Below are 57,318 nucleotides of genomic sequence, written 5' to 3'. Positions count from 1 at the left end.
TCCTGTCGTGATGATCGCATCGCAGTGCGTCGATGCCTCGGCCACGGTCTCGGCGATCGTCTCGCGTGTGTCGGGAACGATGCCGAAGTCGAACACCTCAGCCCAGCGGCACGAGTCTAGGCTGGCCCGCAGCATGACGCGGTTCGAGTTGAATATCTGTCCCGGATGAAGCGGTTGGCCCGGTTCGCGCAGCTCGGTGCCCGTCGAGATCAGGCCGATGCGGATCTTCCGCCGAACTTCGATCTCGGCCATCCCTTGTCCGGCAAGGAGCGCAAGCTGCTGGGCCTTCAGGAGGTCGCCCGGCTTCACAAGCAGATCGCCGCGGCGCAAATCTTCCCCGGCGATCCGCACGTTCTGCCCCGCGCGCGGTCTTTCGCTGACAACGATGACGCCGCCCTCGACGCGGCATTTCTCCTGCATGATGACGGCATCGAATCCCTGCGGAACCGGCGCCCCGGTCAGGATGCGGACCGCGCCTTCGTAGGATCGCTTTGGAACGTCGCCCGCCACGATGCGCCCCGCGACCCGGAGCCGCCACGGACCAGGTTTCAAGAAGTTGTCCGCCTTCACCGCATAGCCGTCCATCGCGGATGCGTTGAACGGCGGCAGGTCCAGCCTTGCGGCCACTTCTGACGCCGGCACGCGCCCAATTGAGGCTAGCAGGTCGATCGTTTCGGTCTCCGCGACGGGCACCGCTGCGGCAATCGCCTTGGCCGCGGCGATATCAACCGGCATGACCGCCCCGGTGGCACCAGCTTCGCAAGGATTCGAAAGCGCGAGCGCGGTCGAGGACATGGTCACTCCTGCAAGGTCTCCAGATAGGCGACGAGATTTGCCAGTTCGTCTGGTTTCTTGATGCCGGCAAAGGCCATCTTGGTGCCGGGGACTTTGGCTCGGGGAGCAGCGAGATACTTCTTGAGGTTCGCCTCGTCCCAGACGAGACCTTCCTCGCCGGCCTTCTTCATTGCAGGCGAAAAATTGAATCCTTCCGCCGTGCCCGCGGTGCGGCCAACGACATCACCGAGATGCTGCCCGACCTTGTTGGTGGTCGTGTCCGTGGCGTGGCAGGCGGCACATTTGCGGAAGGCCGCCTTTCCGGCCTCAACGTCTTGGGCATGGGCAATTGACGCAGCGAGCAACGATGCCGCAACCGCTGCGGCCTTGATGATGAAAGGTCTCACTATGAACTCCGGGTAGCTGTCGAGGTTGCCGCCGGGATTGTCCCGGCGGCGTGGTGGCGACATGCGATCAAGCGGCGCTGTATTCCTTCGACTTGAAGGACAGGTGGGCGACCGACGCTGGTGCATCGGCGATCTTGCGGATGTTGCCCCAGGTCTGCTTGTAGTTGGGGATGTGCAGCTCGTTCGTCCCCGCATTGACAACGTTGCCCTGTACGCCTGTCGGGTAGGCGAACAGCATGAACGTCTCGCCGGGCCTTGCCGATGGCGTCGGATAGACCATCGCCTGCGTCGCGCCCGCGTCGTTGTAAACCTCGACCAGGTCGCCTTCCTTGACACCGATCTTGGCCATGTCGTCGGGATGCATCTCGATGAACGGGAATGGCCAGCGGTCCATGACGAAGTCGTTTTCGACGTCCAGATAGGCCGATTGCCACACTTGGTTGGCGCGCCCGTTGTTGATGAGGAACGGATAGGCGGCTTGCTGCTCGGTCTTGCCAGGCGCCTGCAGGCCCCGCCACGCCGTGACCATGAACCGCGCCTTGCCGTCCTCCGTTCCGAACTTGCCGTCGGTGTAAAGACGCTGGGTTCCGACGATCTTGCCGTCCTCGAAGCCCGTTGCGGGTTCCTGGAAACCGTTGGTTCCCATCGCCCTCAAGCGCTCGTAGGTGACATGCTCGCCGCCATGCGCGGTCGCGTGGTAGCCGTCCATGAAGGCGTCTTCCTCGGTCTCCCATTCGAAGCCGTCGAAATTGGCCGCAATGTCAGCCTTGCCGAGATCTGTGAAGACCTGCTGCATGTGATTGGCGATACGTGCCGCGATCAGACAGTCAGGCATCGCCTGTCCGGGCGGATCCATGTAGCGCTCGGTGATCCGCATGCGCCGCTCGCCGTTCATCGAGGTGAGGTTCATCTCGCCGGATGTCGCGGCGGGCAGCATCACATGGCAGGCCTCGCCGATTTTGGTCGGCACGATGTCGACGTCCACCGCGAACAATCCGCCATCGTCGATCGCTGCCACGATGGCCTCCACCATGGCGTCGCGGTCGCCGTAGGGCACGGCGTTCATCGCGTCCTTCACCTTGTCGGTGCGCTGCTTGTAGACACGCTTGAACTCGGCCGCGTTGAGGGTCGTCTTGTAGTGATCGCAGCCCCAGATGTGGTGCACGCCGCCCTGACCTTCGATCAGCAGGCGGTCGACATAGGCCGACGGGCGGCCGACATGCCCATCGGCCGGACGGGCATAGCCTTCCTGATGGCCGCCGAGCCGAACCACCCCGCCACCCGGGCGACCGACATTGCCCGTGGCCAGCGCGATGTTCACGAGCGCGCCATTGGTGCGGTAGTTGTCATTGCCCCAGATCAGACCCTTTTCATAAGCGAACATTGTGCGGCGGCGGGCTCCGCCTTCCTTCGGCTCGGCGATCCATGCGGCCGCCTTGCGGATGTCGTCCGCGGACACGCCGGTGATCTCGGCAGCTTCCTCGATCGCGACCCTGTTGCCTTCACGGGCTGCCGCGAAGCTGGTCAGCACGCCGGGCCGGGCGGGATCGGAACCGTCGCCTTCGCCTTCCTGATCGGAGGTGCTGGCGTCGATGAATTCCTGGTCCACCCATCCCTGCTCGGAAATCTCGGTGAAGAGGGCGTTGAACAGAGCCAGGTCGGTGCCGGATTTGATCTGCAGATGCAGCACGTTCTCCGCGCCCGCTTCCGCCTCGCAGGCAGCGACAGTCACGGTGCGGCGCGGGTCGACGATGACGATGCGGCCGCGGTCGTGCGGTTCGCCAGAGAACTGTTCGTCCTTCTTGCCGAGCGAGGAACCGCGCAGGTTGGGGACCCAGTGGTTGAGGAAGTAGTTGGTCTGGGTCTCGAGCGGATTGGCGCCGACGACCATGATCGTATCGGCGAGCTCGGCATCCTCGTAGCAGTTGTTGAGTTCGCCCACGCCCATGTCGCGGGTCGCATGGACCTCCGAATTGTAGGCGGGGCGATTGTGGATGCGGATGTTCTTCACCTTCATCGCACCGAAATAGAGCTTTCCGGTGCCCCAGGTGTTCTCATATCCGCCGCCGGCACCGCCATGGTCGAAAGCGGAGACGAACAGCGCGTCCTCACCCTTGTCGGCGACCACGCGCGCCGTCACCCGCGCGACGAGGTCGAGCGCGTCTTCCCAGGACGTCGGCTGCATCTGGCCATAGCGCCAGACCAGTGGATCGGTCAGCCGCTGTTGTTGGGTGGAGCGGGCCTGCGAATAGCTCATTTCGGCCATGCGCGCGCCGCGCACCGAGCCGAGCCCGGAGTTCACGACGCATTCATGGTCGGGCTTGATAACGATGTGGACGTCTTTGCCGTCCTGCTTGACGATGTTGTACATGGACGGCGAATACCAGGCGTCGGTCTCGGCATATTGCTGCTCGGAGAGGTCGACGCCAAAGGCGTTCTGGTCGGGCGCAGTGCCGCCCTGCTTGTTGGCGGGCCAGGAATACGCATGATAGCCGCAGCCGACGATGCAGTAATGGCAAACGACGTTCTGTTTCCTGGCATTGGCGGGGATGATCGGCAGGCGATCGATCTGTCTCTTATAGGCCATGTTTTTCCTCCTTCAGAGCACGTTCGACAGGCGGCCGTAGAGGAGCTCATCCACGCCTTCGGCGTAGATGTCGCCCTTCTCGTCCACGCGCAGCGCGTATTGCGGCAGGTTCTGCGTCGCTTGCCCCCATATCTGCTGGCCCCCGGCTTCGCAGTCGAAGCGCGAATAGTGGCCGGGGCAGTTCAGCGTGCGGTCGTCGGCGCTGTAGTTCAGCGGGTATCCCTTGTGCGGACATACGGTGGAGAAACCGACAATGTCACCGTCCGGCCCCGCGCCGCCCTCGACAGGCGTGCCGAGCTTGAGCAGCACGCCGGGTGCCTCTTCGTCGGGATAGGTGACGTCGAAAGGTTCGTTGACGGCCAGGTCGGCGATATTGCCGAGGCGGTTCGAAGGATAGTCCACGCGGGCGAGAGCCGCCTGCGCCCTGGCCGGTGCGGCCGGAAGCGTGACGGCGGTGGCGGAGGCTGCGGCGGCAAGCGCTCCGCCTCGCAGAAACTGTCGGCGGCCGACATCGATCAATTTGTTGCAGCGATCCATTCCATCCTCCCTGGTTTGCGACTGGGTACGCAGGGGAGGGAGCAAGGACGGTGCCAGTTGACATGCGACGGCCGGCGCAAGCGAATGCAAGGCCTTGCGGTATATGCCGAAAACATGTGTCCGAATTTCCGGACATGCTGCGCTGCCGTTGGTCCGGAAACCCGGACAGAGCGGGAATTGCAGGATTCCGGTCGATTTCAGCGGCTGGTGGCGCTAGTCTGTCCGGCAGGGAGGATCGACGATTTGACCGCTCGGTACCCAGCCACGAGCCAGGGACTCACGCGCCGTTCGCTGCTTGTGCTGTGCAGCGGCGCAGCCGCGTCGCTCGCGCTGTCGCCCGGCTCGGTCTCCGCACAGGACGGGTTCAAGTTCGGCCTGACGCCGGTTTTCCTCTCTAACGACCTCGAACTGCTTGCGCTTCTTCGTGCCTATCTCATCGAGGCGATCGGCGAGCCCGTGGAACTTGTCAGCCGACGCACCTATCAGGAAATCACGGCCTTGCTCGTGGCGGGTCAACTCCATGCGGCGTGGATCTGCGGCTATCCCTATGTCCAGTTCAAGACCGAACTCGATCTCGTCGCCACGCCCTCCTGGCATGGCAAGCCGCTGTACCAATCCTACCTGATCGCTGCCGCAGACAGTCCGACCGAGCGGTGGGAGGACCTGAAGGGCGACATCCATGCCTTCTCCGATCCCGACTCCAATTCCGGCTTCCTCGTCACGCGTGCGCTTCTCGCCGAGAACGGGTTGAAACCCGAAGGCTTCTTCGCTCGCACTTTTTACACATACGGCCACCGCAACGTGATCCGCGCCGTCGCGTCAGGTCTCGCCCAATCCGGCAGCGTCGACGGCTACGTATGGGACGTGATGCGTGAGATGGAACCTAACCTCGTGGATCAGACCCGGATCGTGCGCCGTTCCGAATGGCTCGGCTTTCCTCCCGTGGCCGCGTCCAGGGCGCTTGCCGGCGATCCGCGCGTCACGCGGCTGAAGGAAGCGCTGACGGCGATGGATCGGCACGAAGAAGGCCGAAAGGTGCTGGCGCTGCTGCGACTGGATGGATTCGTCGCCACCGAGCCGGCCCTGTTCGACGCGATCGCCGCCAAGGTCGATGCGGTGAGGCGGTTCGGATGAGGTTTTTCCGTCGCCTTCGCGCCATTCCAGTTTCCTATCGGGTGCCGATCCTGGTGGCGCTGCTGATGGTGGGGATCAGCGCGGTGATCTCCGAGCGGGTGCTCGACCGCCTTTCCCGCACGCAGCAATCCTCGCTCGACGGTCTCGCCGGCAGCTATCTCGACGGTCTGACCGCGGCCGTTCTGCCGGCCGTCTTGCGCGGCGATGTGTGGGAGGTCTTCGACGCGCTCGATCGATCGCAGAAATCCTACCAGGCGCTCTCGCCGATCGAGGCCGTCGTCACCGGCGCCGACGGCAAGGTCCTGGCGGCCACCGACCCGACCCGCATCCCGTCCTTCTCGGAGTTGCCGGAAGCATATGCCTCGCGTTACGGTGCGACCACGGTGACCTTCGACCGCGAGGCGGACACCGGCTTCGCCTATCGCGACCTCGTCTATCAGGGTCAGAAGATCGGTGCGATCCACACGGCCTTCGATGCCTCGCACATCTTCGCCGAACGCCGCGAGATCCTGGTGACGCTGCTCGTCACCAATGGCATCCTCGCCGCGATCTTCTCGCTTGGCGGATTTCTGCTGGCCCGCCGCATGATCATGCCGATGCGGGTGCTGGAGGATCATATGCGGGCCGCCGCAAACGGCGTTGCCGAGCCCATTCCGGCACGGGAGTTCCCCTCGCGCGGCGGCGAGGTGGCGAGCCTCTTCAACGGCTACAACGCGCTCGTCCACGCCGAGCGCGAGCGTGCCAATTTCGCCATGCAGCTTTCCGAGGAGGAGAAGCTCGCGAGCCTCGGACGGCTGGCTTCCGGCATGGCGCACGAGATTAACAATCCTCTCGGCGGCCTGTTCAACGCCATCGACACGCTGAAGACGCACGGCAGGACGCCCGGCGTGCGCGACACCTCGATCAGCCTGATCGAGCGCGGGCTGAACGGCATTCGCGAGGTCGTCGAAGCCGCCCTTGCTACCTATCGTCCGGAACGATCGGCCCGGCCACTCGGCGCCGACGATCTCGAGGATGTCAAAGTGCTAATGAAGCCGGAACTGCGCCGGCGCAGACAGAGACTGGACTGGCGGGTCGACTGGCCTACCGGGTTCACCGCTCAGATCCCCGGCGGCCCGGTGCGACAGGCGGTCCTGAATCTGCTGCTCAACGCCAGCGCAGCCACCCCGGAAGCCGGCGTGATCGGTCTGAGCGTCGCGCGGACGGCGCACCGGTTGACGATTTCAGTGTCCGACGAAGGTCCAGGCATGCCCAGGGATTCTATCGCGATACTGGGCGACGACGATCCTGGGCCGGCGGTCCGCGCCGGAAAAGGATTGGGGCTCTGGATGGTCCGCCGCATGGTCGACGCCTGTGGAGGCAAGGCAACCGTGGAAGCCAGGCTGCCGGTCGGATCGGTCGTCACGCTGACCATGCCAATCATGGAGGAAACGCACAATGAGCGCAGCCATGCCGCTTGAGCGTGCACGCGCGGGGTTGGTCGAGGATGATCCGGTGATGGGCGGCTCCATCGTCCAGCGACTGGAACTCGAAGGCTGGGACGTGACCTGGTGGCAAACGGGACGTGAGGCAGTCACGGGACTGGGACGTGCCGCGGGCTCGCTCGACCTCGTGATCTGCGACATCCGGCTGCCGGACATGTCCGGTGAGGCTGTGTTCGAGATGATGAGCCGGCAGCCTGACACGCCGCCCTTCCTGTTCGTTACCGGATTCGCCGAGATCGACCAGGCAATGCGCCTGATGCGTTGCGGCGCCGTCGACTTCATGACCAAGCCCTTCGCCATGGACGATTTCCTGAAGCGGATCGAGAGCGGGCGGCGCAGCAACCGCTCCGGCATGCGGTTGAAGGAGTACATGCTGGGCCAATCGCCGGCGATCCAGCACGCCGAAGACCTGATCCATCGTTACGCCGCGCACGACCTGCCGGTATTGATTACCGGAGAGACCGGATCCGGCAAGGAGGTCGCAGCGCGGCTCCTGCATCAGGTTTCAGCTCGCGCTGAGCAGCCCTTCGTCGCGGTGAACTGCGCGGCGATCCCGGCCGATCTGCTGGAAAGTGAGCTCTTCGGCCACGAGAAGGGCGCTTTCACCGGTGCCCATCAGCGCCATCTCGGCTATGCAGAACGCGCCCGCGGCGGCACGCTTTTCCTCGACGAGATCGGCGACATGCCGGCCGCCCTTCAAGCAAAGCTGCTGCGCCTCATGGAGAACGAATCCTTCACGCGGCTAGGCGGTGAGACAGCCGTTCCCTTCCGCGCCCGGATTGTCGCGGCCACGCACCGCGCCTTGGAGCCAGGACAGGCATCCGGCTTCCGCGAGGACCTCTACTTCCGGCTGGCCGTGCTACCCGTCGACATACCGCCGCTCAGGCTGCGGCCGGAGGACATCGTCTGGCTGCTCGATCGCTTCCTGGAGAACGCCACCGCACGCTCCGATGCCCGTATCCGTGGCTTCAGCGCCCTGACGGAGGAAGCAGCCCTGGCGCATCCATGGCCCGGCAACGTTCGAGAGCTGCGCAACCGCGTCGACCGCGCCGTCGCGCTAACGGCGTCGGAATGGATCATGCCCGGCGACCTCTTCCCGGATCGCCCTGGGAACGGGCCCAGGCCGGGTTTCCTCCCGCTGGCCGACGTCCGCGACGCGGCCGAGCGGCGGCAGATCGAACGCGCGCTCGAACAGACCGACGGCCAGGTCATCAAGGCGGCCGAATTACTCGGTATCGGTCGTTCGACGCTCTGGGAGAAGATGACGCGGCTCGGGGTTCGAGGTTAATTGGGCGCCGCACATCTACGGCGCCGAGAAACTCGCGGCAACGCCCGACGGGCGCTTAGGTGAACGAAGGCTGCTTGCAGGATCGGAGATTCCGGGCTTTGCAGCTTAGTTCGGGCGCGAAGCAGCCAGTGGACAGCCTCGCCGCATAGATGACGTAGTCCACACGGCTACCGCCTTCCGGCCTTCTGACGTTTGGCTAACTAGCACGGTGGGGATCGCTCCGTAAGGCGGGATCGCGGCTCCGGTTAGGAGCCCACTTTGGTAGCGGCCTGCATTGAACCCCCGACAGCCATTCCAAAGAAAAACAACGGCTTAGGCTTTTGTAGGATTTGTTCGCAGCATACTTCTAAAAGTTTTTTTGGAAAATCAATAAGTTATTGAAGTTCGGTGGTAGCGGAGGACCGCTACCGTCAATCCCCACACCTACCGGAAATACGCTATAGGCTTCGATTGTTCTCTCGGCTTCTGGCGGCGTAGCCGCATGATCTGTTGGGCGCCGGAAGCCGCCAGTCGGCTTCGGATCTCAGACCTGTTGCAGTGGAGCGCCAGGTCGGCACCTGTATTGTTGTGACGTGGCCACTTCCGAGCCTTGTTGAGCGCCTTTTTGCGGATAGCGAAGATTCGGCAAGTGGCATTTGCCCTCGATCCCGCAGCCGCTACAGGCGGCCAAGATCACTGCGTTCGCCGACATACCCATCGCGGCCAAGAGAGCGGAAAGCATCGGTGCTAATTGGCGTGAGGCACCGGGGCCCGTTGCCCATTAGTCCCGTGTTAAGAAATGCGGCCTGCGCTCGAACGTGATCTGAAATCCCCGACCGGTCAGAAAATCCCGTGCACGGACGGTATCGCGATTGCCGATCCCAGAAACCCACTCGGAAAACAATCGCACCGCCCGTCGGTTCATGTGTCGTGAGGGGCAGACCAGCCAGTAACCCGGAAACTCGATGACGTCGAACTCAGCCGAAAGCGGAACCAGTGCGCCGCTCGCCAGATCGTCGAATGCGATCGACGTGCTGTCCAGCGCGACGCCCACTCCGTCTTTGGCCAGTTGTATCGACATCGACGATCGATCAACACGGTAGGGATAGGCCACCACATCGTGCGCGCCAAGAGCACAAGCGTCGTGCAGTGGATGCCGGACGGCGCCGCTATTCTGATCCAGGCGAACGGTGATAGCCTCGGCAGCATCCCGGCGGCGGGAGCGTGCCCCTGTCGACTCCTTCAGCAGCTATGCACCGGTCGTCGAATTCGTACTCCCGAAGACCGGCCCGGAGCACCTGTTCGCCAACAGTCCCTGCACAAGGGCGCGACGCCGCTCGCTTTTGTTGAACCTGACCTGACATCCTGGGCTCAGTGCAAATGGCGCAAACCGGCCGGGCTAGAGAAAATTGCAAGCGACAAACCCATTCTCTATAACGAATGGATATAGGCTGAATCACGCCGAATGCTTGATTGGGGAGAAGTCGACCGGTGGATCTCAGGCAATTACGCTACTTCGCCCAGGTCGTGGAGAGTGGGTCGTTTTCCAAGGCGGCACAGGTTCTCCATGTCGCCCAGCCGGCAATCAGCCAACACGTCAAGCGCATTGAGGAAGAGCTAGGTATCCCGCTGCTGCATCGAACGGCGCGCGGCGTTGAGGCTACCGAGGCAGGCAGCCGGCTCCATGTCCATGCCAAGCGCGTCCTTGCCGACTTTGCCGAGATCCCCGACAGTGTCAGAGGTACATTTGCCCTTCCGCGAGGGGAAGTGCGCTTCGGCATGCCGGGCACGGTAAGTGAGTTGCTCGCGGTGCCTTTGATCGAAGCGGCAAAGCTCCGTTACCCGGATGTGAGGATCCGTGTCGTGGAAGCGATGAGCGGATATGTGCTCGAATGGCTCCGTCGTGACGAACTGGACCTGGCGATGATCTATGCCACGGCTGATCCGAGGGGGCTGGCGGTTCATTTGGGGCTGTCGGAAGAGATCTGCCTCTTCGCCAGCAAGGACTACGTGGGCCGCATCAAATCCGAACCGGAAACGATCCGGCTCGCCGACATTGCTGATTTGCCTCTGGTGGTGCCTGGGCCGAGGCATGGGCTGCGCGATCTGATCGAAAGCAGCGCCACGGCGGCGCACATTGCGATAACTCCTGAGATCGAGATCGATTCATACAATCAGATCAAGAGGCTGGTGGATCGCGGAGTGGGTTATGGCATTCTTCCGCGGATGGCCATCGACAGGGAGGTCGAAGGCGGCGTGTTCCGTGCATGGCGGTTCATGGATCCGATGATAACGCGCAAGGTCTATCTCGCGTATTCGACTGAACGACCACTTGCCGCGGCGCCCCGCGCCATCGGCCAACTGGCCTGGGAGATCCTGCGGGATCTGGTTCGCACGAAGCAGTGGACAGCGACCCTTTCCGACGAATCCCATCGGCCCGCACTCTATCCCTAAACGACGCAGCGTCCTGAACCCCTGGTTCCGGGGCGTTGAGAGAAAGGGGGCAAGACTTCGCTATAGCCCTCATTCAGAAACGGTATTTGACCGTCTCGATGCCGCAGTGTGTGTTCTGGGGCAAATGGAACGAGGCATGGGAGAACGCCGTGGCGGGCCCGCTAGAGGGAATCCTTGTTGTTGCGCTCGAACAGGCGGTGGCAGCTCCGATGGCCAGCTCACGGTTGGCGGATGCGGGTGCCAGGGTCATCAAGCTCGAAAGGCCGGAGGGCGATTTCGCCCGCAGCTATGACGCCTATGTGAACGGGCTCGCCAGCTACTTTGTCTGGAACAATCGCGGCAAGGAGTCCTGCGTCGTCGATCTCAAGACGCCTTGTGACCTCGCACTGGTCGAAGAGATGCTCGCAAGGGCCGATGTCTTCATCCAGAATCTCGCGCCCGGCGCGACCGACAGGCTGGGGATCGGCAGCGGTGATCTGCGCCGCCGCTTCCCACGCCTCGTCGTGTGCGACATCGCCGGCTATGCGCCGGGGACCCCCGACCACACGCGCAAGGCCTATGACCTTCTCGTGCAGGCAGATGCGGGACTCTCCGCGATCACGGGTTCGGAAACATCGGGTCCTACCCGTGTCGGCGTGTCGATCTGCGACATCTCGACGGGGCAGGCCGCGTATGCTGCGATCGTAGAGGCGCTCTATGCACGGGAGAAGACGGGCAACGGAAGTCATATTCAGCTTTCGCTGTTCGATACGATGGCCGAATTCATGAACGTCCCGTACCTTGCGCGCAAATATGGCGGAAGCGAGCCGCCGCGTCCCGGCTTGGCCCATCCGTCGATTGCGCCCTATGGCGTGTTCCACACCATTGACAGCGACATATTGATCTCGATCCAGAACGACCGCGAATGGACGGTGCTATGCGAGACTGTGCTCGGCGATCCTAGCCTGGCATCCGATCCGCGTTTTGCCACCAACAATGCGCGTGTCGCAAACCGCCCGGCCGCAGATGCGCGCGTGCAGGAATCGTTTTCTCACCGGTCTTTCGCGGAACTCGCCGAACTGCTCGACCGGGTGCGCATCGCCTATGGCCGTGTCTCGAACATGGGAGACCTTTTGGTCCACCGCAGTGTGACCGTAGCGAATGTCGAGACGACAACAGGTACCGCCGAGCTTATCGCGCCGCCGGTCATCGTTGACGGGCGGCGACCCGAACTCGGCAGGGTTCCGGCACTCGGAGAACATAGCGAAAGCATCCGCGAGGAATTCGGCACCGACAAATCCTCACGTCCCGAAGCGCGCGCATCGGCAGGAGGCACGCAATGAGCCTGACACGGGAACTGATAGGTCTGATCCGCGCCAAGCCGGTGGTCGATGCGGATCTTCAAAGCGCGGCGATGTTCGTGCTCGATACCGTGGCCTGTGCGCTGGGTGCAGCCGAAAGTGAGCCGGCGCGCATGCTGAGCGCGGTTGCGCCGCCTGCGAGCGGCGACATGGCCCGCCGTGCCTTCTATTTCGGCGGCTTGTCGCACATTCTGGAAATGGACGATCTGCACCGCGATTCCGTCACTCATCCCGGTTGCGTGGTGATCCCCGCGGCGTGGGCCGCAGCCGAAAGCCGCGATCTTGGCGGTATCGCCTTTCTAAAGGCGGTTCTGGCCGGCTATGAGGCATGCTGCCGGGTCGGCATGTCCGTCGGCAAGACGCATTACAGGGTCTGGCACAACACCTCGACCTGCGGTCCTTTCGGCTCGGCGATGGCGGTTGCCGAGTTGATCGACCTTTCCGACAAGGAGGCGGTATGGGCGCTTGGCAATGCCGGCACGCAATCATCCGGCCTGTGGCAGTTCCTGGAATCGGGCGCCATGTCGAAGCATCTGCACACGGCGCGCGGTGCGGAATCGGGGGTACTGGCCTCGCTTCTGGCGGCGGAAGGCTTCACCGGCGCAGCCGATATACTGGAAGGGGACAAGGGCTTCTATGTTGGCTTGTGCCGCGACCCAGATCCCTCGGCGATCACCGCCGCTCCGGACGGGCCGTGGGAGCTCACCAGAACGTCGATCAAGCCCTGGCCATGTTGCCGCCATACCCATCCGACCATCGACGCGGCGATTGAGCTTCACAGCCGTCTTCAGGGGGCCGAAATTTTCAAGGTGTCGGTCGGTGCCTACCAGGCGGCACTCGATGTCTGCGACCGGCCGGACCCGCAGGGCGCTTATAGCGCCAAGTTCTCGCTTCAGCACTGCGCCGCAGTCGCCCTATGCGACGGCAAGATGGAGCAGACGAGCTTCGATGCCTCGTCGCGAGCGCGAATTGCGGAGCAACGCTCAAAGGTTGATCTTCACCTGTCCCCGTCGGTGAACGGCGCCTATCCGAAAGCCTGCGGCACAGAAGTCAGAGTCGAGACCAGCGATCGCCGCGTGCTTAAGGCAGTCCGGAACGAAACGAAGGGCGATCCGGAGAATCCGGTGAGCGCGAACGAACTTTCAGCCAAGGCGCATGGGCTTCTTGTCGAGGGGGGCATGCCGGCAGGCAAGGCCAGCGATCTGGTTTCTGCGATCCTCGACCTCGTCAACGACCGTCCTGTGCGCAGCCTTGGGTTGTTTGCGTCGGCCAATCACCCCAGTCCCCATTTCGCCCGGAGCGCCTAATCGATGTTCACCCCTCAAGACCACGAAGAAATTCGCGAAGCTGTCCGGAAGCTCTGCGAGCGATATCCTGCGGAATACTGGCGCGAACTGGATGTGGAACGGGCCTATCCTGAAGCCTTCGTCAATGCCCTTACGGAGGCCGGCTATCTCGCGACGTTGATCCCGGAGGAATATGGTGGGGCGGGCCTCACGCTTTCAGCCGCTGCCGCGGTGCTGGAGGAGATTCACCGTTCCGGTGGCAATGGCGGCGCCTGCCACGCGCAGATGTATGTAATGGGTACGGTGCTGCGCCATGGTAGCGAGGCGCAGAAACAGAAGTATCTTCCCGGCATCGCCTCGGGCGAGTTGCGCATGCAGGCGTTTGGCGTCACCGAGCCTACGAGCGGCACCGACACGACCTCGATTCGCACCTTCGCGCGGCGCGAGGGCGATCACTATGTCGTCAATGGGCAGAAGATCTGGACGTCGCGCGCCGAACATTCGGACTTGATGCTCCTGCTTGCCCGCACGACGTCGAAGGACGAGGTCGCCAAGAAGACCGACGGACTGTCGGTCTTCATCCTCGACATGCGCGAGGCGCGGGGGAACGGGCTTTCCATCCGGCCGATCCGCACGATGATGAACCACGCCACGACCGAAGTGTTCTTCGACAATGTGCGTGTGCCGGCAGAAAATCTGGTTGGCGAGGAAGGCAAGGGCTTTCGCTACATCCTATCCGGCATGAATGCCGAGCGTATCCTGATCGCCGCCGAATGCATCGGCGACGCCAAATGGCTGATCGAAAAGGCGGCCGGCTACGCCGGGGAGCGCCACGTCTTCGGCCGCCCGATCGGTGCGAACCAGGGCATCCAGTTTCCCATCGCGCGCGCCTACGCCAACATGCGGGCCGCCGAGCTCATGGTCCGCGAGGCGATCAGGCTCTACGAGGCGGGGGAGAATTGTGGCGCCGAGGCGAACATGGCCAAGCTGCTCGCGGCCGATGCCTCCAACGAGGCCGCGAACGCCGCGATCCAGACGCATGGCGGCTTCGGGTTCGCCGAGGAATATGATGTGGAGCGCAAGTTCCGGGAGACGCGACTCTATCAGGTCGCACCGATCTCGACCAATCTGATCCTGTCATTTCTGTCCGAGCATGTGCTCGGTATGCCGCGCTCGTACTGAACGAGGCCAGAATGAGCAGCATGGACGAGAATCCATTCGCGGAATGGATCGGGCGCAAAAGCGAGGCAGAGGATGTCGTCACGCCGCGTCTGGTCGCGAGCTTTCGGGCAACGTTCGCCCATTACCTCGCTGCAGTGGGCGAGGGAGAGGCACCGCTCGGCATCCATTGGTGCCTGTCACCGGCGATCGCGCCGGTGGAGGCACTCGGAGCGGACGGGCACCCCGCAAAAAACCGCGACCTCCCACCGATACCATTGCCACGGCGGATGTGGGCCGGCGGCAGGATCGAGAGCCACGGACCCATACGCGTGGGAGACCGCGTGAGGCGGGAATCGACAAACGGTTCCATTATGCGCAAGCAGGGACGCAGCGGCGAATTGTGGTTCGTCGTCATGCATCACGACTACCGCACGCGGCGCGGCCTCGCCATTCGCGAACGGCACGACATCGTCTATCGCGAAGCTGCGAAACCTGAGAGCAGCCGGTCGGTCGAGCGCTCCGATGAGAACGCAGGATTCACGGACACGATCGACGGCTCCTGGGTGGTGGAGACGACGCCAACCTTGCTGTTTCGCTATTCCGCTTTGACCTTCAATGGCCACCGCATTCACTACGACCAGGACTACGCGACGCGCGAGGAGGGCTATCCGGGCCTCGTCGTCCACGGGCCGTTGCAGGCCACCTTGCTCTACAATCTCGCGGCCGCAAGCATGGGTCGAACGCCGCGCCACTTCGACTATCGCGGATTATCGCCAGCGATCGCAGGGAACCCGATACGCGCCCGCCAATCGTCGAAGAACGGCTCCCAATTCATCACCGAAGGTGTTTCCGGCACCATCCATATGGAAGCGAGCCTGCAGGAACACGGGGAAGGAAAATCGTCATGAACGCCCAAGTTTCATCAGATGCCGGCATCGCTGCATCGAAAGGTGTTTTTATCGACAATCACTGGTCGCCGGCCGCGTCCGGCAAGGAGATCGATGTTGTCGCGCCAGCCGAGGGACGCGTCTTCGCACGGATCGCTGCCGGTGGACCGGAGGATATAGACCGTGCCGTCAAGGCCGCACGGCGCGCGTATGAAGGGGAATGGGGAAAGCTCGCTGCGTTCGAGCGCGGGCGGCTGCTTGCTCGGCTGGGCCTGCTGATCCTAGACAATGCGGACGAACTCGCGGCGTTGGAAGCGCGCGATTGTGGCAAGCCGATGAAGCAGGCCTGGGCCGACATTGCGGCTTGTGCCCGTTACTTCGAATTCTACGGCGGCGCCGCGGACAAATGGCACGGTACGACCATCCCGTTCCTCAACGGCTATTTCGTCGCCACCGAGCGCGAGCCGCACGGGGTGATCGGCCATGTCATTCCCTGGAACTATCCGGCGCAGATGTACGGCCGCACGCTCGGACCGGCGCTGGCGGCCGGAAACGCGGTGGTGATGAAGCCCGCCGAGGAAGCCTGTCTGACGCCCCTCCGCCTGACGGAACTGGCCGCCGAGGCAGGCTTTCCCGCCGGCGCGATCAACGTCGTTCCCGGTCTTGGGCCGGAAGCGGGGCAGGCGCTGATCTCGCATCCGGGCGTCGACTTCCTCTCCTTCACCGGCAGCCCCGAGATCGGTGTGCTGGTGCAGACGGAAGCGGCCAAGAACCACATTGCGTGTACGTTGGAACTTGGCGGCAAGTCGCCTCAGATTGTCTTTTCCGACGTCGATCTGGACGAAGCGCTGCCCACGCTCGTCAACGCTATCGTGCAGAATGCTGGCCAGACCTGTTCGGCCGGGTCGCGCCTGCTGGTGGAGCGTTCCGGCTACGATCGGATCGTCGGCGCGGTGGCGGAACGCTTCGGCAAGTTGCAGGCCGGCACTCCGGATATGGATCTCGATCTCGGTCCCCTCATCAGCCTGCGCCAGAAGGGTCGCGTCGAGAGCTTCTGCGCGAAGGCGGCAGATGACGGGATCGCCGTTCTTGCGGAAGGCAAGATCGCCGAGGGCGCGCCCGAGAACGGTTTCTTTGTGGCTCCGAGGCTGTTTGGCCCGGTGCCCCAGGCAAACAGCCTGGCGCGCGAGGAAGTGTTCGGACCGATCCTTTCGGTCATACCGTTTGAGGACGAGGCGGACGCGCTCACGATCGCCAATGGCACCGACTACGGCCTTATCGCCGGCGTGTGGAGTTCGAACGCCAAGCGGGCGACACGCGTTGCCCGCAAGGTGCGAGCCGGGCAGGTCTATATCAATGCCTATGGGGCGGGCGGCGGTGTCGAGCTGCCCTTCGGCGGGGTACGCAAATCCGGCCATGGCCGCGAAAAGGGTTTCGAGGCGCTGCACGACTTCACGACTTTGAAGACCCTCGTCTTCAAGCACGACTGAGCAGGAAGGCGCGGGTGGGTCAGTTCGTTTCGAGCGCGGGCTGCCCCTTTCAGCGGGCAGGCCCGATCTGGCCGATCGCTTGGCGGGCGTTCGCGCCTTTTTCGTCCTCATAGGCTCGGGCGAGGTGGCAAACGAAATCGGCGGGGTGGGAACAGGAGAAGAGCTGGAGCGTCGCGGCGACGTTTCGGATGACATTCTCTTGCGCGATCTCGGACATGATCGGTCACTCTATGCCAGGCGGGTCGATTTCGAATTCCTCGGCCCCGAGCGGCCGCGATTGCCAATAGCAAAGCGTCATCACGCCTATAAGGGCTCCGAGGTCGAGGACCGCGCTTGCGGCTATATCGGCGCGTTATAGCCCACCAAGCGAATCTGTCTTTGCAATGCTGGCACAAGACGAGGACCTTCGCGGAAGTGGAGGAGCGCGCAACTATTGCGCCGTATCATATGGAGGAACCCGTGAAGGCAAGACGTATCATTCTGTCGATGGCGACAGTGCTTGGACTGGGAGTCGCGCAGACCGCGTTTGCCCAGGACGTGCCCGAGAACATCAAGATCGGCATCACGACGTTCACGTCGGGTCCGGCGTCTGTCTTCGGCGTTCCCGCGCAGGCGGCGGCCGAAATGATTGCCGAGAACATCAACGAGGCAGGCGGCATACAAGGTGTGCCGGTAGAGCTTCATTTCGTCGACGAGGGAGCCGGCGCCGAAACACTGACGACCGAGGTCCGCCGGCTTGTCCAGGACCTCGACGTGGATGTGATGATGGCCGCGATCTCGTCGGGCAACTGCATCAACCTGACGCCGCTGCTCGAAGACCTGGAAGTGCTCAACATTCTCTGGGACTGCGGCACCCAGCGCATCTTCGAGGAGGCAGAATACAAGTACAATTTCCGTACGCAGGCCAATGCGACGCCGGAAATGATGGCTGCGCTGCTCTACCTGCTGAAAACAATCCCGGATTTCGAGACGATAGCGGTCATCAACCAGGACTACGCCTGGGGTCGCGATAGCTGGGAGCTGTTCTCCAGCGCGCTGATGAAGCTGAAGCCGGATGTCCAGGTCGTCGCCGAATTGTTCCCACGCCTCGGTGCCCCCGACTTTTCGGCTGAGATTTCCCGCCTGCTCGCCACGCAGCCCGACGTGATCCTGTCGACCTCGTGGGGTGGCGATCTCGATACGTTGGTCCAGCAGGCCAGTCAGCGCGGCTTGTTTCAGAATTCCACATTCGTGCTGCCGCTCGCTGAATCGTCCATCCAGCGTCTGGGCGGCGTGCTGCCCGACGGCGTGATCATCGGCGCCCGCGGCGACCACTATTTCTTGCACCCGGAATTGCGGGACGACAAGAACCTGGGCGACTTCGTCGAGCGCTTCCGAAAGCGGACCGGCAACTATCCGATCTACCCCGCCTTCCACATGGCGCAGGCATTCGCGGCGCTGCAGGCGGCCTACGACAAGGCAGCGGATGCCAATGGCGGAAAATTCCCCGACCGGGCTCAGGTGCTCGAAGCCATGGAGGGCCTGGAATTCCAGGGCTATGGCCGTCCCTTGACGATCCGCGAGGACAATCAGGCTCTGGAGGCCCAGCTGATCGGAGTATCACGGACGGTGGACGGGTACGATTTCCCGATCATGGATGACATGATGATCTTCGGCGCGGCTGACATCATGGCGCCTGCCGGCGAGAACTCGCTGGATTGGATCGGGACGCTCGACCCGAGCTTCATCGACACCGAAGTCACGGAATATAAGCACGAGGAGTGATCCTCCCTGGCCGCGCCGAGCTCATCTTTGGGTGAGGCGCGGCCGTCTGCTTCCAACCGCTTCCAGGAGGCTTCCTTCCGTGCAAGTTCTCGTTCTCGCTACTCTCGACGGTATTGCCTATGGCTCGCTGGTGTTTCTGGTCGCCGTCGGGCTGACCCTCGTCTTCGGCGTGATGCGCATCCTCAATGTGGCTCACGGCAGCTTCTATGCGCTCGGCGCATATGCAGCGGCCAGCATAGGAGGTGCGCTGGCGAGCGCGGGCCTCTCGCCTTGGCTCGCATATCCGATGTTTATCGTCGCTGCTGTGCTGGTGGGCGTCGTTGTGGGTGGTCTGATGGAGCGCTTCCTGCTCCAGCGCATCTACGGACATGAAGAAACACTTCAGCTTCTGGTGACATTTGCAGTCTTCATGATACTCGACAATGCGCAGCGCCTGATCTGGGGCGTCCAACCCTATTTCTACTCCGAGCCATTGCGGCTGCTTGGCAACGTCAAAATCGCGGGTATCACCTATACCGCCTACCAGACGCTTTTCCTGCCGCTGGTCGCACTGGCAGTTCTGTTCGGACTGCGCTGGTTCCTGCGATACACGCTGGCCGGATCGATCATCGTCGCGGTGACGGAGGACCGTGAGGCGGCGACTGCCGTGGGGATCAATGCGCGGCGCGTGTTCTTTCTCACCTTTGTTATCGGCGTCACCCTCGCATCGTTAGGCGGAGCGCTGGCGTCTCCCACGACCTCGGTTCTGCCAGGAATGGGGGCGGAAATGATCGTGCTCTCCTTCGCGGTCGCCGCGACGGCCGGACTTGGCCAGATCGAGGGCGCGGCGGTCGCGGCCCTGATGATCGGTCTCGGTCGTTCAATGGCGGTTTTCTTCGCTCCCGAGCTTGAGGTGGTGATGCCCTACATCATCATGGTGCTCGTATTGCTTGTCCGGCCCGAGGGCCTGTTCGGCAAGTCGACTGCGAGGAAGATCTGATCATGATCATGCGCATCGTCTTTCCCGCTCTCGTGTTGCTCGCGGCGATCAATCCACTGTTTTTCCCTCAATGGGACGCCTTTCTAACGATCGTCTTCGCAAAGGCGTTGCCGGTGATCGGCATCATCCTCCTGCTCCAGGCGGGGCAGGTCTCCTTCGGCCACGCCATGTTCTTCGCGGTGGGTGCGTACTGCGCCGGCTTCGTCGGGCGATGGATGGGTGGCGGTGGCGAGATCGTCATCCTGCTTGTAGCGGCGCTGGGAGCGTCCGTCGTCGCCGGCCTGTTCGTCGGGATCTTCGTCGTTCGCTATCGCTACATATTCTTCGCCATGCTGAACCTTGCCTTTTCGATGGTGCTGTTCTCGCTGCTCGAAAAATTCATTCATATCACCGGGGGATCGGACGGATTCCGGATCGCGCGGCCGACCTTCTTCGGTCAGCAGCTTTCACGCTCGGATTTTGAGCTGGGCATCTACTATCTGGCGCTCGTCCTGCTGGCCGTCTCGATCTACGGCGTCTGGCGCCTGCTCGACAGTCCGATCGGGCATGCATTGAAGGCAATCAAGACCAACGAGACGCGCGTGGAATATCTCGGGATATCGCCACGGCGGACATTGCTGATCGGTTATGTCGTTTCGGCAGTGCTGGCCGGCGTTGGCGGAGCGTTGGTCGGCGTCTTCCAGGGTATCGCGACGCCGGACTATGCCTATTGGACACGCTCGGGCGAGTTCGTGTTCGTGGCCATACTGGGAGGTGCGGGACACGTCACGGGCGCGCTCGCCGGTTCCTATGTGTTCGAATTCATCCGGGTCACGGCGGCAGCCTATCTGGGCGATACCTGGCAGCTCACGCTGGGGGTCGTGCTTCTTGGCATCATCCTCTTCGCGCCATCGGGCATCGTTGGTTTGCTGATCAAGCTCGGCAATCGCGTTCGTGGCGTCAACAAGAAGCGGTCTCGATCGTCGATCGGTAAAGCCGGGGAGATTGCGTAATGAGGGCCCTGCTTTCGGCTCGGGACATCGAAATCCGGTTCGGTGGCGTCGTCGCTGCCGACGGCATCGCCCTCGATGTCTTTGAAGGTGATAATCTGGCGATCATAGGCCCCAACGGTGCGGGCAAGACGACGTTCCTGAATATCTGTACGGGCTATCTGGCGCCGCAGGCAGGACGCGTGACATTCAAGGGCAGCGATTTGCTTGGCCAGTCGCCGCGCGCCATCTCAAGGCTGGGAATCGCGCGAGCGTTCCAGATTCCGCAGCTTTTTGCGGAACAGACCGTGTTGGAGAACATGCTGCTGGCCGCGGCCTCCCGGGCTGGCCGGTTGGCACCCTTCTCCAGGCTGGTGGATATTCCCGAACGCGAGGATGCCGAGGCCATACTCGATCAGGTCGGGTGTTCGGACGTGAAGGAGAGGATGGCTTCCGAATTGCCGGAAGGCAAGCGCAAGCTCGTCGATATCGCCCTGGCGCTGGCGCTCAAGCCGACGGTGCTGTTGATGGACGAGCCGACATCGGGTGTCGCGTCGTCGGAGAAATTCGCGATCATGGATACGCTCATCGGCGCCCTGCGCGCGCAGCGTGTCACTTCCGTATTCGTCGAACACGACATGGAGATGGTGTCGCGGTATGCCAACCGTGTCGCTGTGTGGAGCACGGGCCGCATTCAGAAGGAAGGGGCGCCGGCGGAGGTGCTTTCGGACCCCGAAGTCATTCGAACAGTGATCGGAGGCTGACGATGCTGGCGCTGAAGAACCTGCAGGTCTCGATAGCATCGATCCCGATCCTGCGCGGCGTGAACCTGACGGTAGGCGAAGGCGAGACCGTCGCTTTCGTCGGCCGTAACGGAGCGGGCAAGACAACCACCTTGCGAGCCGTGATGGGGCTCCTGGCTTCGTCAGGCGATATCGAATTGGACGGTCAGAATATCCAGAAGGTGCCGCCGCATATGAGGCCGGGCCTCGGGATCGGCTACGCGCCGGAGGATCGGCGCTTGTTTTCCGCCTTCACCGTTGAGGAAAACATTCTCCTGCCGGCACGGGTGGCAAAGCTGTCGGCGGGAGAGACAAAGCGGCGGCTCGACCGAGTCTACACGATCCTGCCCGAACTCAAGGAGATGGGGCCGCGTCCGGCCGGGTCCGTGTCCGGCGGCCAGGGCAAGATGGTCGCGCTTGGACGGGCGTTGATGATCGGCACCAAGCTGATCCTGCTCGACGAGCCGTTTCAGGGGCTCGCTCCGGTGCTGGCCAATCGCTATGCCGAGGCTTTGCGCGCCCTCAGGGACCAGGACAGGTCTCTGTCCGTGGTCATCACCGAATCGAATCCCGGGCTGCTGAAAAGTTTCGCTGAACGCAGCGTGACGATCGAGCGCGGCGAAATCCAGGAAATGCCGCTGGTCGAGGCTGAAACGGCGTGAGGACGATGCGCCGCGCGCGCATGATCAATGAAATGGAGAGAGTGAATATGCGCTTGAAGGGTAAATCGGCACTCGTCACCGGTGCGGCATCCGGTTTTGGAGCGGAAATCGCCGCTACATTCGCGAGAGAAGGCGCGCGTGTGACAATCATGGATCTCAATGAAGACGGCGCGAAGGCGCAGGCCGAAAAGATCGGCGACGATGCGCAGGCCGTGGCAGGCGATGTCACATCCGTCGCGGATGTCGAGAGGGCGGTCGCGGCCGCAAGATCGGACGGGCGGCTGGACATTGTCGTCAACAACGCCGGCTGGACGCACCGGAACAAGCCGATCATGGAAGTGAGCGAGGAGGAGTTCGATAAGGTCTATGCGATCAACGTCAAGGCGCTGTTCCACATGACCAGGGCGATCGTGCCGGTGATGCGCGACCAGGGAGGCGGCGTCGTCCTCAATATCGGCTCGACCGCCGGCATCCGCCCGCGACCGGGCTTGACCTGGTACAACTCCACCAAGGGCGCTGTGAACCTGCTCTCCCGCTCGATGGCCGTCGAGCTTGCGCCCGACAAGATCCGCGTCAATTGCGTCGCCCCCGTCATGGGCGCGACCGGTCTTCTCGAGAGCTTCATGGGCGTTCCGGATACGCCGGAGAACCGCGCCAAGTTCATCGCCACGATCCCGCTCGGCCGGATGTCCGAGCCGAGGGACATCGCCAATGCCTGCCTCTATCTCGCATCCGACGAGGCAGAATTCATCACCGGCGTCGTGCTCGAGGTCGATGGCGGCCGGACGATCTGATCAGAAAGGAGGAAGCGGAGAGGGAAGGGCGGTTCTTTACGCAATTCAAACGAAGTAGCGGGAGCAAACTCGAAAGCGCTCCCGCCGACAACTCAGGAGGAGCAAATGTTTTCGTCGACACTTCGCATTCCGTTGATTGCCCTGGCTTCGGCCGCCGCGATGGTGACAGGGGCCCTGGCGCAGGAGAGCGACCAGCAGGAGTGGCCGGCAAATGCGCCTGATGCGCCAGAGTGGTGCAAATCCAAATGGGGGCCGGAAGACCAGATCGGCGCGGCGAACCTTCTGTCTCCGCAACTGGCTCTGGCGGCTGCCAAGCTGGTGACGGAAGGCAAGACCTATTCGCTCGGGGTTGAGGTGAACAAGAATACGCCCGCGTTCGGCCCACGCTCCTGGGCTCTGGTGATCAACCAGCCGGGTCAGACAGGCGGCGTGGGTCTGGGACCGACCAACACCAACTACAACGACGACATCTACATGGGCTACGTCGGCACCGGCTCGCAGATCGACGGGATCGGTCATATCGGCATCAACAATGTCTACTACAACTGCCACAAAAACAATGTGTTCGTGCAGGCGGACGGGCTGAAGCAGCTTGGTATCGAGAAGGTGCCGAATATCGTCACCCGCGGGGTGCTGCTCGACATGACGGACCACTTCGGCGTCGAGTTGCTTGAAGAAGGAACGGCGTTCAACCGAGCGGAAATCGAAGCTCAGGCCGAGAAGCAGGGTGTCGAGATTCGGGAAGGCGATGTCGTGCTTTTCTACACCGGCTGGCTTTCGCTGGTTGGACAGGACGATAAACGCTATATCAGCGCCGAACCGGGGCTGGGTCTGGATGGCGCTCGCTATCTGGCCGAAAAGAACGTGATCGCGGTTGGCGCTGACACCTGGGGCGTTGAAGTCATTCCCTTCGAGGAAGGGACAGGCGTGTTCGAGGTGCATCAGGAGCTGATCCCCAAGAACGGGATCTACATTCTGGAAAACATGAACACTGCCGAAATGGTGCGCGACAAGGTCTGGGAGTTCATGTTCGTGCTTGGCCATTCGAAGATAACGGGTGGCGTTCAAGCAATCATCAACCCAACAGCGATCAGGTAGCGCTGCGTGGAAAGCCAGAACGCCGAATCGGAGATACCACCCCGGGCGCGCAAGCGCTCCGCCCCCCTGTTTTAGCGACGCAGTGCCATATTACGCTAATGTCCTTTTGTGGAGCAGTTGGACATTGGACCCCAAAGTCACAGGGCAATTCGTGTCCTATTCGGTTTCGGATGAGCCAAGGGAGCCAATGCAGATCCGCAGGTCGAACTCAAATAGGGACGAGCGCTTAGCAATCAACGTAAGTGTGGAGAGAGCCGTATGGACATTGGCCGCAGTCTCGACTTTGTCGCGCCGCTGTTCGTCCCCGGCAACCGGCCCGAACGCTTCAAGAAAGCGGCTGCTTCCGGCGCCGACGCCATCATTATCGATCTGGAGGATGCGGTTCCGGCTGAAGCGAAAGTGGTGGCCCGTTCTGCCCAGCACGCTGACTTTACGGATCTGCCCGTGTTCGTGCGCATCAATGGCGTCGGAACGGAGTGGCACGCGGATGATTTGGACGCAGTCGGCCATGTACCGTTTGCGGGCATGATCGTTCCGAAGGCTCAGTTGGCGCCGGGGTTGGAGTCAATCTGCGCTTTGGCAGAACGGCACCACCTCCCTGGCCTGCTGCCGGTTTTGAGGACATGAATTTAGGCTAACTTAGCTTGCTCTTCGTAGTCCACGGGGCTGAGGTATCCCAGCGTTGAGTGTCGGCGCCTCGGATTATAGAAGCGCTCGATATAGTCGAACACATCGGCCTTGGCATCGTTCCTGGTGCGATAGACCTTACGAGCGGTGCGTTCGGTCTTGAGCGAGGAGAAGAAGCTCTCCATCGCCGCGTTGTCCCAGACATTGCCAGACCGGCTCATCGAGCAGGTGATGCCATGATCAGCCATCAGGCGCTGGAACTGCTCGGATGTGTATTGGCTGCCTTGTCGGAGTGGTGAAGCAAGCTGTCGGGCTTGCCGCGACGCCAGATGGCCATGATCAGCGCATCGGTGACCAGTTGAGCGGCCATCGAGGGACTGTCAGGAATTTTGTGTCTGAGGCCCGTTTCCGTCACTGGCTGACGAACCTTTCGCCGAATGCGACGGCGAATTGCGTCTTGGCCTCGAACCACTCGCGCGGTTCCGTTCATGGTGGTGCGACGTCGACCCCTTTCGGAGGGCGGGCAGCTCGACCTGTTCCGAGCGCTCCCCGGCGACTTCGCGCCACGAGACGCGCAGGATCTCATGGCATATCCCTTCTTTTCCCTCTCCAAGACCCATCGCGTCGCACCGATCGACTTCGCTGCCGGCAACGTGACGATCCGGGTCGAGGCTGTCCCTGATCACGGCATGGCGACCATCTGGGACGCCGATATCCTGATCTGGGCCGCAAGCCAGATCATCGAAGCTCGCGATGCGGGGCTTCGCACCTCTCGGCTCATGGCTGCCACCCCATACGAAATCCTCACTTATGTCGGGCGGGGCACCGGCTCACGCGACAAGTTGTTCTAGTCGACCCCATTCCGCCGATTTGGCGACTGCCATTTCCAGCGGCACACCATCATTACGGGCTTCGAGCAAGGAAGCTCCCAGCGCGGTGAAGGCGCGCAGCGTATCGGTGACAGCTGCCTTGGAATCGGCAATCCGCTCATCATGCAGCCGTTTCGCCTCGCGCCAAGTCTTTCCCACAATCCGATCGTGGGTTTCAACGACGGTATCGGCAATCGCCGCCTCCCACTCCACGGCGCAGACGGCAAGGATCGCCCAGCGCCGATCAGAGCTGATGTCGCGCAGGCCATCGGTGAAGTAGCGCTCGCCCTGCCGACGCAGGCGTGCGATGCGGTGCGGCGGGATACTTGCGAGAATCTGCGGATCGAGATCCAGACCACGCAGGAACTCCAGCCTGTCGAGCAGCCGGTTCGCCGCTGCGGAATTGTTGCCCGCTTCGAATTTGCGAAGCCAGATGAACCGGCTGATATTACCATCGAGCATTTCGGTCAGCAGTTCATCAAGTCGATAGCGTGCCTCAGCATCGAGCCTTTCCGCGATCCGCGTCTCGATCCGCCGTTCGGCGTTTACCAGCGCGTCCGCACACTTTCGCTCGATTGTCGATAGCGCTGGCAAGATAGTCAGAGTTTTACGGCAGCGTGCAACGAAACGCTGAGCAAGATCATCGTTCGATCGAGCCTCTTCAGCCTGGTCGAAAAGCCAGTCCCGCAAATCACGGGCCCCGCGACCCGTAAATGTCCTGTAGCCGTAGGTCTCGCGCAACGCCTCCATATGTTGCTGGCGGGTCTGGCGTCGGGCGGCATAGGTGAGAAGTGCATCGGCCGGGACGCCGAGCTGAGCCCCGATGAAGGAAAGGACTTCATGCGGAATCGTCTCGCCCGGAGCCAGCGCGCGCCCTGGATAGCGTAATGCACAAAGCTGCAGGGCGAAGCCCAGCCTGTTTTCCGGTCTGCGGCGTTCCTGAATGTTTGTCAGATCGTCGTCACCCAAGGTGTAATGCTTTAGCAGTGACAGCTCGTCCGTCGGCAGGTCAAGTAGCGCCGAGCGCTGTCGTTCAGTGAGAATGTGTCGTCTTGGCATCGGCAGATTGTCCCTATTGAAGTGCAGTCAGAAATGGACAACGCTCGCCCCAGGCAAATCAAGGCTTTGCGGGCCACAAATCTGAGAGGGTTCAATTGGGACAGCGTGCCGCCATCTATTGCCGCGTCTCGACAGCCGATCAGTCTTGCGAGCGGCAGGAGCGAGACTTGGCGGCCTTTGCCGAGCGCGCAGGGTACGAAATTGCCGGCATATATAAAGAGACGGGCTCAGGCGCGAAGCTCGATCGCGCCGAACGCAAGAAGGTCATAGCGCTCGCCCAGGCCAGGCAGATTGACGGCATTCTCGTCACCGAGCTGTCCCGCTGGGGACGCTCGACCATTGATCTCCTCAACACATTGCGCGAGCTGGAAAGCTGGAAGGTTTCAGTCATTGCCATGAGTGGCATGACCTTCGATCTGTCGACGCCGCATGGCCGGATGCTGGCGACATTTCTTTCCGGCATTGCCGAATTCGAACGCGATCTCATCAGCGAACGCGTGAAATCCGGTCTTGCCGCTGCCAAGGCGCGTGGGAAAAAGCTCGGACGGCAGCCCGGTCAGCGGCCGAAATCCGACCGGCTCACACCGAAGGTACTGGCGCTCATTGACGAAGGCCGCAGCTACCGCTGGATCGCTCGCGATCTCGCCATCAGCAAGAACACGGTCACGGATATCGCAAAGCGAAACCGACGCATTACAGATGACTGAGTTTAGCGGATGTCGACCACCAGATGGTCTTCCTGGTCGCCGGTCGGAAATGATTGGAATGGACATTTCATTCATTAAAATCGATGCTTGATACATTAACATCGATGCGCCAATAATCGATATTAACGAGCACGGGATAAGCCTGCATGATCACAGCCGCACAAATGCGGGCCGCCCGCGCCCTTGCCGGCATCGACCAGAAAGCGTTGGCCGAGAAGGCCGGTGTGTCGGTGCCGACCATCCAGCGCATGGAGGCTAGCGAAGGCAATGTGCGCGGTGTGGTCGATACGCTGACCAGGGTGATCGAGGCGCTCAATGCCTGCGGTGTCGAGCTGATCGGCGACAACCAATCGAGCGAGCGCGGCGGACGGGGCGTCCGCCTGATCCACCCGCGCTCACCCGGCGGCCAGAACGGCTGACACGCGAATATTCTCCAGCGACGGCGACCGCCGACCATAGCGCCGACGATCCCGCCGCCTTCAAGAAGGCCGGAAGGACAAGATGGGGGCTTCACGACAGGCGCAAACCGCAATGCCGACGGGGGAACCGCGCACGGCACGGTTTTCCGCGCCGACATTCTTGGAACTCTTTACGCCCAAGCTCGTCACCGTGCTTCGCGAAGGCTATGATTGGCCGCAATTGCGCGCCGATGCGATTGCCGGGCTGACTGTGGCGATCGTAGCGCTGCCGCTCTCAATGGCGATCGCCATTGCTTCCGGGGCCTCTCCCGAACGCGGCCTCTTCACCGCCATTGTCGGCGGTTTCCTGATTTCGGCCCTCGGCGGCAGCCGCTTCCAGATCGGTGGGCCGGCCGGCGCCTTCATAGTGCTGGTTGCGGCGACTGTGCATCGCCACGGCATCGACGGCCTGCTGCTGGCGACGATGATATCGGGCGTCTTCATGCTCGTCGCCGGCTATCTGCGGTTCGGCACCTATATCAAGTTCATTCCCTATCCCGTAACCGTCGGCTTCACGGCCGGCATCGCCGTCATCATCTTCGCCAGCCAGCTCAAGGAATTATTCGGGCTGACATTACCAGACGAGGAACCCGGCGAATTCCTGGAGAAGCTGAGCGTCCTTGCCGCAGCCGCACCCACCGTCAACCCTTTCGCGGTTGCCATGGCAGCGCTCACTGTCGGCACGATCCTCGGCCTGAAACATATTCGGCCGGGCTGGCCGGGCATGCTAATCGCGGTCGCCGTAGCTTCCGTCGTCTCCGCCTTCTTCGCACTGCCGGTGGAGACGATCGGCACGCGTTTCGGAGGCATTCCGCGCAGCCTGCCGCTGCCGGCGCTGCCGCCGATCAGTGGCGAAGCTATGCTCGCCGTGCTGCCGGACGCCATCGCCTTCGCATTGCTCGGCTCGATCGAGTCGCTGCTTTCGGCGGTGGTCGCGGACGGCATGACCGGACGCCGCCACCGCTCCAATTGCGAACTGGTCGCGCAGGGCGTGGCCAATATCGCCTCAGCGATGTTCGGCGGCATCTGCGCGACCGGCACCATCGCGCGCACGGCGACCAATGTCAGGGCCGGCGCACATGGCCCTGTCTCGGGCATGCTGCATGCGTTGTTCCTGCTCGGCTTCATGCTGGTGGCCGCGCCGCTCGCCAGCTACATCCCGCTCGCCGCCCTTGCCGGCGTCCTTGCCGTCGTCGCCTGGAACATGATCGAGAAGCACGCCTTCGCCGCCCTCTTGCGGTCCTCGCGCGGCGATGCGCTGGTGCTGCTTGTCACCTTCCTCCTCGTCGTATTCCGCGACCTGACGGAGGGCATTGTCGTCGGCTTCGCACTTGGCGCGATGCTTTTCATCGACCGGATGTCGAAGGCGATCGCGGTCGAGGCGCATGCGCCGCCGCCGCTCGACGATATGGCCGACAGGACGAATGGCGGCCGCGAGGCCTATCATGCGGAAAGCGCCAGTGACCCCAACACGGTGATCTACCGCATTTCCGGCGCCTTCTTCTTCGGCGCCGCCTCGACGGTCGGCACGGTGCTCGACCGCATCGCCGACCAGCGGCGTAATTTCATCCTCGACTGTTCAGCGGTGCCCTTTCTCGACTCCACAGCCGCCAGCGTCATTGAGGGCACGGTGCGCAAGGTGAGGCGCGCCGGCATCCGCTTCTTCATCGCCGGTGCCTCGCAGCAAGCACGCCGCATGTTGTTCACGCACAATGTCCGCCCACCGGGCGTGCGCTACAAGGCAACGATCGCCGGCGCGCTGAGACAACTCAAGAAGGAAGATGAAGCCGGCCAGGAATAATTACCTCACGATTGTCGTCGGGTGAAACCAGCAGCATTCCGGTCCCTTGAAACGAACGATAGCCCTTAGGGTGTCATTTCGCCCCCTACCAGAACCGACCCCTCGAGCAGCTTGTCGAGCGCCTGCAGCTTCTCGGGTGCCAGACCTTCGATAAGCGCACCCTCGGCGAGGCGGCGAGCTATGGCGCGAGCCGCAAGCCCCATTCGCTCGATGATTTCCGCCGCAGGCAATAGTACTCCGCGTTCTCGCAGGGTGGCGACAATGACATTCACAATCGAAGCGCCGCTGTCGGACATCGCGGCCGCCTCAATTGCCGACAACAGCCCCGCGCGACGATCCTGACCTGTCGCACTTCTGACGCCGACATAGATCATCAGGCGCGCAATGTGATCACGACGCGTCTCTTCCCGGCGGGCATAGGTTGTGAACACAGTGGGATCGGCGCCGATCTGGTCGGCGACATATCTCAGCATCGCACGTGGCGGAATTTCGCCTGCCGCCAGCACCCGGCCCGGATGTCGCATCACGCAAAGCTGAACAGCGAAGCCGGGCTTATTGTGCTCGCGCCTGCGCAGGTCAATTTCGAGGCGATCCGCCGCTGACAATGAATAGTGTCGGATCAGGCTGTCCTCATCAGCCGGGATATCGAAAAGCCCCTGCCGATCCTGAGTTTTGAGAATCTCGCGCCTGGCCACTGCTAAACTCCGCACACACACACCAACTCCCGCTCAATGTTGCCGAGCTGAATGGATGTGGAAACGGAAGCTGTCGCGTTGCCATGACTATCCACAGGGATCAGGCATCAAGCCCTGGAAATCGAGAGACACAAACAAACCCTGTTCGTGCTTCGTTCGACCTTAGCGTACGATTTTGCACAGTTCTTGTTCTGACCCCAACAGGCGGCGCTCGCCTACGATGCCGCCGGCCGGTTCGAGGACTGGATCACACGGATCGACGGGCTGATCGAAAAGCACCGGCGCAAGCACAAGCTCAGGCCACTGCTGGCGGCGTTGCGACCGGGGGCTGGGACGCCCTGAAGACGATCGCCGCTTTGCGACGCCGTTGCGCATTCTTCAGATCGTCTACGAGGCCATCCCTGGCGAAAGCTCCGCTCGAATCGTGCCCCGAATGTTACCGATCCAGCGTTTCCTTCTCAATGGCTGGCCTCACGCACGACGGCCCTGATATTCCCCGTCCAGCCCGTCACTCTGCCAAGCCGGACGGATTCTGACATTGCAAAGGAATTGAATATGCAAAGGTTCGCTTCCGTCCTGCCGCGCCTCGCGGGAATCCTCGACCTCAGTCTGTCGCTGGCGATCTCTGCCGTCGCGCAGGACGTCGACAGGGCCGCTATACGGTCCTGAGTAGCCTGAGCGCGTCGTAGATGGCCGCATGGGTGTTGCGCGCGGAGACCGCATCGCCGATCCGGAAGAGCTGGAATTCGCCCTGGCTGTTGCGCACGACCGACTGCGCAACGCCGGCGATCAACTGCTCGTGCGACAGCTCGCCGAGATTCGTGGATAGGGGCTTGAGCTCGAAATAGAGCTCGTCCAGAGGGATCGTCCCGTGATTGATCACCACCTGGTCGAGCGTGCGCTGCCTGGCAACGCCGCCATAGTCGCTGCCGACATGGGCAATGAGCTGGTTGCCGTCCTTCTCGACCGCCGCGAGCCGGTAGGTCACCGTGAAGGTGACATCCAGCTTTTGCAGCGAGCGCATATAGGGCACGAGGTTCATCGCCATGACCTCGGGCGCAAACGAGCGGTCGGGCGTCATGATCTCGACCTTCGCCCCGGCATTGGCGAGAAATTCGGCGGCCTGCAGCCCGGCATGGTCGCCGGCATCGTCGAACACCAGGACGTTGCTGCCGGGCTTCACGTCGCCGGAGATGATATCCCAGGACGAGACCACCAGTTCGTTGCCTTGTCCCAGCACCTCCGTGTGCGGCAGGCCGCCCGTGGCAATGATCACGACATCGGGCTTTTCTTCCCTGACGGTCCCGGGGTCGGCCAATGTGTTGAAGTGGAAGACAACGCCGCGCTTTTCGCATTGCGCCATGCGCCAGTCGATGATGCTGAGCATTTCCTTGCGGCGAGGGCTCTGCGCGGTCAGGCGGATCTGGCCGCCGGGGTCGTTCGCGGCCTCGAAGACGACGACCTCGTGGCCGCGCTCGGCGGCAACCCGGGCCGCCTCCATGCCGGCCGGTCCCGCGCCGACGATGACGACCTTTCTACGGACTTCGGCCCCGGCAATCTCGTGCGGCATGGTGCTTTCGCGCCCCGTTGCCGCGTTGTGGATGCAATAGGCCGCGCCGCCCTGATAGATCCGGTCGAGGCAGTAATTGGCGCCCACGCAGGGCCGGATGTCGTCCTCGCGCTTCTCTATGATCTTGCGCACGATATGCGGGTCGGTCATGTGGGCGCGGGTCATGCCGACCATGTCGAGCTTGCCCGACGCGATGGCATGGCGGGCGGTCGCCATGTCTGGGATCTTGGCGGCGTGGAAGGTCGGAAAGTTGGTGGCCGCGCGAATCTCGCCGGCAAAGTCGAGATGCGGTGAGTTCGCCATGCCCTGGATCGGAATGACGTCGGTCAGGCCGGCATCGGTGTCGATATGTCCCCGGATGACGTTCAGGAAGTCGACCAGGCCGCTGTCCTTGAGACGTTTCGAGATCTCCAGGCCGTCCTTGCTGGTCAGACCGCCCTCGAGCATTTCATCGCCCGAATAGCGCACGCCGACGATGAAATCGGGACCGACGCGTTTGCGGATTTCCCGCAACACGTCGAAGGCAAAGCGCAGCCTGTTGTCGAGCGGGCCGCCATAGGAACCGTCGAGTTCGTTGGTCAGGGGCGACCAGAACTGGTCCATCAGGTGGCCGTAGGCCTGCAGTTCGATGCCGTCCATGCCGCCGACCTTCATGCGTTCGGCGGCGTCGGCGTAGTCCTTGATGATCCGCTCGATGTCCCAGTCTTCCAGCTTCTTCGGGAAGGCGCGGTGCGCCGGCTCGCGATGATGCGACGGCGAGACGACCGGCAGCCAGAATTCCTTGTCCCAGCGTGTCCGGCGGCCGAGATGGGTGAGCTGGATCATCACCGCCGCGCCGTGCTCGTGAACCGCATCGGTCAGATCCTTCATCCACGGCACCACCTCGTCCTTGTAGACCAGAAGATTGTTGAAGACGGGCGGGCTGTCCTTCGAAACGGCGGCCGAGCCGGCCGTCATCGTCATCGCGACCCCGCCTCTGGCGCGCTCGACGTGATAGGCGCGATAGCGCTCCTTCGGCATCCCGTCCTCCGGATAGGCCGGCTCGTGCGATGTCATGATGATGCGGTTGCGCAACGTCAGGTGCTTGAGCTGAAAGGGCTGAAGGAGTGGGTCGTTCGACATCTGCCTGGCTCCGTTTCGAGAGGTATGGTGGGCGCGCTCCGGCTATGCCTCGACCTTCACCCGGCCGATCGGATTGGAGCAGCAGGCAAGGATGTAGCCGTCGTCTATGTCTTCCTCGGTGATGCCGCCATTGTGCACCATATGCACCTGGCCCTCGGTCTTGCGGATCTTGCAGGTCCCGCAGATGCCCATGGTGCAGCCCGACGGGATCACCAGGCCTGCGGCGCGGGCGGCGACCAGGATCGTGTCGGTCTCGGCGCATTTCGCCGTGGCGCCGGAAGACACGAACTCCACGACGGCATCGGTCTCCTCTTCCGGGAACACGTCCTCGGGCACGCGCTCGGTTTCCGGCAGCGGCGCATGGAAGCTCTCCTGATGATAAAGCTCCATGTCGTAGCCGAGGCCGGCCAGCGCCTCGCGCACCGCCTGCATGAACGGCTCGGGCCCGCAGCAGAACACCTCGCGCTCGAGATAATCCTGCGCCATCTTGCCCAGCATGAGCTGGTTGAACATTCCCCGGAAGCCGGTCCAGGGCTTGTAGGGGTCTGTCTCCTCGACCACCCATTTCAGGTCGATGCCGTTCACGCGCGAGGCGATGTGCTCCAGCCTTTCACGGAAGATGATCTCGGAGGGGCGGCGCGCGCAACTGACGAAGACGATGTCGGGATCGCGCCCCAGATCGTAGAGATAGGTGGCCATGGACATCATCGGGGTGATGCCGGAGCCGGCCGAGATGAAGAGATATTTTTCCGCCGGGTGATGAACGATCGAAAACCGCCCGCCCGGTCCGTTCGCACGCAGCCGCATGCCGGGACGCAGATTGTCGAACATCCAGCGCGTGCCAGTGGAATCGGCCTGCGCCTTGGCCGTGACCGTCAGCGAGGTCGGCCGCGAGGGCGAGGAAGAAATCGTATAGGTGCGGTAGATCGGCCCGCCGGGAACGGGCAGCTCCAATGTGAGGAACTGTCCGGGATTGTAATCGAACAGCGCGCCCGAGGGCGACTGGAAGCAAAACGTCATGACGTTCGGCGTTTCGGGAAGAAAGGAAACGCATTCGAGCTCGTCGGTGTCGCTCCAGAAGGCGAGTTTGGGCTTCGTGACCGCGTTCATCCGCTCACTCCGCCGCGACCTGAACCGGGTTCAGGGCGCGTTCCATCCAGTGCGCATACCAATCGACGAATTGGGCTACGCCGCTCTCCTGACCCGGTGAATAGGGCCCGGGGACATAGGCGGGCGAAAAGATTCCCTGCTGGTTGGCCTCCACGATCGCGCGGTCTTCGTCGTTGGTGGCGATCCACACTTCGGTCAGGCGCTTCAGGTCGTAGTCGGCGCCTTCCACGGCGTCCTTGTGCACCAGCCAGGTGGTGGTGACCTCGGTTTCGGTGGGGCCGATTGGCGTGAAGCGGAAAGTCAGCGAATGGTCCGGCAGGAAATGGCCCCAGGCGCCCGGATAATGAAACATCATCAGCGTGCCTGCGTCGGGCAGCGCTACCCGGCCGAGGTTCTTCTTCACGGCGGGCTTGCCGTCGAGCGTGTAGCTCACCGCCCCCTCCAGCAACGGCATGCGCGCCAGGCGATACTGGCCGTCGCCGGCCAGGCGGAACCGTGCCGGCGCGCCGGCGGCCTCGCAGCGATCGAAATGCGCCTGGAGCCTCGCCGACACCGACCCGTCGGCCGCCACGCCCGCCACCTCGGGGTCGAGCGAGAAGGAGCGGCACAGCGACGGGTGATTGCTGGAGCAGTGGTAGCACTCGCGATTGTTCTCCCACACCAGCTTCCAGTTGCCCTTTTCGACGATCGTCGAGCTGTGCGCAACCTTCGCGTCCTTGAGCTCATGGACCTCGAGATAGGGCCGCGCCAGCCGGGCGAAGGGTTCGAAATCCGGCGGCGTGGCTGACAGGCAGATGTAGAGGAGACCTTCGAGGTTGCGCAGCTCGACCGATTTCAGGCCGTGTTTGGAGGCGTCGAAGTCCGCCCCCATATCGTTGGCCCAAAGCAGCCGGCCGTCGAGCTCATAGGTCCACTGGTGATAGGGACACACAAGCTTGGCCACCTGGCCTTCGTGTGCCTTGCAGATGATCGATCCACGGTGACGGCAGGTATTGTGGAAGGCGCGGATCTCGCCGTCGCCGCCGCGCACGATGATCACCTCATAGGCGCCGACGCGCATCGTGACGTAGCTGCCCGCCTTCGCAAGCTGGCAGGCCGGCATCGCGTAGAGCCATTCCCTGTAGAAGATGTGATCCAGGTCGCGTTCGTAAATCTCGTGAGAAACGTAAAACGGCCGCTCCAGGGCATGGCCCGGGACGCGGCGCGCAAGCAGCTCCTGCAGCGTGGGGGAGGATACTGTCATCGCAGCAATCCATGTTCAGCGTGTTCAACTGAACTAAAATTGTCTTTGCGGAAAACCCTTTTGACAATAGCATCAATTTTCATCCTGATTTAGCTGAAGTAATGTCAAGTGCGGTCTACTCCAGGCGAAGGAAAGCCGATGCCGAGCCCCTATGATCTGTCATCGATGACCGCGCTCATCTGCTTTGAGGCGGCGGCGCGCAATGCCAGCTTCAAGAAGGCGGCACAGGAGATGAACGTGACGCCGGCGGCGGTCAGTCATCAGATCAAGGCGCTCGAGACCGACCTCGGGTGCAGCCTGTTTCTGCGCCGTAACCGCGGCGTCGAACTGACCGAGAAGGGGGCCTTTCTGTTCATTGCGATGCAGCGCGGATTCGAGACGATTTCGGATGCCGTCACGCAGATACGCGACCGCCCTGAAACGGTCGACGTAACCATCCGGACCACCACGGCGGTCAGTGCGCTGTGGCTTACCCCGAAGATTTCGGCCTTCTGGAGGATCCATCCCGCCATCACCGTGTCGCAGATCCTCAGCGATGTACCGGCAATGACCAATCATTGCGACTTGAGCATCCTCTACGGCGATCCGCAGGAGGATGGCGAAGAGTATCACGCACTGTTCCGCGACCGAATCGTCGCCCTGGGGTCACCCGGCTTCGCCGCCGAGCACTGCATTGCCAAGGTCGAGGACCTGCTTGCCGCGCCACTGATCCACATGAGCAGCGAGGGCACCGGCTGGACGAACTGGACCGACTGGTTCGCAGAATTCGGACGCCCCGCCCCGAGGGGGCGCAGTTTCCATGTCAACAATTACATGATCGCGCTTCAGGCCGCGCAGGATGATGTCGGCGCCGTTTTAGGGTGGGAAGGCCTGGTCGAAAGCCTGATGCAGGAGAAGCGCCTGGTCCGGCTGGTGGACGACAGCATCCCCTCGCCAATGGCGTTCCAGCTGAAAATCCATCGGCGCGCGACGGTGAAAGCCCGCCTTTTCGCTGAATGGCTTATCGGGAGTTCCTAGTGCGGTATGGCCGAGCCGCTTTCGGAGCCTCAACCGGTTGTCCCCGGTAAGCCGCAATGAACCGGTCAGAGCATTTCGGCGGTATGTCGTGCGATACGCATTGCGCTGGTTGCGGCTAGAGAGGGTGCGCTCAAGCCGCCATTCGACTCCATGAGGAAATCGTCCACCAGAGCCATCCGGCCGGCTGGCCCGAGCCCGATTGGCCGAGCCCTAGACTCTCTGTGCCGTTTCGGGTTCAATCACTTTGGCGGGGAGGGGAGGGCCCATGTCGAGCGAACAGCGCGACAGCAATGGCGTGAACATAAACCTCGTCTTTTCTGTCTCCATGGCAATTTGTGCGGGCATCGGGATTTGGGGTCTTGTCGATCCCGACAGCATGACAGGAACGATGCTGGGCTTCGTCAACTATATGCTGACGGGCGTGAGTTGGGCCTGGCTCGCGATCTGCTCGATGTTTTTGTTCCTTTCGGTGTTCCTGGCTTTTGGACCTTACGGCCACATTCGACTTGGCGCCGACGACGAGGGCCCGGAGTTTTCAACGCCTTCCTGGATCGCGATGCTCTTCGCCGGCGGCATGGGGTCGGGGCTGCTGCTCTGGGGCCCTGCCGAACCGATGTATCACTACGTTTCGCCGCCGGGCATGGAGGGCGAGACGATGGCGGCCGCACGCCAGGCGCTCGTTATCACCAACCTGCACTGGGGATTTCACGCTTGGTCGATATACGCAGTTTGCGCCCTCGTCATTGCCTACTTCACCTTCCGGCGGAACAAGCCTTCGATGATATCGACGCCGATCAAGGCGGTCTTCGGCGGCGGCACCGGTGAGGCCATGGGCAAGACAGCCGACATCCTTGCGGTGCTCTCGGTCGTCTTCGGCCTGGCCGGGTCTCTGTCGATGGGCACGCTCGCCGTGCGCTCCGGGAGCTTTTATGCATTCGGCGTGGATGAAACCGTCACCACCTCGATGATCATCCTGGCGATCCTGTTCGTCTGCTACATGCTCTCGGCGACGACGGGTGTCGACAAAGGCATCAAGATCCTGTCGAACATCAACATGGTTCTCGCGATCGGCATTATGCTGATGGTGCTTTTCACCGGACCGACGCGGTTCCTGTTCGAGGTCTTCATCGACTCGATCGGAACCTACTTCGCCGGGCTGTTCACCATGAGCTTCCGGTTGTTCCCGTTTGAGGATCTCGGCAGCTGGTCGGCGGGCTGGACGCTCACTTACCTGATCTGGTGGATCGCCTGGGGGCCGTTCATCGGCATCTTTGTCGCGCGCATCTCGCGCGGGCGCACGATCCGGGAGTTCTGCATGGGGGTGATCTTTGTGCCGACCGTGTTCTCCATGCTCTGGTTCGCGGTTTTCGGCGGCGCCGGGTTCTATATCGAGATGTTCGGCGGCGGTGGCCTGAAGGAGATTGTCTTCGAGGACGCGACAAAGGCCCTGTTTGCTTTCCTCGAATTTTTCCCCGCCGCTCAGACCCTGCAGGCCACGGCCGTGGCGCTGATGTTCATTTTCCTTGTTACCTCGGCGGACTCGGGCACCTTCGTCTTGTCGATGATGACGACCGACGGAAACCTCAACCCGCCGGTGATGCAGAAGATGGTATGGGGCACTCTGATCGCGGCGCTGACGGCGGGAACATTGTTTTCTGAATCGGTCACCGTCGCCAAAGCAATGGCGGTGACCGGGGCGATCCCCTTCACAGCTATCGTGTTGATCCAGCTCGTCGGCTTCTTCCGCGAGATCAGGCATGAGATCAAACCGCCCAAGCCGATCGAGGCGCGGGGCGAAGGTGTCGGCAGGGGGCCGTCGGCCACGGCGGCCAAGTAGGGAAGGTATGGCAATGAGACGCGTTTTCCATGCACTCCTGGCCCTGCCCTTCCTGATCGCCGGATGCAGCGATGCCGATCCCGATTTGCGGATCGGCGCCAAGAATTTCTCCGAGAGCCGGACCCTTGCCGAGATGATCCTCGCCCTGGCCGAGGAACAGGGCGTGCCGTCCTCGGGCATTGTCGACTATCCGACCACACCCTCGATCATGGCGGCGATCAAGGCGGGTTCGGTCGACATCTATCCAGAATATAACGGTACCGGGCTCGTCATGCTGGGGCAGAACCCGATCAGCGACGGCGCCGAGGCGACGACGCGGGTGAAGGAGCTTTACGGACCGCTCGGCCTGACATGGCTTGAGGGGTTCGGCTTCGCCAACAATTACGGCCTGGCCATGCGCGCCGACCGGGCCGCCGAGATCGGCGCAGAGACGATTTCTGATCTTGTGCCGAACGCCGCAGACCTTGCGATCGCGACCGAAGACGACTTCATGGTCCGGCCGCTCGACGGGTACGAGCCGCTGACACAACGCTACGGGATGGAGTTCGGCACCGTTGACGTGGTGCCGCTCGACGAACGTGACCAGGTCTACGACAAGGCGATCAATGGCGATGTGGATATTGCCGAGGTCTACACAACCGACGGCCAGATCGCCGAATACGGACTTGTCATCCTGGACGACGACCTGAACTTCTTCCCGATCTATGACGCCATGCCGATCGCCCGGGCCGACGCGCTGTCGGCGCATCCGGCCCTCGGTCCGGCCATGGCGGCGCTTGCTGGCAAGATCACGCCGGAGCTCATGCGCGAGATGAACGGCCGCGTCGACCTCGAAGGCCGATCGCCGCGGGCTGTGGCGCGCGACGCGCTGGCCAGGCTCGGCCTGATCGACGCAGGCGCGGTGGAGACTCAAGATCCGCTCCTGATCGCGACCGAGGCCAATTTCGCAGAGGGCCCGCAGTCGGCACTGGTGCTGCGGTCCGTGCAGCGAGCCTTTACCGGTCGGGATGCACGGTTCGCGACCAGCTCCGATCCGCTCGCCATGGTGGCATCGGCGGATGCGCGGCTCGCTCTCGTTGGAGCGGACGCGTTCTACGATCTTTCCAGCCCGGCACCGGAACAGATCGGCGGCTACGAAGCCGTGGCAGCCGTCGGGCAAAGCATCGTGCACGTGATCGGGGCGCGCGATGGCGCCGCGACACTCGTTGATGCCGAGACGTTGGCGGTCGGACCGGAGGGCTCATCGTCGGCACGCATCGGCGCAATCGTGATCGAAGGGCTGGGGCTCGCAGCGACGGCGACGCCGGTCGAAGGCGGCATTACCGCGGTCCTGGAGGCGGTGCGCTCGGGAGAGGTCGATGCGGCGCTCGTGATGGGCCCGGAGGGCGATCCGAAGATCGCCGAGGGGATGGATGCCGGCAGGCTCCGCCTGTTTTCGCTGGGTGGCTGGAACGAGGGTGCCAACCTTGTCCGCTTTCCGTTCCTGCGAGAGGCGCGGATCGCCGGCGGCACCTATCGCGGTCAGTTCGCGCCGATCGAGACTCTCAGGGCGCAGCTGGTGCTCGCCGGTCCGGCGCCGCAGGTTGGCGATGCGGTGGGCGATCAGGGGCCTGCGACCGTGGCCACCGAGTTGCAGCCGATCTCCGGATCGGCCGTGAAGGAACTCAACGCATCGCTCCCCGGCGATCTGGCCGTCGACCCGGCGTTGCCGTTGGCGGCCTCGCTGGCGCCGGTGCTGCCGCAGCCGCCGGCTGCGATGAACCCCGCGCCGGGCATCTCGATACTCAGCCTTGCGCTCGTGATATTCTTCATCTGGCTCGGCTGGCTGTTGATCCGGCCGGAGTATCGTTGAGGAGAAGTGGAGATGCCGAACAGGATCCTGGTTCCGGTCGATCTGAGTGACGCGGAAAACACCGAGAAAGTGATTGCCGGCGCAGTGAGGCAGTGGAATACGATGAAGGACCCTGAACTCATCCTGATGACGGTGGTGCCGGAGATGATCGCCGGCCTCGACTGGCGTTACGCAATCCGCGGGGAGACCGGGGGTTCGGAGGAATGGGACGTCAAGAAGGCGCTGCAGGTAACGGTCGACCATCTCAACGAGGTGGCATCGGACCTGATCCCGGATGGCGTCAGCTTCCGGACGATCGCCCGGCACGGCAAGGTCTACGAGGAGGTGCTGGAGGTTGCCGAGGACATGAAGGTCGACCAGATCGTGATCGGTGCGCACCGCCCGCGATCGGCCGATTTTCTGCTTGGCGCGAATGCCGCCCGGATCGTCAGACATGCGACCTGTTCCGTTACCGTCATCCGCGACTGATTTTGCATCGCGCGGGCTTTTCGCGCCTACTCCAACTAAGATAATACGGTTCAGGCAAGTAGGTAGCCAGACCAATTGGCCGGATCACAGCTCATTGGCGTTCGAGATCCCGTACGATCGAAGCTTGAGCCTCAGCTTGTATACCTCGAGTGCTCGGCTTCAGCTCAATCGCCCCCGTTGCATCGTTGGCGACACCCCGTAAGCGGTGCGGTAGGCGCGCGAAAAATGCCCGCAATTCATGAAGCCGCAGGCGACCGCCACGTCTGTGATCGCCGACTCCGTCTGCAGGAGGAGATGACGCGCTCGCTCCAAGCGCATCTCCATGAAGGCCCCTGAACATTAAAGGGGCACAGATATACGGTGCTCGACGGTTTCGCTGGCGGGAATCCCAATGCCGACGGGCAGCGGACGCATCTTCATGATGCCGTCGACCACTTTCATTTCGTGAAGCTCGACCCGCTCGGCAATCGGGGAGACGGCGCTGACCAGCCGATCGGCGTCCTCGCCTTCATTTGTGATGGTGAGAAAGCCGCCGCCGGTCCGGGCGCCTTTCGGTGTCGCCCGCGCCAAGGGTTGGCTGATCTCCAGCGCGCCAATTGAATAGTTCTGGGCGAACGCGGGCATAGGCCCGAGCAGCATCGCCGCTGCCAATAATTGCGGAAGAATTCGCATGTCTGATCTCCATATGCACGAGAACACGACCGCGCACGCAAGCGCACCGGTCATTGCAGTTCAGTCGTCAGATGGAGAGGAACGGCGGGGGCGCGCGCTTCGGGTAACAACCCTGCGATACTTGGGCGGGGTTGCGCCTGGATTGCGGTGAAATGGGGTTGCGCCTCGACCTCAGGCTCGAATGCCGGGCCGAGATCAGCGGTTGGCAGTACAGGGCTGTGAGACGCCGCGGCCTGGCATAGCGCGGCGCAACAATGGTGTGCTGCCCGCTCCAGCGGATCGTCGGTGGCGCCTTCCGTGCCGGGTGTAGCACCGGTCAGCGAACAGATGACAAAGGTCGATCCCGGCTGCGGCGCCGCAAGGGCGCCTGCGCAAAAGCGCTGACAAGACCCTAGAGCAGCATCACATAGGCGACCAGGGCAGCCAGAAAGCCACCCGTCAGACGGTCACCAATGATGCGCAGCATCGTCCTCATCCGGTACCCATGACACAATTTCGCCACAAGATCACTAATGAACTGCGCTCGATGAGGGTAACGCCGCATGTGACGCAGAACACGACCGGCCGGCGTTCGGCAATTGACGGTCGCACGACGCGGCACCGCGGCTACGCTGTCAGCCTGCGGATCCGAGAGCGCATCGAAGAGGCTTTCGGTTGGATCAAGTCGATCGCCGGGCAGCGCAAGACCTGCTTTCGCGGCCAGGATCGTGTCGGTTGGGCATTCACCTTCGCGGCTGCTGCCTACAATCTGGTGCGACTGCCGAAACTCGTTGCGGTGTCGACATGAAGGCGTCGGAACACTGCCGTCTGCTCGGTCGCTGGCGCATCGTCGAGGCCGATCTGTGGGATCACGATTATCTCGATCTCTGCGGCCCCGCTACGATCATGATCAGCGCCGGCAACCGTGGCGAAATCACCTTCGGCGCTATGCAAGCGACCCTTGACCTCGGCTACAGCCCCTCGATGGTCTTCTTCACATGGGCGGGATTCGATGAAATGGACGAGGTCACCGGCGAGGGCCATGCAGAATTGCTCGACGACGGCTCCATCGAGATCACCTTCGCCTATCACAACGGCGATGAAGCCATCCTCAGGGCGAAACCAGACACCTCTTCAACGGCCTGCTAGATCATTCCCGAAGCGGTAAGCAGAGCCATCAAGCGGCGCTGCGTTCCAGTGTGCGCACATTCGCGGCGTAGGTCTTCGAGGTTTCGATCACGCTGCGCGCCTTGTACCAGTAGCGTTTCTTGAGCTCGATGTTGAAGACCGACTTTTCCGGAAACAGGCAACGCTCAAAGACGTCCGTCCAGGGAATGTTCCCCCAGCCGACCGGCAGATGTAGATCGCCGTGGCCATAGGCTGTGCGTTCGCCGTCGGTGAACATCCACACATCGTCTTGGCGGCCGAAGGAATCGTGCATATGGAGGTGCTTGGCATAGGGCGACAGCTGCTCGATCTCGCTGAGATAGTCGATGCCCAGGAAGTTGCAGTGGAGATAGGCGTGGGAGAAATCGAGCGTTGCCAGGACATGGCTGTGATCGATGGCGCCCAACTCGCGTGCGAGCCGCGACGGCGTGGCCGTGTGGACCTTGCCCTCATAGCCGCCGAAGAGGTTCTCGACGCAGAGCACAATGTTGCGCTCGCGCGCATAATCGCCGGCACTGGCCAGCATCTCCCGCTGCCGTCCGTAGGCCGCCTCGATACCTTCGGCAAGCTGCATGGGGATCAGGCCCGTATGCATGACATAGTGCACGGCGCCGATCTCGGCGCTGGCGTCGAGCGAGGCCTTCAACACGTCCATGTGGCGTTCCAGACGGAACGGCTGGTCCATGAAATTGGTGGCGAGCGGGCCATGGACCGTATAGGTGACGTCGCGTCCCAAACAGGCGTCCTTCATCAGCTTGAGCCGCTCCGGGCGAATCCGGCCGCCGACGACGATATCCATGTCGTATAGCGGGATCTCTATCGTCTCGGCGCCGAGAGACTCGATATTGTCGAGAATGCCGGCGAAATCGGTGAGGTCCATCTTGTCCAGTTGGGCGGATATGCCTGTGCCGAGTGCTGTCATGGCGTTTCCTTTCATCGCAGTGTCGGGTCGAAGAGATCGCGTAGCCAGTCTCCGATGATCGAGATGGCAAGCGTGGTGAGAACGATGACGAGGCTGGGGGCAAGCATGATCCAGGGCGCCGACTGGATGTAGTCGCGGCCGTAGCCCACCATGTTGCCCAGAGAGGAAAGCGGCGGCTGAACGCCGAGACCGAGGAAGGAGAGACCCGATTCCAGGAGGATGACTTCGGGGAAATTCAGCGTCATCGAGACGATCAGCGTCGAAGCAATGTTGGGCAGGATGTGCCGGCCATAAATGCGCCAGGGCGAGGCGCCGAGATCGCGCACGGCAGTAGCATAGCCTTGCTCGTTCGCCGAAAGCGCCAGGCCGCGGGCGATGCGGGCGATGCGTTCCCAGCCGTAGAAGCCCATCAGCACGGTAAAGAGGACGAGCGAATTGCCGAAGAAAGCGAGCACGGCGAGCGCAATGATCATGAAGGGCATGGCTGCCTGTGCGTCGATCATCATCAAAATCACCTGCTCCGCCCGGCCGCGGAAATAGGCGGCGAAGAAGCCGAGGGAGACACCGAGCGTTGCGGCGATCAGCGTCGACAGGAAGGCGATGACGATGGAGATGCGGATCGACATCAGGAGGCGTGAGAGCACGTCGCGGCCCAGTTCGTCGGTGCCGAGGGGATGCACCCAGCCGCCGTCGAGAAAGACGGGCGGCGCGAGACGGTCGGACAGGCTGATGGCCAGATAGTCGTATGGCGCAAGCAGCGGGGCGAAAGCCACCACGATCAGCATGAGCCCGATCCAGGCCAGCGCCAGAAGAACGGTCGGCGGCCGGGCTTCGAAGAAGACCTTGAGCCGGCTCTTGGCGTTGTGGACGCTGCCGCCAGAGCCGTGCCGCGGCTCCTCGTCAGGGAAGGTTTCGACGCTCATGGTCAGGTTCCCGCTCTGTCTGCTTTCGTACGCAAGCGCGGATCGACCCAGCCATAGAGGAGGTCGACGGCGAGGTTGGCCGTCACCATGGTGAAGCCGATGAACAGCAGTATGACCTGCACCACGGCGAGGTCCCGATTGGCGACGGCGGTGACCAGTAGTCGCCCGACGCCCGGCCAGGAGAACACGCTTTCAACGACGACGGCACCGGCCACCAGCGAGCCCACCATGAAGCCGATGATCGTCATCGTGGGGATGGCGGCGTTGGCGAGTGCATGACGCATGATGACGCGCGACCACGCGGCGCCCTTAGCTGAGGCGGTGCGGATATAGGGCTGCCCAAGGACCTCCAGCATGGCCGACCGCGTGAAGCGGGCAATGACCGCCGCGCCGATAATTCCCATCGTTACCACCGGCAGCACCGCGTGGGCGATCGTGCCGGAACCGCCCGAGGGTAGGAGCCTGAACGAGACGGCGAAGACAAGCGCCAGCGTCAGGCCCATGACGAAGCTGGGCACGGTGAAGCCGATCACCGAGACAGTCATGATCAGCCGATCGAAGGCGGTGTTGCGCAAGAGCGCCGCGAGCACGCCGGCAGGCAGGCCGATCAAGATGTTGATGAGAAGCGCAGGCACGGTGATGGCCAGCGTCAGCGGCACACGTTCCCACACGACGGCGAGTGCCGAGCGCCCGTCGCGCATGGAATTGCCCAGATCGCCCTGGAACACGGCGCTGAAATATTTCAGATATTGCACCCAGATGGGCTGATCGAGGCCCCAAGCCTTGCGAAAGGCCTCGACCGCCTGCGGCGGCGCCTCCGGGCCGAGGATGGTGATGGCCGGATCGCCCGAAAGGCGCAGGATGACGAAGGCCAGCGAAACGATGATGACGATGGTGACGAGGGCGCGGCCCATACGGTTGAGGACATAGGCGAGCAAGGCTTACTCCGCGGCGATCAGTCGTGTTTCGGGCGCATCGTCATGCAAATGGCAGGCAACCCTGCGCGGTCCGTGCCCGATCAATTTCGGCGGCGTTGTGCGGCATATGTCCATCGCCGAAGGACAACGGGGATGGAACGGGCAACCGGCCGGCTTGTCGACCGGATTGGGCGGATCTCCCTGGAGAACGATCCGCTCGCGACGGCCACGCCGCGCCGGTGTCGGAATGGCGGAGACCAGCGCACGCGTATAGGGGTGCATCGGATCGTGAAAAATCGCCTCCGGAGGGCCTTCCTCGACGATCAGCCCGAGATACATGACGGCAACGCGATTCGACATCTGTCGCACCACCTTCAGGTCATGGCTGATGAACAGCGAGGCGAAGCCGTTCTTCGCCCTGAGATCCTCAAGCAGGTTCAGAACCTGCGCCTGGATCGACACGTCGAGGGCGGAGACCGGTTCGTCGCAGACGAGAAAATCCGGGCTGAGCGCAAGGGCGCGGGCGATGATGACACGCTGGCGCTGACCGCCGGAAAGCTCGTGAGGATAGCTGCCGGCCTGGTCGCGGCGCAGGCCGACGGCGGCCATGAGCTCGGCGACCCGCTCGCGACGGTACGAGGCAGCCAACCCTGGCTCGTGAATAACCAGGGGTTCGCCGATCTGGTCGGCGATCGGCAGGCGGCGGTCGAGAGCGCCAAGCGGATCCTGGTAGATCATCTGCATGCGCCGGCGCATGGCGCGCCAGGCTGCATCATGGCTGGCTGTCACCGGCTTGCCGTCGAAGGTGATGCTGCCGGCATTGGCCGGGATCAGGCCGAGCACCAGCTTGGCGGTGGTGGATTTACCGCAGCCCGATTCCCCGACAAGGCCAAGCGTCTTGCCTTTTTCGACGTCGAAACTGATGCCGTCCACTGCCTTGAGTTTTGCACGCCGGCCCATCAGGCCGCCGGGAAGGCGCACATCATAGTGGCGCTTCAGCTCGCGGACGCGAAGAAGAGCCATCACGCCGTCTCCCATTCGGCATCCGCCGCTTCCGGAACCGCAAGCCCGGTGTCGAGGCTGTCGGCGATCAGATCGGTGTGCAGGCAGGCCGCGCGATGGCGCGGCGCCCCGGCCGGCCGCAAATCCGGCCTGTGGGTGGCACATTCCGGCGTGGCGTGGGCGCAGCGCGGCCCGAAGGCGCAACCAGGCGGCAGATGGCGGGGCGGTGGGACGGTACCCGCAATGGATTTCAGCCGCCGTTTCGGCCCGTCGATATCGGGTAGGGCAGCCATCAGGCCACGCGTATAGGGATGTCGCGGCGCATCGAACAGCCGGTCCCCCGGGCTCTCCTCGATCACGCGTCCGCAATACATCACCGCTACGCGCTCGGCCATGTCGGCGACCACGCCGAGATCGTGTGAGACGAGCACCAGTCCCATGTCGTTCTCGCAACGCAATTCGTGCAGCAGATCGAGGATCTGCGCCTGGATGGTGGCATCGAGCGCCGTGGTCGGCTCGTCGGCGATCAGAAGATCCGGTTCGCCGGCGAGCGCCATGGCAATCATCGCGCGCTGGTTCATGCCGCCCGAAAGCTCGTGCGGATATTCGTCGAGCCGCTGCAGGGCATTGGATATGCCGACCCGGTCGAGAAGCCGATGCGCTTCGGCGCGGGCGGCCCGTCCGGTCAACCCGCGATGAAGCATCAACACCTCGCCGATCTGGCGGCCGATACGGTGCACAGGGTTGAGCGAACTCGCCGGGTCCTGGAAGATCATGGCGATGCGCGAGCCGCGAATGCGGGTAAGCTCGCGGTCCGGCCGGTTGAGGATCTGCTCTCCGTCCAGCTTTACGGAGCCGGCACATCGCGCCCGGCTACCAAGCAACCCGAGCACGGCAAGCCAGGTTATCGACTTGCCGCAGCCGGACTCTCCGACAATGCCAACCGACTGGCCGCGCTCGATGACGATATCCACGCCATGCAACGCCTGCACGAAGTGGTCACCCTGATCGAACTCGACGGTCAGGTCGCGAATGGCAAGGAGCGGTTCGGAGGCCACGCTCATGCGGGAATCCTCGTTGGTTGCGGCAAAATCCTGCCCTGAAAGAGATGAGGGGCGTCCGAGGGGACGCCCCCAGATCGCGTATCTAGTTGGACGCCGCCTCGATGGAGAAGTTTCCGGTGCGGAAGTCCATCGATTGCAGGCCCGACCAGTCCCAGTCGATATCCGTGCGCTTGCCGTAGAAAATGGCGTTCTGGTGCAGCACGGTATAGGCGGGGTCTTCACGCTCGGCGATCTCGAGCATGCGGCGGAAGGTGTCGCGGCGAACCTGAAGGTCCGTTGACGTCTCCAGCTTGATGCAGAGCTTGTTGAACTCCTCATTGGTCCATTCGCCGACCTGTTGCTGCTGGCCGTTCTGGCAGTGCTGGTTGACAATGGAGGCGACCGGATCGGGGAAGGGGGCGGAGTTCGACCAATCGCGCACCATGCGCGGCCCGCTGTCAGTGTCGAAGATCTGCTGCCAATTCTCCCTCATGTCGAGCTCGACATTGAGCCCGACCTGCCGGAAGGATTCGGCCAGGAGCTGCGCGTTGGTCACCTGGTTGGTGTAGTAGTTGTTGAGAACGCGGAAGGTGATCGGCTCGCCATTGTAGTCCGCTTCATCAACCAGGGCACGCGCCTTCTCCGGATCGTATTCCGGCACCGTCCAGTCGGACAGGAACATGTCAGCATAATACTCCCATTGCAGCCCGGCCGGCACGCGTGTGCGGCCGCCCCACAGCGCATCGACGATGGCCTGGCGGTCGATCGCGTGGGTCATGGCCTGACGGATCCGCGGATCGCGCATCGGGCCGTTGTTCTTGTCAAAGACCAGAAGGCGATGATTGGTGATCGGACCGCCGACGACCTCGAAGGCGTCCTGGCTGTCGACCGTCTCGATCTGATCCGGCGGCAGATCGGTGATAAAGTCGTATTCGCCCGAAAGCAGGCCGTTGACGCGGCTGGCGATCTCGGGGACGACGACGAAGCGTAGCTCCTTGATCGGCGGCTCGCCGCCCCAGTAGTCGTCGTGGGCCTCCAGCACCAGCACGTTGTCGGGCTTGAATTCCTTCACCTTGTAGGGGCCCGTGCCGACTGGCTTGCGTGCGAAATCGTACCAGGTCTCGGCTTCGCGGTAACCCCGTTCGCTGAGGATTTCCGCGCCGTAGCGCGAGATGCGTCCTTCCAGGGTCGGGTCGGGCACCTTGGAGATGAAGCGCACCGTCATATCGTCGACTTTTTCGACGCGGTCGAGGTTCGGCCAGGCGCGGGCGGCCACGGCAGCGACCTCTGGCGGCGGAACCTTGCCCTCAATGCTGGAGACCGAGGTCGTGAACAGTTCCTTGCCTTCGTTTTGCGCGGCTACCTGTTCCGGCAGTGTGCCGAAACGCTCGGGCGAGAAGGTGAAAACCACGTCGTCGGCCGTCATCACGTCGCCATTGTGGAACTTCACGCCTTCGCGCAACTTCAGTTCCACTGTCTTGTCGTCAATGCGCTTCCATTCCGTCGCAAGGCCGGGCTTCATCGGCAGGTTCGGCTCCTGGCGCTCGTAGTCGATCAGTGTTTCGAAGATCGAGTAGAAGACGCGGGCGCCCACATTGGACTGTTCACGCAATACGTCGAGTGCGCCGGCGTTGACGACCTGCTGCACCGCGACCGTGATGTTGGGACGCTCCTGCGCGTGCACATGCAAGGGAGAGGAGAGCAATGTGGAGACCGCGAGCGCGGCGGCGAACAGATGTGAGATATGCCTCTTGGACAGATTCATGAACCCAACCCCTCTTTCCGGATGACGTTGTGGGACGATCATTGGGCAGCGCCACGTCCTTATTGCGTCGCCAGATCGTTGCGCAGACCTGTCTAAGGAGCGCACATGTCAATTGCGCTTCAGGGAGATGAAGTTTGGATGACTGTGCAAGAAATCGAAAAGTTATTATATTACAGTGAGTTGCGGCAGGGCGATTGGCGACCCTGCTGAATGCCCGATTCGATCTTAGTGTCTTCTCTATTCGGCGTGTTGAGGTCAAGCGCTTTCGAGCTTTCAATGTGTCCGGAGTTTTGGCGTCTTCCGCAGGGCCTCGCTTCTCTTCGGGATCGGCGTTTTGCCCTCCCAGCATGGGACCAGGAGAATGAGGTGGCCCAATCTGAATCGCGTCCTGACCGCACGATGCGATCGGCACAAGACACTAAGCGAACTCACCTCATCCATCGTCCTGCGAAGGACGTGTTTCCACCGGTTGGCGGAACTTTGTTTCCCTTCTTTGCGGCGTTCTCAGTCAAACGGCGGCCGCTGAGGCTTCTCGCGTCCAGCGGAATTCGGTGCCATCCAGCCACATGCGATGCATGATCACCGCCAGGCGACGTGCGAGTGCGACGATTGCCTTACGCAAGCCACGCCGCTTGGCGACGTTCATCGCCCAGGCTTTCAGCCATGACCATTTCGTCACGCGCGTCAGCAACACTTGGGCGGCTTCATAAAGCAGCGTTCGCATCATCGCGTCACCGCACAGCGATACACATCCAACACGCTTGCTTTCTCCCGACTCATTGAGCTTCGGTGTCAGCCCCAGTATCGGTCCAACAGCCTTCGAGTTCCTGAACCGCTGCGGAATATCGATGGTGCTGGTGAAGGCCAGCGCAGTGATGGGGCCGACACCGGGGATAGTTGTTAGGCGGTTGCAGGTTTTATCGTCTTTGGTGATCGTCAATACTTTTCGGTGCAGGTGAGAGAATTCCTCACGCAGCTTCCGCCGAGCGGCAAGCAATGGTGCCATGATCTCTTCGAGATCGGGCATGCCTGCGACGAGATCGCGAATACGCGCCTCGAACTTCACCGTTCCCACAACACCGACCTTGAGGCCGAAATTGCGTAGAAGACCGCGGATGTCGTTCTCGATGGCGATCGCCTTCCCCTGCAGCAGCTTGCGGGCAGTCAAGAGTGCCCGCCGCTTCTGGCTCGTGAGCGTCTTCACATGCACCGGGCGATACAGGTTGACCCGCATCATCTGCGCAATGCCGCGTGCGTCATTGCGATCCGTCTTGTTCGGCTGCGCCTTCAGGAACGCTTTTACATGGCGCGTCTCGATGCAGATGACCGGCAACCCGGCGCTCGCCAGCCCCTCGAAAAGCCATTGCGATAAGGGCCCCGCCTCCAAGCCGACCCGTTCAATGTTCAAGGCAGGATCCTTCAGAACGGCGAGGAGATCGTCCGGGTGGCTGACCACTCTCAATTCCCGGCAGATCCTGCCAGTGTCATCGACAATGCAAACGGCGGTCTCTTTCACCGAAACATCGAGGCCGATATAGTGCTTCATGCTGCGCTTCCTTTCCTGATGCTTGTGGCTGTGGCTCACAGACCACGTTCTATCATCAGCTCGAAGCGCAGCACCTCCCTGCATCGCTGTCGAAGATGGGGCGCTAGCCGAATACCCCATCTGAATCAAAATGAGTGTCGTGTTTTCAAGGCCTTGCGAGCCTGCGGGTGAGCAGGCGCATATTTGCGATGAAGACCCAGGCCTCGGCGGATGCGATGGTTCGTTCGAAGTCCTTGGCCAGCCTTCGGCACACGCGGCATCGCCATCGCTTCACACGCGCCGATGCCTGGAAGCGCGCGGTGCTCGTCTCGATCCGCGCGCCACGCTTCAACTATCCAGCACGGAGACCCAACCGATGACCACCTATCTCGTCGCGGTATACATCCTCGTCGATACGCAAGCCGCCAGTCCCCGTTCGGCTGTCGCGGCTGCTTTGGAGAACCACCTCGACCGTTGTGCACCGGCTGTTCCGGCGGTCGGCACAATAGTCGATTGGGCCGTCGCCGGCGAGGACCTCGCCGCCTCGATGGCGCCTGTCTTGATTCCGGCCGACTATATGCCAGGAGCAACGCCGTTTCCCGAATGGAACACCCCGCGAGAGCCAAGCGCGGAACAACGACCCGGATCCGCCCGTCCAGGCACCGATCGCGCACGCAAGGCGCCTGTTGGCTGATACCTGCAGATGTCGAAGGAACTGACGCGATCGATGCCTTGTCGAGCTCGCTCGTCGGGCGTGTGCGACCGCCATCGTCAGGAAGAGAAGCGAGGACAGCAGTGTTCGGCCGCAAGATGCCGGTGTGTCCAGCCTCTCGGGATGACGGGCGCGCGGTCCCGGGTCGAGGATCAGCCCGCTTCTGCCGGTGGTCAGATTGAGTTTGTGGCCGTAGTCGACGTCACGGCTCCCCTTGACGATGATGTCGGCATGCGGCTCGAACAGGCTGACCAGCTTCTCGCCGGCGGGCACCGACTCGCCGGTCAGGACCCGCCGTTCGGTTTGGACGATGATCTGCTCGACCAGCGGCCGGTAGTGGCGGACCTGGGTCTGCCACAGTTCGCCGGCCGGACCCGCCGCCAGGGGCAACTGTTCACTCGCCTGCTGCAGATAGCTCAAGGTTGTGCGCGTGATCTTGAGCAGTTCGCGGTAGAGTTTGACCCGTTTGGGGCGGCCGCGGCCATATTCGATCGTCCGGGACCGCTTCTTCGCCGCGCGGCAGTGATCGTGCCATGGGAAAGTGCCACCCAGTGCATCCGCCTGCTGCAACAAGCGCACCATCACCCGCATGCAGTCCCACAACAGGCTGCTGTCGCTCGGCTCGTGGATCAGTGCGGCGGTGACGGTGCTGTCCACACGCACAACCTGGCCGTTTTCCAGCTTATCCTGCCGGGCGCTGGCCAGCAGCACCCTGTTGAGCTCTTCCCAAGTTTGCGCCCGGATTGCGCTGATTGTCTTGTGCAAGACCGACTTTTTCGGGCTCCATCCCCATGGCAGCCGGGCAAAGGCCCGGAACGAGGCCGAGTCTTCGAGATGGAACGCCAGTTCCTCGTAGCTCAGCTGGCGATGCTGCTTGAGCAGCGCGCAGCGCAGCACCGCCTCCGCCGGCAGGCCCTGCCGCCCGGTCTCCTTGACGCCGTGGCGGCGCAGGTCCCGCGCCACCAGGTTCAAGAGATCGCGGTGCTCGTCCAGCCATTGCGACATCGCCTTCAGTTCACGACCGATCTCGTGTTCGGCGAAAAGATCGAATAGGCTGGCCTGGACGGTGCGTTCTTGGCGCATTGTCGGCTCCGGCGGTTACGGGTTTCCCTTTAGAATCAGTAGCTTGATCTAAAGTGTACCTGAAGCCGCCGGGCTTTACTCGCGGAAACATCGCGATTCCTACAATAATTTCAGCAGTTTACCGTTTATGGACGGGCACTAGCTAGACCGTGAAGGAAAGGAATCTCACATGACCAGAACCGCTCGCTCCAGCCGTCAATCCAGCAAGGTCGTCCAGCTCCGCAAGGGCGCTTCCCTCGAAATGGTCCGCCTCGCCTGTCCCGACAGCGCCCAGGCATCGCTCATTTCCGAAAGCTTCGGTCTCCCCGTCATCGACAGCGACGGGATCCGCGATCTCCATCGAAAGATCATCATCGACACGGCCGACTCCTTGAATGAGGGCCTCGGCGAACGGGCCATGCAGATCCATCTCCAGCGGATCGTCGGCTCCTATGTCGGCTCAGCCCACGGCGCCGGTCAGTTCTATTCCCGGGCGGTCTCGGAAGCCCGCGACGCCACGGCCAGAAACGCTAACGACGACCGCGACGGTCCTGTCGGTTTCGACAGCACGACCCAGCGCAAGCGCGAGTTCGCTGCCGACATGGGCATTCAGGCCCGTGCACTCCGCTGCGCCGCCGAAGGCGTGGTGGCCGCCTACGAAGAGGTCGTCGGCGAAGCTTGGAAGCCCTTCGAACGCCACGTCGAAAATCCCGGCCAGACCGTCGATCGCAAGGCAGCCGAAATGCAGATGGCCGCTCTTGGCTGAGCGGCTCGGGCGGAGCTCCGGCTCCGCCCTTTGGTCGCCCGATGAATGAGTTGCTTTGCACGTTTCCTACCGGCAGCTTAGCGCCCCCGTTCCGGTCATTGTCACAGTCGCCCGCTCCACCGCATCCCTGCCGCGCCCTTGAAACTCGGGCTCCCGAAGCTTCTTGTCATCCCTTCACCACCATTCCTTTCGGCCTTGTAACCTATCACCCAGCGAAGTCGATGCGCGCAAAACGGGCCGCGCCCGATCAATGGACCCAGAACAGCACCGGTATCCAGCCGACCTCCTGTCCTTCCTCTATCAGTTCAAAGAATGGTATCGAAACGAGGAAGACCAGGCCGTCGAGCAGCGTCCGGTTGAGAAGGCGCGGCTTGAAGGTAACCTCGGTATCGTCTCTGAAGAGCCACGGTTTGGGACAGAAGCGCGGCACACGCGCCAGATAGGCCTCATAAGGGGCGCCAAGTGTGGCCCTCAGATAGCGCTCTTCGCGCAGCGTCACGAAATGAAAGGCGAGGGCGCACAACACCGGCATTATCACCGTGTAGACAAGGCTGCCGGTCTGTGCACCGATGCCCATGGCCGCTATGCTCGAGAAGAAATAGAGTGGGTTGCGCATGACCGAATAGGGGCCAGTCGACACCACCTCGGCCGATTTCCGGCCGCCAATATAGAGCGTCGACCACAGCCGTCCGCCAATCCCGATCAGGATCAGAGCGATACCGTGCGCTTCAATGCGCTCGTGCATGAGTTCGCTTTGCAGCGAGCCACCGAACACCAGAAAAAGGCAGATCAGTGCGATGATCGCACCCAGCACGATCCGTCGCGATGTCTGATAGGAAGACATCGCGTTTGCAGTTTCACTGTTCATTCTGAAACCCCCGTATTGCGGTCAGCGTAATAATTGCCGCACCCTCGGTCGGCATTTTGGCAATCATCGGGCAAGCGCCATCATCTTCAGAGACGCACCTGGTCGCAGTTGTCACGCAAAAGGGCCCGGCAACACCTGCGCTATACGCTAAACCGCTCCTGGCGCGGGAGAAGCTGGGTTCCAGCGCTATCGGCAAGGGGATTGCGCTGCCACACGGCAAAGCCGGCTGCCTACAATCGCCGGCCGCAGCGGCGGTGGTGCTTCAAGACCCCGGATGCTTTCCTTCTCCGGACGGCATCGACGTCGACATTGTGATTGCGTTCCTGTCCCCGGATGGCACGTCTGAGGACCTGTCCACGATCGCCAGCATCGTCAAGGAATTACGAAAAGACAAAGTAGCACGCGCCTTCCGCTCGGCCGAATCCCCGGAGGAACTGATGGCGGCTTTGGACAATGCCCCAGGAGTGCGCCAGTAGCGAAAGATAATGCTTTATCGTTCCTTGGTCATGCTCCTGTCTCTATTGTGGGTATTTGCTGGTCAGGCAGGTTCCATGGTCCTGTGACTGCTTGTTGCTACTGAGCTACCATTGAGAGCAGACCAATGAATGTCATTTTGGGGGTCGTTGTTCCCCTTTCACGGGTGGTGCTCGAACAGACGGCGCTAATGCGCTTCAACCCCTGGACTCACACCAGCCCGTGCGGGAGGCCACCGTCGGGCCGAAACCCATTGCCGCATCGCCGGTCGGTGGCACAATCAAGAAAGCCCGTTGGCGAGAGCGGGCTTTTTCATTTCCGACGACGGCGCAGCACCTTGGCGAGGTGCGGCAGACACATCGCGGCAGCAACGACTTGACCTGCGGCGAAGAAGACTCCAGCGCCCGCCATATCGCGTCCCAAAAGCAGGCCTACAAACAGCGGCAGCGCCGTAAAGATCGAGATCGCGGCTGCTGTCAATACCAGGCGCATGATTCATCCTTGGTGCGTTCGGCGCACTGAATACAATGGGCGGGTGCCGGCCGCAATTGGACTTGGCTCTACGGCATCGCGCAAGCTGCGCCGATACCGTATCTGTGCTAAATTAGCCTAGCAACGAGCATCAGGGAGGAAACGCCATGGACATGCGAACATGGATAATCGCACTGGCTGTAATTCTTGTAGTCTTGGTCATTGCGTTCCTATTTGTTTGACGGACTCGCCGTGAAAGGTGTGTCGGAATTTCGGGAACTAATCCCGGCGAAGCGCATTTATTCGTTACGGGGGGTCTGTGCGTCGTCTGCACGGCGATGCAAGCGGCCGGGGGGCATCGCGTGACAACAGCGAAGGAGGTGTTGTTATGTTCCGCAAACTTTTCGCAGCAACAGCCGTCGCGGCACTGATGGCGACCGGCGCCATCGCGCAGACAACATATCCCACACCGACCGATCCCACCGCGCAGCAGCCTATTGAGGTGCCCATGGTCGTGAAGGCCAAGGGCAACCTGGCCAGCAATATCATCGGCAAGTCGGTGCTTAGCGGCCCCGGCGAGAGCGCTGAGAACATCGGGAAGGTTAGTGACATTGTAATCTCACCGGAAGGCGAGTTGCAGGCCGTCGTGATCGGCGTCGGCGGCTTCCTCGGGATTGGCCGGAAGGATGTCGCCATCGAGTATGATCTCGTGAATTGGCTGGAGGTCGAGGGCAATCGCTACATGATAGTCGAAACAAACGCGGAGGCGCTCAAAGCGTTGCCCGACTTCGATCGCACCGCATTCGTGCCGATGCCTGCCGATGCCGATGTGAGCGAACCTGTACCGGCTACGGCCGAGGATATCTCGAAGGCCGAGGAGACGGTAGCAGCCGAAAAGGCGGCTGCGGAGGCAGAGGCGACCGATCCGGCGACGACCGGGTCAACTACGCCTACTGATGAACCTGCAATGCCGGCGCAGTGAGCGGTTGGCTGCCTTTGTGCGTCTTGCGCTCTAGCGTGCGTGACACCATGTATGGGGTTCGCCCAGCGCCGCTAAGCGCGCGGTATGTGGGTGATGGGCGGCTTTCGGTGCGACGACATCCGGGCTGCCCTTCCAATTGGCAGCCCGTCAGCCGCGCTCACCTTGACCTTGCCGTTATCGACGGCGGCGACCAATTCGGGTGTGGCATTACGGTGGATGCTGTGGCGACGGTGCGCGGTGACACGTTGAGCATCTCGGCTGCTTTATCCTGGCTAACCTTATGCAAATTTGCAGAAGGTTCAATGTCGGTGCGCTCGCCTTGGCGCGCTTTCCGATGCCGCCTAGCGCACCCTCACACGATGTCGTCTAGGCCGACACCAAGCGCCGCCGCGATCGCCTTCATTGTGTCGTGTCGGCCGTTGCGGCGCCTGCTTTCGATGCCGGCAATCGCAGGCTGGCTGACGCCCGCCTTGTCGGCAAGTTCCTGCATAGTCAGGCCGCGCAGCTTGCGGAACGCGCACACGGGATGCTCACCGGCAATGATGGCCTTCACAACATCGGCAGGGATGGACTCGCCGCCGTTCGCCTTGATGTCGCGGGCGCGGATGATGTCGGCCATGTCCTCGTGGTTGTTTGTCAATGCATCGCCCGTTCATCGAAATCGACATAGCGGCCGATCGACCGCAGGTAGGCAACGATTTGCGGCAGGAGATGGTCACGTTCGCCGTATGCCTGGCATATGCGCCGCAGCTTTGGCTCGGCAACCTTGTATTCGGCCTCGGGAAGGTCGGTGTCGCCGATCACATACATGGTGTGTCCGATCGCGCAGACGTCGCAGCCTGTGGCGATGACATCTTGGATAAAGGCCGGAATATCTTCGGCGCGCATCAGCTTCATGGGAACGATCATAGCGTGCAATGACGCGCCGATTCGAGACGGCCCTCGGATGATCCGTGCCATCTTGTCGAAGGCAGTTCCATTCATCGCCCCGTCAAGCACCATGGGAGCGGTCAGGCCCGACAGGCGCAGCGCGCCGGTGAATGTCGTGGTCTTCCAGTGGCCATGGGGGACACTGGCACAGCAGCGCTCGCCCCTTGGGGCGCGGCCGCGCAAACGTGCCATCTTCGTGGAGGCCCCGGTTTCGTCTATGAAGATCAGCTTCTCGGGATCGAGATCGGGCTGGCCGTCGAACCAGGATTGTCGGGCGGCGGCGACATCTTCGCGTGCCTGTTCGGCTGCATGGCCCGTCTATTTTTAAACGTGATGCCGCGTTTTTTCAGCCAGTTATGGATCGTCGACGGATCGACCGTCTCGCCATGTTCGACCTGCAACCGCTCGGCCATCTCCGCCAGCGTGATGTCCTTGCCGCCTTCTTCGATCATCGCGAGAAGGAAAGCGGCATGACTGTCCAGGCGCGAGCGACCTGGATTGCCTTTGCGCCCCGGAGCAACATCGCCGCGGGCGCGCCAGAGCCGGTGCCAGCGGCCCGCCGTGCTCTCACCAATACAGAACCGACGCCCCGCCTCGCGGATCGACAGACCTTCCGCCTCCATCGCCCGAACAACCCGCCACCGCAGGTCAACGCCCAACGCTGCTGCCATCTTCGCCTCCGTGTCGCAACAGGTAGACGTGAATCAGAATTCGCAGCGCTCGGGAACCCCATCAGCGAGTCAGGTTCCGTTCAAAACGCTCTAGCAGGTTGCTGAAGAAGCCGCCAATTTTGCCGGCATTTCTTTGATGGGCGTTTTCTGGCGTGTCTTTACGTGATCCTTGCGATG

Annotated in this window: 48 protein-coding genes and 9 pseudogenes (1 of these 57 only partly in view); 30 read left to right on the top strand and 27 right to left on the bottom strand. The window is 62.3% G+C overall.

Features of this window, described 5'->3' with window-relative positions; all coding sequences use genetic code 11:
- From GM909_RS22475 to GM909_RS22460, 4 genes are all read right to left on the bottom strand, one after another.
- Positions 1-795: the 5' portion of a molybdopterin molybdotransferase MoeA gene (locus tag GM909_RS22475; RefSeq protein ID WP_157019448.1), read on the bottom strand. It extends 465 nt beyond the left edge of the window; only the first 795 of its 1,260 coding nucleotides appear in the window; its start codon is at positions 793-795; the stop codon falls past the left edge of the window.
- 2 nt (positions 796-797) lie between these two features.
- The gene (locus GM909_RS22470) at positions 798-1,181 is read right to left on the bottom strand and encodes a c-type cytochrome (protein WP_235912021.1); all 384 of its coding nucleotides are present in this window, start codon (positions 1,179-1,181) and stop codon (positions 798-800) included.
- A gap of 67 nt (positions 1,182-1,248) precedes the next feature.
- Positions 1,249-3,768 carry an arsenate reductase (azurin) large subunit gene (locus GM909_RS22465; RefSeq protein ID WP_157019446.1) on the bottom strand — a complete coding sequence of 840 codons (2,520 nt, stop codon included), beginning with the start codon at positions 3,766-3,768 and terminating at the stop codon, positions 1,249-1,251.
- A gap of 12 nt (positions 3,769-3,780) precedes the next feature.
- Complete coding sequence (locus GM909_RS22460) at positions 3,781-4,305, bottom strand: arsenate reductase (azurin) small subunit (RefSeq protein WP_157019445.1); 525 nt, start codon at positions 4,303-4,305, stop codon at positions 3,781-3,783.
- A 243-nt stretch (positions 4,306-4,548) separates the two neighbouring features.
- Here GM909_RS22460 and GM909_RS22455 point away from each other — a divergent pair, with 243 nt between their 5' ends.
- Genes GM909_RS22455 through GM909_RS22445 form a run of 3 tightly spaced genes read left to right on the top strand, consistent with a single transcriptional unit; the run spans position 4,549 to position 8,211 of the window.
- A complete protein-coding gene (locus GM909_RS22455) occupies positions 4,549-5,439 on the top strand; it encodes a substrate-binding domain-containing protein (protein WP_407941343.1) in 891 nt (296 codons plus the stop codon).
- Positions 5,436-6,899, top strand: a complete 1,464-nt coding sequence (locus GM909_RS22450; RefSeq protein WP_157019444.1) for a sensor histidine kinase — start codon at positions 5,436-5,438, stop codon at positions 6,897-6,899. Before GM909_RS22455 ends, GM909_RS22450 begins: the two co-directional genes overlap by 4 nt.
- The gene (locus GM909_RS22445; protein ID WP_328600475.1) at positions 6,877-8,211 is read left to right on the top strand and encodes a sigma-54-dependent transcriptional regulator; all 1,335 of its coding nucleotides are present in this window, start codon (positions 6,877-6,879) and stop codon (positions 8,209-8,211) included. Before GM909_RS22450 ends, GM909_RS22445 begins: the two co-directional genes overlap by 23 nt.
- A 760-nt stretch (positions 8,212-8,971) precedes the next feature.
- Here the strand turns inward: GM909_RS22445 and GM909_RS22440 are convergent.
- Positions 8,972-9,436 (bottom strand): LysR substrate-binding domain-containing protein, encoded by a 465-nt coding sequence (locus tag GM909_RS22440; protein ID WP_328600476.1) that lies wholly within the window; start codon positions 9,434-9,436, stop codon positions 8,972-8,974.
- Between the two features lie 245 nt (positions 9,437-9,681).
- Here GM909_RS22440 and GM909_RS22435 point away from each other — a divergent pair, with 245 nt between their 5' ends.
- The 6 genes from GM909_RS22435 (at position 9,682) to GM909_RS22410 (ending at position 16,808) form a co-directional block, all read left to right on the top strand.
- Entirely contained in the window at positions 9,682-10,644 is a 963-nt protein-coding gene (locus GM909_RS22435; RefSeq protein ID WP_198174359.1) for a LysR family transcriptional regulator, read from the top strand.
- A gap of 149 nt (positions 10,645-10,793) precedes the next feature.
- The gene (locus tag GM909_RS22430) at positions 10,794-11,966 is read left to right on the top strand and encodes a CaiB/BaiF CoA transferase family protein (RefSeq protein WP_157019441.1); all 1,173 of its coding nucleotides are present in this window, start codon (positions 10,794-10,796) and stop codon (positions 11,964-11,966) included.
- The gene (locus GM909_RS22425) at positions 11,963-13,291 is read left to right on the top strand and encodes an MmgE/PrpD family protein (RefSeq protein ID WP_157019440.1); all 1,329 of its coding nucleotides are present in this window, start codon (positions 11,963-11,965) and stop codon (positions 13,289-13,291) included. Before GM909_RS22430 ends, GM909_RS22425 begins: the two co-directional genes overlap by 4 nt.
- 3 nt (positions 13,292-13,294) lie before the next feature.
- Positions 13,295-14,452: an acyl-CoA dehydrogenase family protein gene (locus GM909_RS22420; RefSeq protein WP_157019439.1), complete on the top strand. Its 1,158-nt coding sequence runs from the start codon at positions 13,295-13,297 to the stop codon at positions 14,450-14,452.
- Between the two features lie 11 nt (positions 14,453-14,463).
- Positions 14,464-15,339 (top strand): FAS1-like dehydratase domain-containing protein, encoded by an 876-nt coding sequence (locus GM909_RS22415; protein ID WP_157019438.1) that lies wholly within the window; start codon positions 14,464-14,466, stop codon positions 15,337-15,339.
- Positions 15,336-16,808 carry an aldehyde dehydrogenase family protein gene (locus tag GM909_RS22410; protein ID WP_157019437.1) on the top strand — a complete coding sequence of 491 codons (1,473 nt, stop codon included), beginning with the start codon at positions 15,336-15,338 and terminating at the stop codon, positions 16,806-16,808. The genes GM909_RS22415 and GM909_RS22410 overlap by 4 nt, the downstream gene beginning before the upstream one ends.
- Positions 16,809-16,857: 49 nt before the next feature.
- Here GM909_RS22410 and GM909_RS22405 read toward each other — a convergent pair whose 3' ends face one another.
- Complete coding sequence (locus tag GM909_RS22405) at positions 16,858-17,025, bottom strand: hypothetical protein (protein WP_157019436.1); 168 nt, start codon at positions 17,023-17,025, stop codon at positions 16,858-16,860.
- Between the two features lie 242 nt (positions 17,026-17,267).
- Between GM909_RS22405 and GM909_RS22400 the strand changes: the two genes are divergently transcribed.
- The 8 genes from GM909_RS22400 to GM909_RS22365 all read left to right on the top strand — a co-directional run bounded on the left by GM909_RS22400 (position 17,268) and on the right by GM909_RS22365 (position 24,482).
- A complete protein-coding gene (locus GM909_RS22400) occupies positions 17,268-18,572 on the top strand; it encodes an ABC transporter substrate-binding protein (RefSeq protein ID WP_235912020.1) in 1,305 nt (434 codons plus the stop codon).
- Between the two features lie 79 nt (positions 18,573-18,651).
- Complete coding sequence (locus GM909_RS22395) at positions 18,652-19,551, top strand: branched-chain amino acid ABC transporter permease (RefSeq protein WP_157019435.1); 900 nt, start codon at positions 18,652-18,654, stop codon at positions 19,549-19,551.
- 2 nt (positions 19,552-19,553) lie between these two features.
- Positions 19,554-20,543 (top strand): branched-chain amino acid ABC transporter permease, encoded by a 990-nt coding sequence (locus tag GM909_RS22390; RefSeq protein WP_157019434.1) that lies wholly within the window; start codon positions 19,554-19,556, stop codon positions 20,541-20,543.
- Positions 20,543-21,283, top strand: a complete 741-nt coding sequence (locus tag GM909_RS22385; RefSeq protein ID WP_157019433.1) for an ABC transporter ATP-binding protein — start codon at positions 20,543-20,545, stop codon at positions 21,281-21,283. Before GM909_RS22390 ends, GM909_RS22385 begins: the two co-directional genes overlap by 1 nt.
- A gap of 2 nt (positions 21,284-21,285) precedes the next feature.
- A complete protein-coding gene (locus GM909_RS22380) occupies positions 21,286-21,963 on the top strand; it encodes an ABC transporter ATP-binding protein (RefSeq protein WP_157019432.1) in 678 nt (225 codons plus the stop codon).
- A gap of 47 nt (positions 21,964-22,010) precedes the next feature.
- Complete coding sequence (locus GM909_RS22375; RefSeq protein ID WP_157019431.1) at positions 22,011-22,757, top strand: glucose 1-dehydrogenase; 747 nt, start codon at positions 22,011-22,013, stop codon at positions 22,755-22,757.
- Positions 22,758-22,916: 159 nt separating this feature from the next.
- Complete coding sequence (locus GM909_RS22370) at positions 22,917-23,855, top strand: cyclase family protein (protein ID WP_157019458.1); 939 nt, start codon at positions 22,917-22,919, stop codon at positions 23,853-23,855.
- 258 nt (positions 23,856-24,113) lie between these two features.
- Entirely contained in the window at positions 24,114-24,482 is a 369-nt protein-coding gene (locus GM909_RS22365) for an aldolase/citrate lyase family protein (RefSeq protein ID WP_157019430.1), read from the top strand.
- 2 nt (positions 24,483-24,484) lie between these two features.
- Here the strand turns inward: GM909_RS22365 and GM909_RS22360 are convergent.
- Positions 24,485-24,855, bottom strand: a pseudogene (locus tag GM909_RS22360) (IS3 family transposase); the annotation flags it as partial.
- 115 nt (positions 24,856-24,970) lie between these two features.
- On the opposite strand from GM909_RS22360, the pseudogene GM909_RS22355 reads away from it, so the two are divergent.
- A pseudogene (locus GM909_RS22355) lies at positions 24,971-25,321 on the top strand (replication initiator protein A); the annotation flags it as partial.
- On the opposite strand, the pseudogene GM909_RS22350 reads toward GM909_RS22355, so the two are convergent.
- Positions 25,316-26,410 (bottom strand): annotated as a pseudogene (locus tag GM909_RS22350) (DUF4158 domain-containing protein); the annotation flags it as partial. The pseudogenes GM909_RS22355 and GM909_RS22350 overlap by 6 nt on opposite strands.
- Positions 26,411-26,505: 95 nt before the next feature.
- On the opposite strand from GM909_RS22350, the gene GM909_RS22345 reads away from it, so the two are divergent.
- The 3 genes from GM909_RS22345 (at position 26,506) to GM909_RS22335 (ending at position 29,376) form a co-directional block, all read left to right on the top strand.
- Positions 26,506-27,117, top strand: coding sequence for a recombinase family protein (locus GM909_RS22345; protein WP_157019429.1), 612 nt, complete (start codon positions 26,506-26,508; stop codon positions 27,115-27,117).
- 146 nt (positions 27,118-27,263) lie between these two features.
- Positions 27,264-27,536 (top strand): helix-turn-helix domain-containing protein, encoded by a 273-nt coding sequence (locus GM909_RS22340; protein ID WP_157019428.1) that lies wholly within the window; start codon positions 27,264-27,266, stop codon positions 27,534-27,536.
- Positions 27,537-27,648: 112 nt separating this feature from the next.
- On the top strand, positions 27,649-29,376 hold the full coding sequence (locus tag GM909_RS22335; protein WP_157019427.1) for a SulP family inorganic anion transporter: 1,728 nt from the start codon (positions 27,649-27,651) through the stop codon (positions 29,374-29,376).
- A gap of 83 nt (positions 29,377-29,459) precedes the next feature.
- On the opposite strand, the pseudogene GM909_RS22330 reads toward GM909_RS22335, so the two are convergent.
- The 4 genes and pseudogenes from GM909_RS22330 to GM909_RS22315 all read right to left on the bottom strand — a co-directional run.
- Positions 29,460-30,071 (bottom strand): annotated as a pseudogene (locus GM909_RS22330) (DUF4158 domain-containing protein); the annotation flags it as partial.
- Between the two features lie 655 nt (positions 30,072-30,726).
- Positions 30,727-32,763 (bottom strand): NADH:flavin oxidoreductase, encoded by a 2,037-nt coding sequence (locus tag GM909_RS22325; protein WP_157019426.1) that lies wholly within the window; start codon positions 32,761-32,763, stop codon positions 30,727-30,729.
- A gap of 42 nt (positions 32,764-32,805) precedes the next feature.
- Positions 32,806-33,873: a hybrid-cluster NAD(P)-dependent oxidoreductase gene (locus GM909_RS22320; protein ID WP_157019425.1), complete on the bottom strand. Its 1,068-nt coding sequence runs from the start codon at positions 33,871-33,873 to the stop codon at positions 32,806-32,808.
- 100 nt (positions 33,874-33,973) lie between these two features.
- Positions 33,974-34,933: pseudogene (locus tag GM909_RS22315) on the bottom strand (aromatic ring-hydroxylating dioxygenase subunit alpha); the annotation flags it as partial.
- Positions 34,934-35,254: 321 nt separating this feature from the next.
- Here GM909_RS22315 and GM909_RS22310 point away from each other — a divergent pair.
- From GM909_RS22310 to GM909_RS22295, 4 genes are all read left to right on the top strand, one after another.
- Positions 35,255-36,133 (top strand): LysR family transcriptional regulator, encoded by an 879-nt coding sequence (locus GM909_RS22310; protein ID WP_157019423.1) that lies wholly within the window; start codon positions 35,255-35,257, stop codon positions 36,131-36,133.
- A 265-nt stretch (positions 36,134-36,398) separates the two neighbouring features.
- Positions 36,399-37,970, top strand: a complete 1,572-nt coding sequence (locus tag GM909_RS22305; protein WP_198174358.1) for a BCCT family transporter — start codon at positions 36,399-36,401, stop codon at positions 37,968-37,970.
- Positions 37,971-37,983: 13 nt separating this feature from the next.
- Positions 37,984-39,822, top strand: a complete 1,839-nt coding sequence (locus GM909_RS22300; RefSeq protein ID WP_198174357.1) for a glycine betaine ABC transporter substrate-binding protein — start codon at positions 37,984-37,986, stop codon at positions 39,820-39,822.
- A 12-nt stretch (positions 39,823-39,834) separates the two neighbouring features.
- Positions 39,835-40,290: a universal stress protein gene (locus tag GM909_RS22295; RefSeq protein ID WP_157019421.1), complete on the top strand. Its 456-nt coding sequence runs from the start codon at positions 39,835-39,837 to the stop codon at positions 40,288-40,290.
- Between the two features lie 159 nt (positions 40,291-40,449).
- Here GM909_RS22295 and GM909_RS26525 read toward each other — a convergent pair whose 3' ends face one another.
- Both GM909_RS26525 and GM909_RS22285 read right to left on the bottom strand, forming a co-directional pair.
- Entirely contained in the window at positions 40,450-40,608 is a 159-nt protein-coding gene (locus GM909_RS26525; RefSeq protein ID WP_407941344.1) for a helix-turn-helix domain-containing protein, read from the bottom strand.
- A gap of 21 nt (positions 40,609-40,629) precedes the next feature.
- On the bottom strand, positions 40,630-40,962 hold the full coding sequence (locus tag GM909_RS22285) for a copper chaperone PCu(A)C (RefSeq protein ID WP_235912018.1): 333 nt from the start codon (positions 40,960-40,962) through the stop codon (positions 40,630-40,632).
- Between the two features lie 514 nt (positions 40,963-41,476).
- Here GM909_RS22285 and GM909_RS22280 point away from each other — a divergent pair.
- Positions 41,477-41,749: pseudogene (locus tag GM909_RS22280) on the top strand (transposase); the annotation flags it as partial.
- A complete protein-coding gene (locus GM909_RS22275) occupies positions 41,746-42,090 on the top strand; it encodes a hypothetical protein (protein WP_157019418.1) in 345 nt (114 codons plus the stop codon). The pseudogene GM909_RS22280 and the gene GM909_RS22275, both read left to right, overlap by 4 nt.
- Positions 42,091-42,118: 28 nt before the next feature.
- Here the strand turns inward: GM909_RS22275 and GM909_RS22270 are convergent, their stop codons facing one another.
- The 9 genes and pseudogenes from GM909_RS22270 to GM909_RS22230 all read right to left on the bottom strand — a co-directional run.
- Positions 42,119-43,030: a sugar phosphate isomerase/epimerase family protein gene (locus GM909_RS22270; protein WP_198174356.1), complete on the bottom strand. Its 912-nt coding sequence runs from the start codon at positions 43,028-43,030 to the stop codon at positions 42,119-42,121.
- Between the two features lie 11 nt (positions 43,031-43,041).
- Complete coding sequence (locus GM909_RS22265; RefSeq protein ID WP_157019416.1) at positions 43,042-43,953, bottom strand: ABC transporter permease; 912 nt, start codon at positions 43,951-43,953, stop codon at positions 43,042-43,044.
- Between the two features lie 2 nt (positions 43,954-43,955).
- Positions 43,956-44,891, bottom strand: a complete 936-nt coding sequence (locus tag GM909_RS22260) for an ABC transporter permease (RefSeq protein ID WP_268890785.1) — start codon at positions 44,889-44,891, stop codon at positions 43,956-43,958.
- A gap of 3 nt (positions 44,892-44,894) precedes the next feature.
- The gene (locus GM909_RS22255; RefSeq protein WP_157019415.1) at positions 44,895-45,896 is read right to left on the bottom strand and encodes an ABC transporter ATP-binding protein; all 1,002 of its coding nucleotides are present in this window, start codon (positions 45,894-45,896) and stop codon (positions 44,895-44,897) included.
- Positions 45,893-46,936, bottom strand: a complete 1,044-nt coding sequence (locus tag GM909_RS22250; RefSeq protein WP_157019414.1) for an ABC transporter ATP-binding protein — start codon at positions 46,934-46,936, stop codon at positions 45,893-45,895. Before GM909_RS22250 ends, GM909_RS22255 begins: the two co-directional genes overlap by 4 nt.
- Before the next feature lie 82 nt (positions 46,937-47,018).
- Positions 47,019-48,680 (bottom strand): ABC transporter substrate-binding protein, encoded by a 1,662-nt coding sequence (locus GM909_RS22245; RefSeq protein WP_157019413.1) that lies wholly within the window; start codon positions 48,678-48,680, stop codon positions 47,019-47,021.
- A 508-nt stretch (positions 48,681-49,188) separates the two neighbouring features.
- A complete protein-coding gene (locus tag GM909_RS22240; protein ID WP_157019412.1) occupies positions 49,189-50,226 on the bottom strand; it encodes an IS110 family RNA-guided transposase in 1,038 nt (345 codons plus the stop codon).
- 145 nt (positions 50,227-50,371) lie between these two features.
- A pseudogene (locus GM909_RS22235) lies at positions 50,372-50,476 on the bottom strand (IS5/IS1182 family transposase); the annotation flags it as partial.
- A 561-nt stretch (positions 50,477-51,037) separates the two neighbouring features.
- A pseudogene (locus GM909_RS22230) lies at positions 51,038-52,000 on the bottom strand (ISNCY family transposase); the annotation flags it as partial.
- A gap of 169 nt (positions 52,001-52,169) precedes the next feature.
- On the opposite strand from GM909_RS22230, the gene GM909_RS22225 reads away from it, so the two are divergent.
- Positions 52,170-52,745, top strand: a complete 576-nt coding sequence (locus tag GM909_RS22225; RefSeq protein ID WP_157019411.1) for a hypothetical protein — start codon at positions 52,170-52,172, stop codon at positions 52,743-52,745.
- A 247-nt stretch (positions 52,746-52,992) separates the two neighbouring features.
- On the opposite strand, the gene GM909_RS22220 is transcribed toward GM909_RS22225, so the two are convergent.
- A complete protein-coding gene (locus GM909_RS22220) occupies positions 52,993-53,613 on the bottom strand; it encodes a methyltransferase family protein (RefSeq protein WP_157019410.1) in 621 nt (206 codons plus the stop codon).
- A 56-nt stretch (positions 53,614-53,669) separates the two neighbouring features.
- Here GM909_RS22220 and GM909_RS22215 point away from each other — a divergent pair, with 56 nt between their 5' ends.
- Positions 53,670-54,089 carry a PTS sugar transporter subunit IIA gene (locus GM909_RS22215; protein ID WP_198174355.1) on the top strand — a complete coding sequence of 140 codons (420 nt, stop codon included), beginning with the start codon at positions 53,670-53,672 and terminating at the stop codon, positions 54,087-54,089.
- Positions 54,090-54,399: 310 nt separating this feature from the next.
- Here GM909_RS22215 and GM909_RS22210 read toward each other — a convergent pair whose 3' ends face one another.
- Positions 54,400-54,579, bottom strand: a complete 180-nt coding sequence (locus tag GM909_RS22210) for a hypothetical protein (protein WP_157019408.1) — start codon at positions 54,577-54,579, stop codon at positions 54,400-54,402.
- A 367-nt stretch (positions 54,580-54,946) separates the two neighbouring features.
- Here GM909_RS22210 and GM909_RS22205 point away from each other — a divergent pair, with 367 nt between their 5' ends.
- Positions 54,947-55,540 (top strand): PRC-barrel domain-containing protein, encoded by a 594-nt coding sequence (locus GM909_RS22205; RefSeq protein ID WP_157019407.1) that lies wholly within the window; start codon positions 54,947-54,949, stop codon positions 55,538-55,540.
- A 352-nt stretch (positions 55,541-55,892) separates the two neighbouring features.
- On the opposite strand, the gene GM909_RS22200 is transcribed toward GM909_RS22205, so the two are convergent.
- A complete protein-coding gene (locus GM909_RS22200; protein ID WP_157019406.1) occupies positions 55,893-56,180 on the bottom strand; it encodes a helix-turn-helix transcriptional regulator in 288 nt (95 codons plus the stop codon).
- Between the two features lie 326 nt (positions 56,181-56,506).
- Positions 56,507-57,141: pseudogene (locus GM909_RS22190) on the bottom strand (IS630 family transposase); the annotation flags it as partial.
- Positions 57,142-57,318 lie beyond the last annotated feature (177 nt).

This window comes from Mesorhizobium xinjiangense, assembly GCF_009749525.1.
In the GTDB taxonomy this organism is placed as follows: Bacteria; Pseudomonadota; Alphaproteobacteria; order Rhizobiales; family Rhizobiaceae; genus Mangrovimarina; species Mangrovimarina xinjiangensis.
The sequence above is the reverse complement of the archived record's forward strand: the minus strand, read 5'-3'. Positions and strand labels throughout refer to the sequence as shown.

What these genes read in the sequence shown, in the direction of transcription:
- GM909_RS22305 (WP_198174358.1), top strand. Translation starts at nt 36,399, where the DNA reads ATGTCGAGCGAACAGCGCGACAGCAATGGCGTGAACATAAACCTCGTC.
- GM909_RS22240 (WP_157019412.1), bottom strand. Translation starts at nt 50,226, where the DNA reads ATGAAGCACTATATCGGCCTCGATGTTTCGGTGAAAGAGACCGCCGTT.
- GM909_RS22445 (WP_328600475.1), top strand. Translation starts at nt 6,877, where the DNA reads ATGAGCGCAGCCATGCCGCTTGAGCGTGCACGCGCGGGGTTGGTCGAG.
- GM909_RS22340 (WP_157019428.1), top strand. Translation starts at nt 27,264, where the DNA reads ATGATCACAGCCGCACAAATGCGGGCCGCCCGCGCCCTTGCCGGCATC.
- GM909_RS22390 (WP_157019434.1), top strand. Translation starts at nt 19,554, where the DNA reads ATGATCATGCGCATCGTCTTTCCCGCTCTCGTGTTGCTCGCGGCGATC.
- GM909_RS22410 (WP_157019437.1), top strand. Translation starts at nt 15,336, where the DNA reads ATGAACGCCCAAGTTTCATCAGATGCCGGCATCGCTGCATCGAAAGGT.
- GM909_RS22310 (WP_157019423.1), top strand. Translation starts at nt 35,255, where the DNA reads ATGCCGAGCCCCTATGATCTGTCATCGATGACCGCGCTCATCTGCTTT.
- GM909_RS22295 (WP_157019421.1), top strand. Translation starts at nt 39,835, where the DNA reads ATGCCGAACAGGATCCTGGTTCCGGTCGATCTGAGTGACGCGGAAAAC.
- GM909_RS22245 (WP_157019413.1), bottom strand. Translation starts at nt 48,680, where the DNA reads ATGAATCTGTCCAAGAGGCATATCTCACATCTGTTCGCCGCCGCGCTC.
- GM909_RS22415 (WP_157019438.1), top strand. Translation starts at nt 14,464, where the DNA reads ATGAGCAGCATGGACGAGAATCCATTCGCGGAATGGATCGGGCGCAAA.
- GM909_RS22220 (WP_157019410.1), bottom strand. Translation starts at nt 53,613, where the DNA reads ATGAACAGTGAAACTGCAAACGCGATGTCTTCCTATCAGACATCGCGA.
- GM909_RS22450 (WP_157019444.1), top strand. Translation starts at nt 5,436, where the DNA reads ATGAGGTTTTTCCGTCGCCTTCGCGCCATTCCAGTTTCCTATCGGGTG.
- GM909_RS22375 (WP_157019431.1), top strand. Translation starts at nt 22,011, where the DNA reads ATGCGCTTGAAGGGTAAATCGGCACTCGTCACCGGTGCGGCATCCGGT.
- GM909_RS22300 (WP_198174357.1), top strand. Translation starts at nt 37,984, where the DNA reads ATGAGACGCGTTTTCCATGCACTCCTGGCCCTGCCCTTCCTGATCGCC.
- GM909_RS22370 (WP_157019458.1), top strand. Translation starts at nt 22,917, where the DNA reads ATGGTGACAGGGGCCCTGGCGCAGGAGAGCGACCAGCAGGAGTGGCCG.
- GM909_RS22270 (WP_198174356.1), bottom strand. Translation starts at nt 43,030, where the DNA reads ATGACAGCACTCGGCACAGGCATATCCGCCCAACTGGACAAGATGGAC.
- GM909_RS22325 (WP_157019426.1), bottom strand. Translation starts at nt 32,763, where the DNA reads ATGTCGAACGACCCACTCCTTCAGCCCTTTCAGCTCAAGCACCTGACG.
- GM909_RS22365 (WP_157019430.1), top strand. Translation starts at nt 24,114, where the DNA reads ATGGACATTGGCCGCAGTCTCGACTTTGTCGCGCCGCTGTTCGTCCCC.
- GM909_RS22465 (WP_157019446.1), bottom strand. Translation starts at nt 3,768, where the DNA reads ATGGCCTATAAGAGACAGATCGATCGCCTGCCGATCATCCCCGCCAAT.
- GM909_RS22210 (WP_157019408.1), bottom strand. Translation starts at nt 54,579, where the DNA reads ATGCGCCTGGTATTGACAGCAGCCGCGATCTCGATCTTTACGGCGCTG.
- GM909_RS22250 (WP_157019414.1), bottom strand. Translation starts at nt 46,936, where the DNA reads ATGAGCGTGGCCTCCGAACCGCTCCTTGCCATTCGCGACCTGACCGTC.
- GM909_RS22275 (WP_157019418.1), top strand. Translation starts at nt 41,746, where the DNA reads ATGAAGGCGTCGGAACACTGCCGTCTGCTCGGTCGCTGGCGCATCGTC.
- GM909_RS22460 (WP_157019445.1), bottom strand. Translation starts at nt 4,305, where the DNA reads ATGGATCGCTGCAACAAATTGATCGATGTCGGCCGCCGACAGTTTCTG.
- GM909_RS22420 (WP_157019439.1), top strand. Translation starts at nt 13,295, where the DNA reads ATGTTCACCCCTCAAGACCACGAAGAAATTCGCGAAGCTGTCCGGAAG.
- GM909_RS26525 (WP_407941344.1), bottom strand. Translation starts at nt 40,608, where the DNA reads ATGCGCTTGGAGCGAGCGCGTCATCTCCTCCTGCAGACGGAGTCGGCG.
- GM909_RS22385 (WP_157019433.1), top strand. Translation starts at nt 20,543, where the DNA reads ATGAGGGCCCTGCTTTCGGCTCGGGACATCGAAATCCGGTTCGGTGGC.
- GM909_RS22380 (WP_157019432.1), top strand. Translation starts at nt 21,286, where the DNA reads ATGCTGGCGCTGAAGAACCTGCAGGTCTCGATAGCATCGATCCCGATC.
- GM909_RS22335 (WP_157019427.1), top strand. Translation starts at nt 27,649, where the DNA reads ATGCCGACGGGGGAACCGCGCACGGCACGGTTTTCCGCGCCGACATTC.
- GM909_RS22405 (WP_157019436.1), bottom strand. Translation starts at nt 17,025, where the DNA reads ATGTCCGAGATCGCGCAAGAGAATGTCATCCGAAACGTCGCCGCGACG.
- GM909_RS22285 (WP_235912018.1), bottom strand. Translation starts at nt 40,962, where the DNA reads ATGCGAATTCTTCCGCAATTATTGGCAGCGGCGATGCTGCTCGGGCCT.
- GM909_RS22225 (WP_157019411.1), top strand. Translation starts at nt 52,170, where the DNA reads ATGACCAGAACCGCTCGCTCCAGCCGTCAATCCAGCAAGGTCGTCCAG.
- GM909_RS22265 (WP_157019416.1), bottom strand. Translation starts at nt 43,953, where the DNA reads ATGAGCGTCGAAACCTTCCCTGACGAGGAGCCGCGGCACGGCTCTGGC.
- GM909_RS22425 (WP_157019440.1), top strand. Translation starts at nt 11,963, where the DNA reads ATGAGCCTGACACGGGAACTGATAGGTCTGATCCGCGCCAAGCCGGTG.
- GM909_RS22205 (WP_157019407.1), top strand. Translation starts at nt 54,947, where the DNA reads ATGTTCCGCAAACTTTTCGCAGCAACAGCCGTCGCGGCACTGATGGCG.
- GM909_RS22320 (WP_157019425.1), bottom strand. Translation starts at nt 33,873, where the DNA reads ATGAACGCGGTCACGAAGCCCAAACTCGCCTTCTGGAGCGACACCGAC.